At 42.9% G+C, this 57,671-nt stretch carries 54 protein-coding genes (2 of these 54 only partly in view); 15 read left to right on the top strand and 39 right to left on the bottom strand.

Going from position 1 to position 57,671, the window contains the following annotated elements:
• Positions 1-2,764, bottom strand: partial view of a PD-(D/E)XK nuclease family protein gene (locus EKM82_RS00730; RefSeq protein ID WP_225419632.1) — the 5' portion only. It extends 806 nt beyond the left edge of the window; 2,764 of the gene's 3,570 nt are visible here — the first part of the coding sequence; it begins with the start codon at positions 2,762-2,764; its stop codon lies off the left edge, out of view.
• 1,077 nt (positions 2,765-3,841) lie between these two features.
• Here EKM82_RS00730 and mvk point away from each other — a divergent pair.
• The 5 genes from mvk to EKM82_RS11160 all read left to right on the top strand — a co-directional run bounded on the left by mvk (position 3,842) and on the right by EKM82_RS11160 (position 8,823).
• Positions 3,842-4,846 (top strand): mevalonate kinase, encoded by a 1,005-nt coding sequence (mvk, locus tag EKM82_RS00725; protein ID WP_125766418.1) that lies wholly within the window; start codon positions 3,842-3,844, stop codon positions 4,844-4,846.
• Positions 4,839-5,810, top strand: a complete 972-nt coding sequence (gene mvaD, locus EKM82_RS00720) for a diphosphomevalonate decarboxylase (RefSeq protein WP_125766417.1) — start codon at positions 4,839-4,841, stop codon at positions 5,808-5,810. Before mvk ends, mvaD begins: the two co-directional genes overlap by 8 nt.
• Positions 5,811-5,834: 24 nt before the next feature.
• A complete protein-coding gene (locus EKM82_RS00715) occupies positions 5,835-6,917 on the top strand; it encodes a phosphomevalonate kinase (protein WP_125766416.1) in 1,083 nt (360 codons plus the stop codon).
• Entirely contained in the window at positions 6,914-8,023 is a 1,110-nt protein-coding gene (gene fni, locus EKM82_RS00710) for a type 2 isopentenyl-diphosphate Delta-isomerase (RefSeq protein ID WP_125766415.1), read from the top strand. The genes EKM82_RS00715 and fni overlap by 4 nt, the downstream gene beginning before the upstream one ends.
• A gap of 638 nt (positions 8,024-8,661) precedes the next feature.
• On the top strand, positions 8,662-8,823 hold the full coding sequence (locus EKM82_RS11160) for a hypothetical protein (RefSeq protein ID WP_164508024.1): 162 nt from the start codon (positions 8,662-8,664) through the stop codon (positions 8,821-8,823).
• Here EKM82_RS11160 and EKM82_RS00705 read toward each other — a convergent pair.
• Genes EKM82_RS00705 through EKM82_RS00695 form a run of 3 tightly spaced genes read right to left on the bottom strand, consistent with a single transcriptional unit; the run spans position 8,804 to position 12,059 of the window.
• A complete protein-coding gene (locus EKM82_RS00705) occupies positions 8,804-10,246 on the bottom strand; it encodes an RsmB/NOP family class I SAM-dependent RNA methyltransferase (protein WP_125766414.1) in 1,443 nt (480 codons plus the stop codon). The two genes, EKM82_RS11160 and EKM82_RS00705, sit on opposite strands and share 20 nt — an antisense overlap.
• Positions 10,243-11,268 (bottom strand): hypothetical protein, encoded by a 1,026-nt coding sequence (locus EKM82_RS00700; RefSeq protein ID WP_125766413.1) that lies wholly within the window; start codon positions 11,266-11,268, stop codon positions 10,243-10,245. Before EKM82_RS00700 ends, EKM82_RS00705 begins: the two co-directional genes overlap by 4 nt.
• On the bottom strand, positions 11,265-12,059 hold the full coding sequence (locus tag EKM82_RS00695; RefSeq protein ID WP_125766412.1) for a hypothetical protein: 795 nt from the start codon (positions 12,057-12,059) through the stop codon (positions 11,265-11,267). The genes EKM82_RS00700 and EKM82_RS00695 overlap by 4 nt, the downstream gene beginning before the upstream one ends.
• A gap of 122 nt (positions 12,060-12,181) precedes the next feature.
• On the opposite strand from EKM82_RS00695, the gene EKM82_RS00690 reads away from it, so the two are divergent.
• Complete coding sequence (locus tag EKM82_RS00690; RefSeq protein ID WP_125766411.1) at positions 12,182-13,525, top strand: hypothetical protein; 1,344 nt, start codon at positions 12,182-12,184, stop codon at positions 13,523-13,525.
• Positions 13,526-13,698: 173 nt separating this feature from the next.
• Here the strand turns inward: EKM82_RS00690 and EKM82_RS00685 are convergent, their stop codons facing one another.
• Positions 13,699-14,016, bottom strand: a complete 318-nt coding sequence (locus EKM82_RS00685; protein WP_125766410.1) for a bromodomain-containing protein — start codon at positions 14,014-14,016, stop codon at positions 13,699-13,701.
• Positions 14,017-14,109: 93 nt separating this feature from the next.
• Between EKM82_RS00685 and EKM82_RS00680 the strand changes: the two genes are divergently transcribed.
• Positions 14,110-14,295: an LBP_cg2779 family protein gene (locus EKM82_RS00680; RefSeq protein WP_225419624.1), complete on the top strand. Its 186-nt coding sequence runs from the start codon at positions 14,110-14,112 to the stop codon at positions 14,293-14,295.
• A 63-nt stretch (positions 14,296-14,358) separates the two neighbouring features.
• On the opposite strand, the gene EKM82_RS00675 is transcribed toward EKM82_RS00680, so the two are convergent.
• Complete coding sequence (locus EKM82_RS00675) at positions 14,359-14,688, bottom strand: metal-sulfur cluster assembly factor (RefSeq protein ID WP_125766408.1); 330 nt, start codon at positions 14,686-14,688, stop codon at positions 14,359-14,361.
• Between the two features lie 128 nt (positions 14,689-14,816).
• Positions 14,817-15,176, bottom strand: coding sequence for a DUF1304 domain-containing protein (locus EKM82_RS00670; RefSeq protein ID WP_125766407.1), 360 nt, complete (start codon positions 15,174-15,176; stop codon positions 14,817-14,819).
• Between the two features lie 443 nt (positions 15,177-15,619).
• Between EKM82_RS00670 and EKM82_RS00665 the strand changes: the two genes are divergently transcribed.
• Positions 15,620-16,423, top strand: a complete 804-nt coding sequence (locus EKM82_RS00665) for a Cof-type HAD-IIB family hydrolase (RefSeq protein ID WP_125766406.1) — start codon at positions 15,620-15,622, stop codon at positions 16,421-16,423.
• Between the two features lie 63 nt (positions 16,424-16,486).
• Here the strand turns inward: EKM82_RS00665 and EKM82_RS00660 are convergent, their stop codons facing one another.
• Positions 16,487-16,675 carry a 2-hydroxymuconate tautomerase gene (locus tag EKM82_RS00660; RefSeq protein ID WP_125766405.1) on the bottom strand — a complete coding sequence of 63 codons (189 nt, stop codon included), beginning with the start codon at positions 16,673-16,675 and terminating at the stop codon, positions 16,487-16,489.
• Between the two features lie 55 nt (positions 16,676-16,730).
• Between EKM82_RS00660 and EKM82_RS00655 the strand changes: the two genes are divergently transcribed.
• On the top strand, positions 16,731-18,155 hold the full coding sequence (locus EKM82_RS00655) for a C69 family dipeptidase (protein WP_125766404.1): 1,425 nt from the start codon (positions 16,731-16,733) through the stop codon (positions 18,153-18,155).
• Between the two features lie 82 nt (positions 18,156-18,237).
• On the opposite strand, the gene EKM82_RS00650 is transcribed toward EKM82_RS00655, so the two are convergent.
• From EKM82_RS00650 to dnaG, 12 genes are all read right to left on the bottom strand, one after another.
• Positions 18,238-18,738 carry a shikimate kinase gene (locus EKM82_RS00650; RefSeq protein WP_125766403.1) on the bottom strand — a complete coding sequence of 167 codons (501 nt, stop codon included), beginning with the start codon at positions 18,736-18,738 and terminating at the stop codon, positions 18,238-18,240.
• Positions 18,739-18,740: 2 nt separating this feature from the next.
• A complete protein-coding gene (gene aroA, locus EKM82_RS00645) occupies positions 18,741-20,081 on the bottom strand; it encodes a 3-phosphoshikimate 1-carboxyvinyltransferase (protein WP_125766402.1) in 1,341 nt (446 codons plus the stop codon).
• A complete protein-coding gene (gene aroC / locus EKM82_RS00640; RefSeq protein ID WP_125766401.1) occupies positions 20,059-21,291 on the bottom strand; it encodes a chorismate synthase in 1,233 nt (410 codons plus the stop codon). The genes aroA and aroC overlap by 23 nt, the downstream gene beginning before the upstream one ends.
• Position 21,292: 1 nt before the next feature.
• Complete coding sequence (gene aroB / locus EKM82_RS00635) at positions 21,293-22,366, bottom strand: 3-dehydroquinate synthase (RefSeq protein ID WP_125766400.1); 1,074 nt, start codon at positions 22,364-22,366, stop codon at positions 21,293-21,295.
• 9 nt (positions 22,367-22,375) lie between these two features.
• Entirely contained in the window at positions 22,376-23,392 is a 1,017-nt protein-coding gene (gene aroF / locus EKM82_RS00630) for a 3-deoxy-7-phosphoheptulonate synthase (protein WP_125766399.1), read from the bottom strand.
• A gap of 11 nt (positions 23,393-23,403) precedes the next feature.
• Positions 23,404-24,300, bottom strand: coding sequence for a shikimate dehydrogenase (gene aroE, locus EKM82_RS00625; protein WP_125766398.1), 897 nt, complete (start codon positions 24,298-24,300; stop codon positions 23,404-23,406).
• The gene (gene pepT / locus EKM82_RS00620) at positions 24,290-25,525 is read right to left on the bottom strand and encodes a peptidase T (RefSeq protein ID WP_125766397.1); all 1,236 of its coding nucleotides are present in this window, start codon (positions 25,523-25,525) and stop codon (positions 24,290-24,292) included. The genes aroE and pepT overlap by 11 nt, the downstream gene beginning before the upstream one ends.
• A 33-nt stretch (positions 25,526-25,558) precedes the next feature.
• On the bottom strand, positions 25,559-26,374 hold the full coding sequence (locus EKM82_RS00615) for a Nif3-like dinuclear metal center hexameric protein (protein ID WP_125766396.1): 816 nt from the start codon (positions 26,372-26,374) through the stop codon (positions 25,559-25,561).
• Entirely contained in the window at positions 26,368-27,087 is a 720-nt protein-coding gene (locus tag EKM82_RS00610; protein WP_125766395.1) for a tRNA (adenine(22)-N(1))-methyltransferase, read from the bottom strand. The genes EKM82_RS00615 and EKM82_RS00610 overlap by 7 nt, the downstream gene beginning before the upstream one ends.
• Positions 27,088-27,145: 58 nt before the next feature.
• On the bottom strand, positions 27,146-27,379 hold the full coding sequence (locus EKM82_RS11155; RefSeq protein WP_164508023.1) for a hypothetical protein: 234 nt from the start codon (positions 27,377-27,379) through the stop codon (positions 27,146-27,148).
• Positions 27,380-27,903: 524 nt separating this feature from the next.
• A complete protein-coding gene (rpoD, locus tag EKM82_RS00605) occupies positions 27,904-29,025 on the bottom strand; it encodes an RNA polymerase sigma factor RpoD (protein ID WP_125766394.1) in 1,122 nt (373 codons plus the stop codon).
• A 27-nt stretch (positions 29,026-29,052) separates the two neighbouring features.
• Entirely contained in the window at positions 29,053-30,879 is a 1,827-nt protein-coding gene (gene dnaG / locus EKM82_RS00600; protein ID WP_125766393.1) for a DNA primase, read from the bottom strand.
• A gap of 297 nt (positions 30,880-31,176) precedes the next feature.
• On the opposite strand from dnaG, the gene EKM82_RS00595 reads away from it, so the two are divergent.
• Complete coding sequence (locus tag EKM82_RS00595; protein WP_125766392.1) at positions 31,177-31,899, top strand: VIT1/CCC1 transporter family protein; 723 nt, start codon at positions 31,177-31,179, stop codon at positions 31,897-31,899.
• A gap of 175 nt (positions 31,900-32,074) precedes the next feature.
• Here EKM82_RS00595 and phnE (EKM82_RS00590) read toward each other — a convergent pair whose 3' ends face one another.
• The 16 genes from phnE (EKM82_RS00590) to rpsU form a co-directional block, all read right to left on the bottom strand.
• The gene (phnE, locus tag EKM82_RS00590) at positions 32,075-32,884 is read right to left on the bottom strand and encodes a phosphonate ABC transporter, permease protein PhnE (RefSeq protein ID WP_125766391.1); all 810 of its coding nucleotides are present in this window, start codon (positions 32,882-32,884) and stop codon (positions 32,075-32,077) included.
• 10 nt (positions 32,885-32,894) lie between these two features.
• Positions 32,895-33,695, bottom strand: coding sequence for a phosphonate ABC transporter, permease protein PhnE (gene phnE / locus EKM82_RS00585; protein WP_125766390.1), 801 nt, complete (start codon positions 33,693-33,695; stop codon positions 32,895-32,897).
• Positions 33,688-34,467, bottom strand: a complete 780-nt coding sequence (phnC, locus tag EKM82_RS00580) for a phosphonate ABC transporter ATP-binding protein (RefSeq protein WP_125766389.1) — start codon at positions 34,465-34,467, stop codon at positions 33,688-33,690. Before phnC ends, phnE (EKM82_RS00585) begins: the two co-directional genes overlap by 8 nt.
• A gap of 109 nt (positions 34,468-34,576) precedes the next feature.
• Entirely contained in the window at positions 34,577-35,629 is a 1,053-nt protein-coding gene (locus EKM82_RS00575; protein ID WP_125766388.1) for a phosphate/phosphite/phosphonate ABC transporter substrate-binding protein, read from the bottom strand.
• A gap of 346 nt (positions 35,630-35,975) precedes the next feature.
• Positions 35,976-36,143 (bottom strand): hypothetical protein, encoded by a 168-nt coding sequence (locus tag EKM82_RS11150; protein WP_164508022.1) that lies wholly within the window; start codon positions 36,141-36,143, stop codon positions 35,976-35,978.
• 26 nt (positions 36,144-36,169) lie between these two features.
• Positions 36,170-37,075 carry a PTS sugar transporter subunit IIB gene (locus EKM82_RS00570; protein WP_125766387.1) on the bottom strand — a complete coding sequence of 302 codons (906 nt, stop codon included), beginning with the start codon at positions 37,073-37,075 and terminating at the stop codon, positions 36,170-36,172.
• A 795-nt stretch (positions 37,076-37,870) separates the two neighbouring features.
• The gene (gene glyS / locus EKM82_RS00565) at positions 37,871-39,949 is read right to left on the bottom strand and encodes a glycine--tRNA ligase subunit beta (RefSeq protein WP_125766386.1); all 2,079 of its coding nucleotides are present in this window, start codon (positions 39,947-39,949) and stop codon (positions 37,871-37,873) included.
• Positions 39,950-40,867, bottom strand: coding sequence for a glycine--tRNA ligase subunit alpha (gene glyQ / locus EKM82_RS00560; RefSeq protein WP_125766385.1), 918 nt, complete (start codon positions 40,865-40,867; stop codon positions 39,950-39,952).
• Between the two features lie 873 nt (positions 40,868-41,740).
• Positions 41,741-42,514 carry a DNA repair protein RecO gene (gene recO, locus EKM82_RS00555; RefSeq protein ID WP_225419623.1) on the bottom strand — a complete coding sequence of 258 codons (774 nt, stop codon included), beginning with the start codon at positions 42,512-42,514 and terminating at the stop codon, positions 41,741-41,743.
• Positions 42,511-43,416, bottom strand: coding sequence for a GTPase Era (gene era / locus EKM82_RS00550; protein ID WP_125766384.1), 906 nt, complete (start codon positions 43,414-43,416; stop codon positions 42,511-42,513). The genes recO and era overlap by 4 nt, the downstream gene beginning before the upstream one ends.
• Positions 43,417-44,190: 774 nt before the next feature.
• On the bottom strand, positions 44,191-44,595 hold the full coding sequence (locus tag EKM82_RS00545) for a cytidine deaminase (RefSeq protein WP_404802886.1): 405 nt from the start codon (positions 44,593-44,595) through the stop codon (positions 44,191-44,193).
• 11 nt (positions 44,596-44,606) lie between these two features.
• Complete coding sequence (locus EKM82_RS00540; RefSeq protein ID WP_125766382.1) at positions 44,607-45,005, bottom strand: diacylglycerol kinase family protein; 399 nt, start codon at positions 45,003-45,005, stop codon at positions 44,607-44,609.
• Entirely contained in the window at positions 44,989-45,465 is a 477-nt protein-coding gene (ybeY, locus tag EKM82_RS00535) for an rRNA maturation RNase YbeY (RefSeq protein ID WP_125766381.1), read from the bottom strand. The genes EKM82_RS00540 and ybeY overlap by 17 nt, the downstream gene beginning before the upstream one ends.
• The gene (locus EKM82_RS00530) at positions 45,465-46,451 is read right to left on the bottom strand and encodes a PhoH family protein (protein ID WP_225419622.1); all 987 of its coding nucleotides are present in this window, start codon (positions 46,449-46,451) and stop codon (positions 45,465-45,467) included. Before EKM82_RS00530 ends, ybeY begins: the two co-directional genes overlap by 1 nt.
• 796 nt (positions 46,452-47,247) lie before the next feature.
• Positions 47,248-47,694 (bottom strand): GatB/YqeY domain-containing protein, encoded by a 447-nt coding sequence (locus tag EKM82_RS00525; RefSeq protein ID WP_125766379.1) that lies wholly within the window; start codon positions 47,692-47,694, stop codon positions 47,248-47,250.
• 219 nt (positions 47,695-47,913) lie between these two features.
• Entirely contained in the window at positions 47,914-48,093 is a 180-nt protein-coding gene (gene rpsU / locus EKM82_RS00520) for a 30S ribosomal protein S21 (RefSeq protein WP_125649759.1), read from the bottom strand.
• A 210-nt stretch (positions 48,094-48,303) separates the two neighbouring features.
• Between rpsU and EKM82_RS00515 the strand changes: the two genes are divergently transcribed.
• From EKM82_RS00515 to EKM82_RS00495, 5 genes are all read left to right on the top strand, one after another.
• The gene (locus tag EKM82_RS00515; protein ID WP_125766378.1) at positions 48,304-49,122 is read left to right on the top strand and encodes a pyruvate, water dikinase regulatory protein; all 819 of its coding nucleotides are present in this window, start codon (positions 48,304-48,306) and stop codon (positions 49,120-49,122) included.
• 40 nt (positions 49,123-49,162) lie between these two features.
• Positions 49,163-49,969: a Cof-type HAD-IIB family hydrolase gene (locus EKM82_RS00510; protein WP_125766377.1), complete on the top strand. Its 807-nt coding sequence runs from the start codon at positions 49,163-49,165 to the stop codon at positions 49,967-49,969.
• A 483-nt stretch (positions 49,970-50,452) separates the two neighbouring features.
• Complete coding sequence (locus tag EKM82_RS00505) at positions 50,453-51,532, top strand: bifunctional glycosyltransferase family 2/GtrA family protein (protein WP_125766376.1); 1,080 nt, start codon at positions 50,453-50,455, stop codon at positions 51,530-51,532.
• Positions 51,519-53,489, top strand: a complete 1,971-nt coding sequence (locus tag EKM82_RS00500) for a glycosyltransferase family 2 protein (protein WP_125766375.1) — start codon at positions 51,519-51,521, stop codon at positions 53,487-53,489. Before EKM82_RS00505 ends, EKM82_RS00500 begins: the two co-directional genes overlap by 14 nt.
• A gap of 26 nt (positions 53,490-53,515) precedes the next feature.
• Positions 53,516-55,363: a glycosyltransferase family 39 protein gene (locus tag EKM82_RS00495; RefSeq protein ID WP_125766374.1), complete on the top strand. Its 1,848-nt coding sequence runs from the start codon at positions 53,516-53,518 to the stop codon at positions 55,361-55,363.
• Positions 55,364-55,583: 220 nt separating this feature from the next.
• On the opposite strand, the gene hemH is transcribed toward EKM82_RS00495, so the two are convergent.
• The 3 genes from hemH to EKM82_RS00480 all read right to left on the bottom strand — a co-directional run.
• Positions 55,584-56,528 (bottom strand): ferrochelatase, encoded by a 945-nt coding sequence (gene hemH / locus EKM82_RS00490; protein ID WP_125766657.1) that lies wholly within the window; start codon positions 56,526-56,528, stop codon positions 55,584-55,586.
• A 148-nt stretch (positions 56,529-56,676) separates the two neighbouring features.
• The gene (locus tag EKM82_RS00485; RefSeq protein ID WP_125766373.1) at positions 56,677-57,594 is read right to left on the bottom strand and encodes a deoxyribonuclease IV; all 918 of its coding nucleotides are present in this window, start codon (positions 57,592-57,594) and stop codon (positions 56,677-56,679) included.
• 23 nt (positions 57,595-57,617) lie between these two features.
• Positions 57,618-57,671, bottom strand: partial view of a YitT family protein gene (locus EKM82_RS00480; RefSeq protein WP_125766372.1) — the end only. It continues 825 nt past the right edge of the window; 54 of the gene's 879 nt are visible here — the last part of the coding sequence; the start codon falls outside the window, past its right edge; the stop codon is at positions 57,618-57,620.

Below are 57,671 nucleotides of genomic sequence, written 5' to 3'. Positions count from 1 at the left end.
GCTTAGCCTGTTCGCTGATCACTTGGGTCATGAAGGCACTGGTTTTGGTCAAGCGCCGGGCATAGTAGTGCATTTGGCCGGGGCCATTAAGCATTTGGTATGGTGCCGCCGCTAATAACTCACTGGTGATTTGTTGATTCAATGCTGCCAATTCATTAGGCGTCAAATTCGCCAATTTTAACTGTTGTTGGGCAATCGTCTTAATGAAATGATCCAAATAATCATGGAAAAACGTTCCCGTATCGGCACTATTTAATTGGTATAGCTGCCGTGGTCGCAACTTCAAACCGAACTGCAAGAAATATTCATAAGGATTGCGATAATAAGTTTCCAGCTGTGAAACCGAACTGTATAAATGCTGGCCATAAAGTCCCGTGACGTTTTCTGGTGACAAATTCACCGGTTGATTGCGATAAGTTAAACTCGTTTGCAACCAACGGTAAAAGTCTTGCTCAGGCCCCGTCGTTAAACCATCCACCACCCACTGCCAAGCAGCCGGTAATGCCTTCCCTTGATCTTTTAATTGCCGGGCTAGCAACAGTACTTGACCACTGACCGCTCGTTTAGAAGCGGCAAAACCCAAAATTTGTTCAGCTTGATTGGCCGCGACTAAGGGCGGATATTCCCGCATTAAAGTCGGCTGGCCTAAATTAAAGTACTGTTGGATGCGTTGGACATAAGGTGAGATTTCATTATTATCGCCGGCACTATTCGTACTAGGATAACTAAAGATCAAGCGCTCACTGCCACTGAAAAAAACGGTACCATATTGCAACGGTAAATCAATCGCGCTTTCAGCAGTTGTTGGCTGTAATTGTGGGCCAGCCGTCTGGTCAGTTACCTGATTGATCAGGGCCCGCTCTTGGTCGTCAATTAATTGTTGTGATTGCCGTTGTTGGGGCATATTTTCTCGAGTGGCCCCTAAAACAATCGTAATGCGGTGATCTTGGTTTTGAACCATCCCCATTTCTGAGACTAGGACCGCATCCAGAGTTGCTGGAATCTGGGCAAATTCAGTATTGTCAAAACCGGCATTCAGTAAATCAGTAAACAGCGCCAAGTCAAAGTCGCGCTCACCCCAGACCGTGACGTAATCGTCTAATAAATCCACAAAAGCCTGATAAGTTTGTTGCGGGCGTTGAGCCAAAACTAAATCATGAGTCGCCAAACTGTCTTGTTCCCATTGTTGCAGTTGTTTTAAGACGCCCCACTGTTCAAGAAATTGGTACAAAGCCGTGGCAAAATCGCGGCCATTGGTTAAGCCACTCACTTTTTGGCGCCACTGCCCTAATGTTTGCGCCACAAATTGATGCAAGCTTTCAATGGCTGCTAATTGATCTTGCTGCAGTGGTGTTAAGTCGTCATCTGCCGCCGCGACTTTTTGATAAGGTCCTTGGAAATGCCACGGCTTAGTTTTGAACCATTGCTCTGGGCGAATACCATAAGCAATCGCGTAATTTTCCAACAAGTCAAGCTGCTCGCGAAAATCCGGCGTCGCCAAATTAGCTGGTTGTAATAATTCAGTTCGCAACCAGGTGAATAAGTCAGTTATTTGGAAATTGCCTTGGCTTAACTGCAATAACGATCGCATAAAGACCACAAAGGGATGATTGGCCATCAGCGTTTGTAAGTCGTTAAAATAAGCAATTTCATTTTGGCGAAATAAAGCTTCGATTGTCGCTGTGTACTGGGATAAATCATCAGCCACCACTAAAAAATCACGGTAACGATAATGCTGCAACGCCACTAACTCACGAATATAGTTGGCCACTGCCCGCACTTCACTAGTAATTGAAGTCGCTTGCCAAACTTGCAAGTTAGTCCGGTGCTTCAGTTTCGGCGCTGGCGGCAAAGTCGTGCCATTCGTTGACCCAATCCAAAAATCCTCGACAGCTGCTAATTCAGGGCTTAATCGCGATTCGGTAGCTGGCAACAGATTTTCAGCCGGTAATTCCGCCAAATCGTCAACGCCTAATTGTGCCAAAGTCTGATAAGAGCTATGGAAATAATAATTTTCGGTCGTGTCATGAACAGTTGTGGGCAGATAGAGGGTTAAATAAATTTGCGCCTGTTGCTGTGCCAAAGCTCTGATCAGCGCTAATTGTTGCTGATTAAAGTGAGAGAAACCAGTCAAGTAAATAAAATACTGCTTAAATTGCCGTTGTTTCACTTGGTCAATTAAATAAGCCATTAATTGTTCGTTAGTCACGAAATTTTGACCGATTTCGGTTTGGTAATGATCATAAATAAATGTTAACTCTTGTAATTTAGCAGTTGTGGATGCTGGCACGTCCTGAAGCCCTAATTGCTGGGTAATCGTGGTTAACTCTGCCACAGTAAAATCACCCTGGCTTAATTCAGTTAACTGCTTGCCTAATTGCTCCAAAAAACCAATTCGCCGACGTTCACCAAAGAAAATCGGCAATTCAGCCTGATGGGCATTCAACAAGTCACTGAGCAGCATGGCTTGGGTGGCCGCTGATAATTGCGGCTGATTATAGTAAGGATCATCTCGCAAGAAATACCACAACAACCGGGAAAATGATAGAATTTGTAAACGACTACTAGCAATGATGCCACTGGCACTTAATTGCGGATCACTGGCACCTAAGGCCGCTAGAATCTGGACTTCACTGTTAAACTTAATGTGGTTGGGCACTAAACAAATGAATTGAGCTTGAGGATTGGCCTGATAATCCTGACCAATTTGTTGATACAAACGCGCCCGTACATCATCTTGTTGACGACCATAAATCACTTTCATCAAGGGCCACATCCTTTCTTTCCTATTGAATATTTTAGCATAATTAAACCTCGGGACTGGCTTGCTCATCATAATTTATCACTATTTTTAAAAGGTTATCAGTACCCGTGCACGTGGGGCAATCAGCTGGTTGCTTGTCTTTTCAACACGACTCGGGCATAATTAATTTTTCATCAGCAGTTGTGGCAATTACAAATCGAGTTCCCAACCACTGAAACTTAGTGAATGTGTGAAAACAGAATTGAGTTTGACTCCATTCCGGGCTGCTTGTCGTGAAACGCGGCCGGCATTGATTTGAGCTTATTGCTTTGCAACAATCTCAAATACAAGCCTTGTTCTAAGTGGCCCAGCCACTAAGAACAATTTGGCGGCTGACGACAAGATCCCTCCATTTCGTCTGGAGTTGAGCTGGTACACTTAAATTTTGTTAATATTTCAAGGCAGTATTGTAAGATTGTGATAAGCACACGAATCATGGCACAGCCTGAAATTTAGCGGCTGATAACCACGCCCTCCATCCCGTCTGGAGTTAAAATAGCTCGCTTTGCTATTGTCGGTGGTTAAGTTAATGTCAGCAAAATATTAGCATGCAAGTTTTAATTATTATTAACGAAACGCTAGTTCTGAACGATTGACAATCTCAAGTCTAACTAATGCTACTTATCAATCGAAACCATATTGCAGTCTGCTTTTCTAAATAGTGGTGTTCAAACCTGTTAGTTTAATCCAGGCAGGGACCCGGCGATTGGCGTCAGTGGTGAAATTATTCTTGCCGCTTTAGCGGTTAGAATAAGGCTCGGATTTGAGATTGTTGCGCAGCAATAAGCTTAAATCGACGCCCACCACGTTCCACGCCCGCTAAATCGCTGGGGCCCTACCGTCATCAACTAAGGAGCGCTAGTGCTATTCTTTCAGCTAATTGCCAACGAATTGTGGCAATTATTAATCAATAACCACAAAATATTTTTAAGACAGATTTCACAATTTAAGGTAGAATAAAAAGTAAGTGACTTTGACCCTGCTACCACAGCCAAGTCAAGTTCCCAATCAGTTAATAAAGAGACGTGATTTTAAAATATGAAACAACTAACGACCACTGGTACAAGCCATGCAAAATTAATTCTTGTTGGCGAACACGCCGTTGTTTATGGTACGCCAGCAATTGCAATCCCCTTACCAGAAATTGCCGTTCAAGTCACCGCCACTGCTACCGGCAGCTTAACAACTGGCGAAACGCAAGTAATGATCCAGTCAATTCTTTACCAAGGTAATTTAGCCGCTGCCCCCACTGAGCTAGCAAATCTTCAAGTCTTGTTGGCGACATTCTTACAACATTGGCCTCAGCAAACACAGCGACCACAAGTCATTGAGTTAGCCATTCAAAGCAACATTCCTTTTGAGCGAGGCATGGGGTCTTCGGCGGCTATTGCCACGGCGATTGTGCGAGCACTTCAGCAATTATTACCGCAACCATATGCACCTACGTTGGTTAAGGAAATTATTGCCGCCGAAGAAAAAGCTCAGCATGGTAATCCCAGCGGCTTAGATGCTTTAGTTGTCGGCGCTGATCAAGGCTATTATTTTCTAAGAGAACAAGTACCGCAGCCTTTAACGCTAACATTACCAGGTTATTTGTTGATCATTGACAGTGGCGTAACTGGTCGCACCGGTGTGGCAATTGCCCAAGTGGCCAGCTTGCGTCAACAACGACCCAAATTTTGGCAGCAGCAAATTAACGGGATTCAAGAATTGGTCCCCCAAGTTCGGCAACTACTCACCACAACGGCGACTGGCACTGAATTACATCAGCAACAACAAACATTTGGAGCCTTACTTGATCAAAATCAAACTGCTTTGCAACAACTTGGCGTTAGTACCCCTCAATTAGGTCAACTTATTCGGCAACTTAAAGCGGCTGGTGCCTTAGGGGCGAAGTTAACTGGTGGCGGCTTAGGTGGTTGCGTATTTGGTTACTTCGATCATCAAACCAGTGCTCAAGCGGCTCAGCAACAATGCCAACAAGCTGGTTTAACCACTTGGTTGACAACCCTTAATTCAGTGAAGGAGGCTGGTCATGACTAAAGCGCGCGCCTATACCAATATTGCCTTAATTAAATATTGGGGCAAACGATCAATCACGGAAATGATTCCTTACAACAATTCAATTTCCTTAACCCTTGATCAATTTTATACGGAAACTAGTGTGACCTTCACCGAGGCCACCACTCAGCAAAAGCCAGATCAGTTTTACTTTCAAGGTCAATGGCAAGCTCCGACTAATAAAATGACTCGCGTTTTGACGCGTATTCGCCAAATGGCTGGCTTAAATCGGCAAGCAATCATCAAAAGTGAAAATTTTGTGCCCACTTCTGCAGGCTTGGCTTCCTCTGCCTCTGCGTTTGCTGCTTTGGCAACAGCTGGCAGTCGCGCGGCCGGTCTTAATTTATCAAGCCGCGAATTATCCATTTTGGCACGGCATGGTTCCGGTTCTGCTAGTCGCTCCGTTTTAGGCGGCTTCGTGGAGTGGCAAGCCGGCACTGATGATCAAAGTTCCTACGCCCAAAGCTTGCTTGATCCCGTTCCTTTTCCAATCGTGGTGATTGCCTTGGTTGTCAACACAGCACCCAAGAAAATCCTCTCCACTGCTGGGATGCAACACTCGGTTGAACATTCGCCCTTTTATCCAGCTTGGGTAAAAACTGCCACGGCGGCCTTAGCACCAATGCGAGCGGCGATTGCTCAAGGTGATATTGAACAAATTGGCAAGCTGGGCGAAACCAACGCCATGCAAATGCATGCCACCACTTTAAGTGCTAATCCCCCATTCACCTACTTTGCCCCTGAAACTTTGCAAATCTGGCAACTGGTCCAAGAAATTCGTACGAAAGGGTTAAGTTGTTACTTAACCCTTGACGCCGGACCTAACCCTAAACTAATATGTGCTAAGCAAGATGTTGCTTCGATCACGACACAACTTCATCAGGCATTACCCAAATTGGCTTGGACTGTCTGCCAGCCCGGCCCTGCAGTGCAAATAATTGATTAATTCTGGAAAGGTCGAATTTATTAAATGATTACCGTCAAGGCGCCAGGAAAACTTTATATTGCTGGCGAATATGCTGTTTTGGAACCAGGACATCCAGCAATTATTGTTGCTTTGGATCGCTTTATTACCGTTTCCGTTTCTGAAGCGGTTTTGCAAGGGACTATTAATTCCCGTCAATATGCTGAAACTGATTTTCACTGGCGGCGCAGTGGCGACCAAATGATTTTTGATAATCGTGATAATCCTTATCATTACATTCTTGAAGCCATTCGTGTTGTTGAAACCTTGGCCTTAGAAATGGGTCGACCACTAAAAATTTATGATCTCGATATTAACAGCCAGTTGGAAGATCAAGGCGGTCGCAAATATGGCCTCGGTAGTTCCGCAGCAGTAACTGTCGCCACAGTTAAGGCGCTGTGCCAATTTTATGAGCTACCATTAAGTCGAATGGATTTCTTCAAGTTGGCGGCAATTGCGCACTTTAATGTGCAAGGCAATGGTTCACTTGGCGATATTGCTGCCAGTGTCTTTGGTGGTTGGATTGCTTACAGTACCTTCGACAAGGATTGGTTACGCACGGTGCTGCAGAATAATACTTTTGGTGAAATTCTTGCCAGCGAATGGCCGGGCCTAAAAATTGAACTTTTACATGTGCCAAATGAATTAGAATTATTAATTGGTTGGACTGGCTCACCCGCTTCAACTAGTCGCCTAGTTGACAAAATCACCATTGCTAAATTTGCTGAGCACGAACAATACCAGCATTTCTTGGCCGAAAGTCAAAAATGCGTCCAACAAATGATCAACGGCATTCGCAATCAGCAATTGCCGATTGTTAAAGCAGAAATTCGCCACAATCGGCAACTCATTAAAGACTTAGGCTTCTTCTCAGGTGTAACCATTGAAACCCCTGCCTTAGAGGAACTTTGCCGAATTGCCGAGGATTGTGGTGGCGCGGCCAAGTCTTCAGGTGCTGGCGGTGGAGACTGTGGTATTGTCTTGACCGATCACACAGTTGACCAAGCCCGCTTAATTTCAGCTTGGAATCAGCAGCAAATCACGACTTTACCCCTATCTGTCTTCCAATTAACTGAGGCCAGCGTATGAAGCTAACACCAGCTGAACAACAAGCGCAGCGCAAACGTGCTCATTTAGCCATTGCTGAGAAACTTTATCGCGAACATCCACAAGGCAATGCCGATTTTCAACAGGTCCGCTTACTCCATCCAGAATTTCCAGAATTAAGTCAAACTGAAATCAATTTAAAGTCGACGCTATTTGGTAAGCCAGTTAGCTCGCCTTTTTATATTAACGCGATGACTGGTGGGACCACTGCTGCTCAAAAAATCAACCAGAAATTGGCTCAGTTAGCTCAACATTTTCAAATGCCGATGGCTGTTGGCTCAATGAGCATTTTAAAAAGTACCCCGCAAGCCGCCGCAAGTTTTCAAGTTGTTCGTCAAGAAAATCCAGATGGCTTGATTTTTGCTAATTTAGGTGCCAATCACCCAGTTGATTTTGCGCAGGAAATGATCCAATTACTTCAGGCCGATGCCCTACAGATTCACCTAAATGCACCACAAGAATTTGCCATGGCCGAAGGTGACCAGGATTTCCACTGGTTCAATAATTTTCAAGAATTACAAAAACAAATTGGTCCAGTCACACCATTGATTGCTAAGGAAGTTGGCTTCGGCATGAGCAGTCAAAGTATCAAACAACTGCTAAGTCTTGATATTGCTGGAATTGATTTATCTGGTGCAAGCAGCACTGATTTCATTGCAATAGAAAATGAACGCCGTTCGCAACGCCTATCATCTGATTATAGTGATTTTGGTCTATCTATTGTTGAAAGCTTATTAAATTATTTAAGTACTCAACAAACCGCAGTGCAAGCTGATCAGCCGACTATTTTTGCCAGTGGCGGTATCCGAACACCTTGGGAAGCTGCCAAAGCCTTTAGCTTAGGTGCTAACTATGTGGGTATGTCAGCCTACTTCTTGCATTTAGCTTTGCATCATGACCTGCCAGAAATGATTGCAATCTTCGATCAATGGTTAGCAGAATTCAAGGGCATCTTACTGATGTTTGGTTGTCCAACACCGGCAGTGCTAGCACAGACGCCATTAATTCTTGGTGCTGATTTAATGAATTATGTCCAGCAGCTTGATCTCGATTGGTCACAGTATTCGACTAATCGGCAACATCATTAAACTTAATTAATGAAAATAAAAGTGTCGTTAGATTGAACAAATCAGTGTTGATTTGCCAAACCTAACGGCACTTTTAATGACAATATTTATTATGTTATCGTGTTTTCTTTTAGTTGAAGGTCTTTCCCTAGTTGATAACGGCAGGGGCCCAGCGATTTTATGGGCGTGGAACATGGTGGACATCGATCTGAGCTTATTGCTGACGCAACAATCTCAGATACGAGTCTTATTCTAACCGCTGAAGCGGCAAGAATAATTTCACCATTGACGCCAATCGCTGGGCCCCTGCCTAGATTAAACTAACAGAACTGAGCGCCACTATTTAGCCGAACCAGATTGTGGTGTTACAAAAGTAGTGTGACAATCGCTACTGAGAATAGAGTTGTCACACTGCTTCTTTGTGCCGTTTCACTATTACTACTGATTGAATTGAGTTTCTGAATTCCGCTAGCCTTGCCTTAATCATTAACAATTGTGAAGTGAACCACCTCAACTCCCGACGGAATGGAGGGATCTTGGCGTCAGCCGCCAAATTATCGTTGGTGCTTTAGCACTTACGATAAGGCTTGTATTTGAGATTGTTGCGCAGCAATAAGCTCAAATCAATGCCGGCCGCGTTCCACGCCAAGCAGCCCGTAATGGAGTCAGACGCTATTCTGTTTCTACCAACCTCATCTGGTTTTAATGATTTTGAACTTTGGCCTGTAATTAGCATCAATCAATCCTCGCAGCGTTCCACAACCAGCAAGCCCGGAATGGCGTCAAAACGGGTTCTGTTGCCTAGCGTCGAAAATTCTTAGGATAGAAATTCTTTAAGGTTTGATTGGTGAGATAACCCCAACTGAAAGGTTGTTGCTGATAACAAACAGCATACCAACCCTTAGCCAGTGGTTCAGAAAATGTCAATGTTTCTCCGTGACGGTAGTGCTGGTATTGCTCCTCAGTCAGATCAAGGACATTCTTAAAGGCCGAACGTGGCAGACTCATTAATAAAGCGTGATTAGGAACAAAGCGGTTTTTGCGGCCCTCCCCTAACCATAAACCGCGGCGAACAAAGCGCAGTTTATCCTGAGCTAATAAGGGAGTTGGCACTGCGAAAAGCTGCTCTTTTTGATTGACGATTGTCACTGCAGTGGTATCAGTTGGTAATTCAGTTAGCGTGTTCTGAACAAAGTCCTGCCATTGCTTAAGTTGAGCCGGATCGGCTGCCACTTGCTGGGCTGTCTTATGCTGATTTCGCTGATGACCACGCTGATGTTTAACTTTGGCCTGACTGATTGGCTGATTCATTGTTGGTGTTGCCGCATCAGTCTCAGCGGCACCTGAAACTAACTTCGCCATAAAGTGGCCTTCACCACGAACGGTTTGTGGCCAGAAGCGGACTGTTTTAGTTAATTGCTGATTTTGATGGCCCCACTCTGGACGACCGTGGGCAGCTAAGTCCCAGCCAGCACCAGTTGGCGCAACCACTTCAAACTTTGGTGCTTGCTGCAATAACCAATCAATATTTTCTTCGTCTTCTTCAGGAGCGAAGGTACAGGTTGAATAAACCAAAGTGCCATTAGGCGCCAATAAATCTAAGGCACTTAAGAGAATTTGACGTTGGCGCTGCTGACACTGGCGCGGATAATCTAAGGACCAGTAATCAATTGCTTGAGGATCTTTGCGGAACATTCCCTCACCAGAACAAGGTGCATCCACAACAATCACATCGAAAAAGTGTGGTAATAATTTGGCCAGTTGATCTGGCGAATAATTTGTCACCACCGTATTACTATAGCCAAATCGCTCCACATTCTCTGACAAAACTTTGGCTCGCTGACGATCGATCTCATTGGCGACTAACAGCCCGGTTTCATGTAGAATGCTGGCCAGTTGCGTCGTTTTACCACCAGGAGCCGCACATAAATCTAAAACGCGACTATTTGGTGCTGGGTCGGCTAAAGCAGCGACAGCTTGAGCACTAGGCTCTTGACTATATAAATCACCAGCCAATTGCGTAATTTCGTCACCGGCAACTTGACCATAAAAACCCCAAGGGCTCCACGGGATCGGCGTGTATTTTTGTTGGAATTCGTGTTGTAACTCAGGCTGAGCGGCCAGCTTTTTAGGATTAAGTCGAAAACCTTTCACAGCAGGTTCCTGCAAGCAGGCAAAGAAATCGGCGCTTTCCGGACCTAATAATTGTTGATATTTACTTTTAAAATCTTTAGGTAAGTTCATTCTTTTTTCTGCTCCTGATAAAGAATTTGAGCGGCAGTTTTTAATTTTGCATAATGGCGAGAATTATTCATGTACAAGTAACTAATGATCAGACTTAAAGCATCAAAAATTCCGATCAGACCAGCAACAACTGGTAACTGGCTGACTCGGAAAATCTGCCAACCGACCAAGAGACCAATCACCGTACTTAACAATAAATGCAAGGCAATTTCGCCAAGTAGCTTTAAGGTTAATTGATCCCGGAGGAAACCGCCCAGATTGAAGCGTCGGCCTGAGACAAGAATCAAATAAACCAAGGCCCAAGTTAAAATAACCATAAAAGTAAAAATCAAAATCACTTGGGTCAGCAGAATACCAGAACGTTCGAACCAGCCTTGACGCTCACGCTTAACCGTTGAGTTATCAATTAATCTCGTCGCTTTGCTGGCTTGGAATAATTTCAGCACTTGTTTGGTCTGGCTATTGTTTATCGTAACCGGATCATAAACAATTCGGAAAGAGCTGGTCAATAAGTTTTGATCGGGCTGTTCTGGTGATAAGGAAATAAAAACATGGTCGTTAATTGCTGAGGTGCGCGAGGTGCCAACTGTGCCAATGACCGCCAAATAATTTTGTTGATACTGGTAATACATTTGCGATTGCGGTTTGTAAGTATTCGTGGCCTGATTCTTGCCCAACACCACAAAGGGTACTTCTGACTGATAATCATTGCTATTAAACGTGCGTCCACTTAAAACCGGCAAATTCTCATTGGTTTTACCCTTCGCATAAACATATGAGAAGTTAGGATTGTTTTTCGCAATAAATTGAATTTGAAAGTCAGTTAATTTACTGGCGGCTAAACTTTTGATCAACGGGGTGACGGCCATTTTTTTACTGTGGTTGATCAGCAAACTGTTTTCCGATAATCCGTTACGATTTAGCTGACTGGTATTGTTTCGTTGCTCGTCTTGTTGGAAGCAGAGCACTAACAAACCAGTTAAAACGGCTAACAAGATGTCTAAAAAGATTTTTCGTTTCATTTATTCCAACCGCCCTTCGCTGTGCTTCGATAAAGATATACGGATTCCTGGACACCGTCGATCGTTGCTGGTAGAAAACGTCGTAATTTAACTAGTGGCGCGGCAAATTGCGCTGGCACCGTGCGCCAAAACAACTCACTATTGGTGACGCCAAATTTCTCGCCAATGACGATTAAATCCGGATGATTAGGCAGTTGCGCAATTTGCTGCCACAAAAACCAATCAAGCGGATCATTATTAGGACTCCACGCCAGAATAATCGCATCAACTTGGGGGCCAATTTTCTGGACTGCTTCACGAGCACCTAATTGACGCACCGGGAAAAATTGTTGCCGACCAGTTTCGTTCTCCGATTGCCAAGCCAAACTATCAGTGGCAATCACTGCTTGTCCCCGCGCTGCTAAGCCACGAGCCAAACGACCATCACCGGCCATGAGTTCCAAATAACGGCGAAAGGGCCAATATTTGGTCCAGACACGCAGCGCCTGTTGTGAAATCAACGTCCACTGACCATCATGATATTGCAAATATTTGCGGAAATTTCGTAATAAATGCTGGAGTTGGCGATAATCTCGCTGTGCTTGGGCTGGTGCGATGCCCTGTCGATCAGCAATCGTAAGAAATGCCCACCAATCATCTTCCGTCAACTGCAATAATGGTAGCGGCCGCGATAATAATTGCCCCGCCGCTAATTCTTGACAACAGCGCTGAATCTCAGCTAATTGAATTTGTAAATTAATAATTTCTTGATACGGTTGACTCACTTGCTGTAATTGTTTCAGATAATCCATATTTTTTCCTTAATGATGATTAACAGCTTTTAAAAACTAGGCTGTTCATTTGACTTGATTAAAGTTAGAATGGAAATGAGCGTTAAATAAAACGGATACAAAATGATAAGGATGCGAAATAAATGACGATTTCATATCTAACTTGTAAAGAATTAACTTCTGTAACACCGGCTGCTGCTTGGGCAACAACCGCTAATTCACCAGCCGTCGTCGCCACTAATTTAACCCCATTAGCCGCGGAAATTCTTCATGGCAACGATCGTGATTTACTCAGTGCTGTGCTCACTACTTTTCAACCCGATTTAACCGTTGAACAAGCCCAAGAAATTGCCGCTGCTAGCTTAGAGCAGGTTTTCAGTGCTAAGGCGCAAATTACCGTAGCTGAGACCAATTCAGCTTTAAAAATCGCCGAATTATATCATCAGCCCACAATGACTGATCGTGATTTAGCTGCCAGTCTTTATCTTAACCTATTTGCTTGGCAACAACGGGAAAATAATGATCAAACTGAACCAGTTTTTCTGGCCAGCGATCCAACCCTACTGATTAGTTTAGCGCATTTCTTGCCGGGAAAGGCCCGCTTGATTGGCTTCTTTGCCCCTGAACAAATTCAAGGCTTCCAGCGGCAACAATTGGCGGCAGCTTTGGATAAGCCGCAAGTGAAGCTTTACCAATTAGAGGCACCCATTACGGCCAAGGCCTTAGAAATGACGGTCAATAAGCAGCACTTCCAAGAATTGGCTGCTGCTAATCAAGAACAATTAATTGTCTTGGACAATTGCCAATTTAGTTTGCTGTTAGGTCAAATTTTCAGTCTAATGAAAGTTAGCTTAGCCGCTGAAGGCACAACCGCAATTGCCACCTCAACTTATGATTTCAGCAATGTGTTGGCGGCTTATTATGCCCAACAATTAGGGGCGCCAATCAGTAGCGTTACCGTCGCGCTCAAACAAATGACGCCACTGGCCCGTTTTTTTGAAAATGGTGAACCAGCATTAACTTCCGTTGCGGCAGTTAACTTGCAACGCTTGGTGGTTGCCTTAACTGAAAAAGCGAGCACTGAATTAAACGCCGCTGAAATTGCCAGCCAACTGGCCAGCTTTTTAACGGTTAAAGTCGTTGACGCAGAAGCAGCCTTGCCAGAAATTCGCCGGGCGCAATCGCAACAACAAATTACCGTTGGCCCTGACGCTGCCTTGGCTTTGGCCGCAATTGCCGAAAATGAACCAGAATCATTGGTTTTGGCCGCTGTCGATCCTTATTTGACACCAGATGTTGTTTTAGCAGGGATTACCAATCATCCCACTGACAAACGAGACTTTGACGCTGCCCAGATTTTACGGCAAGTGATTGCTGCGCCGATGCCAAGAATGATCACCCACTTAAAGAGCCAAGAAATTCAAGAATTCCCTGTTTTCTCACATGCCCAAATTGCTGATGAATTAGCAGCTTGGCTAGACCAATAACAACTCAGCTGATTAATTGCTGATAATTTAAAATCCGGACAATTCGAATAGGAATTGCCCGGATTTTAGCATTAAGCAGACCTAAGTTATTCTTGACATCAGCAAATTGACTAAAAATTATCTAGTCGCAACCATTGTTTGGCGTGGTGCTACACGTTACTGTCTTTAATGAACTAGAAGATTCCGGCACCATCACTATCAGTAATTGGATCGTTGAAATTACGCCGGTAATAATCAATGTCCATTACCTTGTACTTGTTGTTAACAAAGCGAGCAATGATTGTATTGAAATCAACTGGTGACCAACCTTCGCCACCAAGAACGACTAATTTATTATTAATGATGTCAGCTTTTTTACCGAAATCAGCACCGAAAAACTTTTTGATCATCTCAGGTGTTGTCTTTGCGGTATAAGGTAAGAAATGCGCCATTTTAGTTGTCGAGAAGGCGGCAAACTCATCGGCAGGGAAACCATTTAAATTTGTTGTCAAAATAATCACCTACATTTTTATTTTCTATCTTTTCGTGATAATGTTAAAATTAAGTTGCGTCGAGTTGCTGACGATATTTAAGGAGGTATTATGATGGCATTATCAACGGTCGGACAAGAATTAATCAATTTCCAAAAGCAAAAGGAGTTAACTGATACTCAAATTGCTTTTGAAAGTCACTTCAGTGTTGAAAAGATTCATCAAATCAAAGCTGGCGAAGCTGTACCTACTGATGAAGAAGCACAACGTTTAAGTGCTTACTTCGCTAGTAAAAAGTAGCTATCACCATCATCGATATTAAATCAGGTTGCGCTGGGCGCGGCCTTTTTTAATGTCGAAAAATTAACCGATCCCCAATGAAATCCGCGCATAACGACTCATTAATTCTGGCGTCCACTGTGGATACCAAACCAAGTCGATTTCCACGTCTTTCACTTCGGGAATCTGCATCACAGCCTGATTAATCTGATCAGATAAATAATCGGTCAAAGGACAGCCCATGGTGGTTAAGGTCATTTTAATCGTACAAAGGCCATCCTCGTCAAGTTCGACTTCATAAATTAAGCCTAAATTAACAATATCGATGCCCAATTCAGGATCAATAACTGCCTCTAATGCAGTTAAAATTTTATCTTTCATTTCATCTGCGTTCACGCGATCAACTCCTCGCATTAATTATACTGATAAGAAGAAAAAAGCGCAATGAACGAATAAAGTGATACTTCAAGCAGTTTAACCATGGCTGTGTAAAAACTGAAGTTGTTAAAACTGAACTGGTTTTGACTGCATTACGTGCTGCTTTAGAAGAACGAGCTGATCAGTGCTAGAATTGCTAAACCACCTTGCGTGAACAGGATTTTACGGTCACTCGTCAAACTACCATAAGCGGCAACCAAAATAATATAAATTAAAATTCCGCGCGTTAATTCCAGACTGGCGGTGGCGAAAAATAGGCTGTAAATTAGGCCAACTGCCAATAAACCGTTATAGACACCTTGATTTTTAAACAAGGTCTGAACCTCAGTTCGTTTCAAAACTGCCTGGCTCATTTTAAAGACTTGACCAGTCCGAATTGATGTGGGCGCAAACGTTTCTAAATAAAGAATGTAGAAAAACTCCAGCGCAACTAATGAACCTAAAACTTTTGTTAAAATTGACATGAATAAAATCCCCTCTCAACTAGACCAGTTACCATTGCTCATCATACCCACCTGATTCGATTCTGTAAATCAAAGGCTATCATAACTGAAAATAAATCTAATTTTTCAGCAGCTATGTCAGCAAGTACCAGCATCAAACCAATTTTTTAAAACTTCATGAAATACGACCGACGCCCTGCTTGACAGTGATCAATAAGCTGGTTAAATATTCAAAGCCTCGTCAAAATATCGCCAAAATCTTGATTCTGGTTGCTTGGTATTCAGAATAAAGTGCTTTATTATACAGTAATTGTTTGCTAAAATAGATAAAGTACTTTCCAAAGGTTAGTGCAACTCAACAATTAAAAATATGTCGTTTAACAGTTGCAGTTTTCCAATTAGCGGAAACGGCAACGATTTTTTTAATTAACAGCTTTCAATCAATTAAAGAAAAGGAACTTAGCATGACTCAAAAATTAATTGCCCTCGATCTTGACGGGACAACTTTGAACAATCAATCTAAAATTACCCCGAAGACAGTTGACGTACTGCAACGGGCTGCCAAGGCCGGAAATATGGTGGCTATTGCTACTGGCCGGCCGAATCGCATTAGCGAGAATTATTACTTTCAATTGGGCCTTAACACGCCCATGGTTAACTTTAATGGTGGTTTGATCCACATCCCGAACCATACGTGGGCTGGTGAGAAAAGCTCAACTATTCCGCGCGATTTGGTTTTCGATGTGTTAAAACTCAAACAGGATTTACCAATTCGGATGGTCGCCGCTGAAGGTAAAAACTTCCTGTATGCTGACCAAATTGCTGATTTAGATATTGGCTTCTTCCCTAACAGTTTGACGAAAGACCAAATTCTTAATCAGCAATCCCTGAAAACTGACCCGACTTCTTTAACAATTTTTGTCGATAATCAAGATCAAGATTACATCAAGCAGGAATTATTGAAGAAATACCCTAACATTGAATTGAACAGTTGGGGTGGCGAAGTTAACGCGTTAGAAGTCGTTCACCAAGGTATCAATAAATATACGGGCGTGGAATATTTGGCCGATTATTTTAAGATTCCCAGCAAGGACATTATTGCTTTTGGCGATGAAGTCAATGATCTGGAAATGTTAACTCATGTTGGTTGGGGCGTGGCGATGGCCAACGCCGTTGATAAAGTTAAGGCGGTCGCTAATGATGTCACGACCCTACCGAACTCGCAAGATGGCTTAGCCGACTATTTGGAAAAATACCTGGCTGTTTAATGAATTCCTAATCAGCCATTAAAAAAGCGTTTGGGCATTTGTCCAAACGCTTTTCCGCATCATTTATTTTTCGTCACTACGGAGTACGCCACCGTCAGCATAACGGTTAGGCTGCATCTCATTTAAGACAATATGAATATGTTCAGCTGGTGCGCCAGTATTCTTGGCCACAGCAGTTGTCACATCTTTCACTAATTGACGTAATTGATCGTCACTCCGCCCAGCGATTAAATCAATATGAACTAAAGGCATTATTTTATCCCCTTTCTATAACTGATGTCTTAATCATGAACAAGGAGCGCTAAAAATGCAACCTAAAATTTCAAGAAGTTCGTGTACCTCAATTCTCGTGGGCCGTTTAGCAACCAATGACGGCTCAGTTTTAATTGGTCGTAATGAAGACAGCCAAACTGCTTGGCCCAAACATTTACAATTTAATCCTCGGCAGCAACAAACCGACCAAGTTTTTCATTCTAAGGCAAATAAGTTCGCGCTACCACTGCCTAATTTGAGTTATCAATACTCAGCAATGCCTGAATGGACTGATCGATACGGTGTTTTCGCTGAAGGTGGGATCAATGAATACCATGTGGCCATGAGCGCCACTGAAAGTGCTTATGGTAATGAGCGAGCGTTGGCTAATGATCCCTTTGAACAGACTAGTGGCTTGTTGGAAGAAGCAATGATTACCATTGTCCTCCCCTACGTCAAAACGGCTCGTGAAGGCGTTCAACGCTTAGGACGAATCATCGACGAACACGGCAGTGCTGAAGCCAACGGTATTTTATTTGCTGACCAAACTGAAGCTTGGTACTTTGAAGTCGCGACGGGTCATCAATGGGTGGCACAACGGATTCCTGATGATGCTTATGCTGTTGTCGCCAACCAAATCTCAATTGAAGTCATTGATTTTGCTGATCCTGATAATTTCATTACTTCACCAAAATTGGCCAACTTCGTCAAGGAACATCATTTGTGGCCAGCCGACCAGCCCTTTAACTTCCGGCGGATTTTCGGAACCAATAATGATTCTGACCTGGTTTACAATACGCCCCGGGTTTGGAGCGGCCAGCGTTTATTGACGCCTTCCCTGGTTCAAGAGCCACAAAGTTATGAACTACCATTTATTCAACGAGCGGATTATCCAATTACTGTGGCTGCGACTCAACGAGTTTTAAGTGACCATTTTAACGGGACCCCTTACGATTTAATGGGTGCCACGCCGGTGACGAAACGTTTCCGCCCAATTAGTGTGGCGACGACTCAAGAATCCCATGTACTGCAATTACGGCCGAATGTAGCTGCCGATTTAGTTGGGGTGCATTGGTTGGCGATGGGTGTCAGCGCGCAAAGTGTTTATGTGCCCTTCTACAGTCAAGGCCACAGCATTCCGTTAATGTATCAACGGGGCAAAGCTGATTACAGCCCTAGTTCCGCCTATTGGGTTTTCAAGCATGCCGGTGTTTTAGTTGACCGCGATCATTTCCGCTTCGCCCGCGACCTCAGCCAAACTCAAGATCAAGTCACAACGGAATTGTGGCAACAACTCGCCAAAAACGACCGCGCTTATTCAGAATTAAGCAGTCATGACGAACAACAAATTCTCCTCGATCAGCATAATGCCCAAGTGGCCAAAATTGCGCTAAATGGTTACCAAGCCCTGATCAGTCGGCTGATCACCAAGCAAACACAAAATTCACCACTAAACTTCAAAGTTGATCCTAACCTATAAAAATAAACGTCCAACCAATTCGTGTTAAGCGGATTGGTTGGACGTTTATTTTTATGAAGTCAGAGCTCATTCTTAAATCAAATTATTTAAAATAGCGGTGATAAATTTCACCGGCTAAATCATGAGGTGTTTGCTGCGCAACCTCGATCACATCAGTGGCAACCGCCTGATACCAAGCTTGGCGCCGCTCAAATCTTTGCGCCAAACCCGCTTGTTGTAACTGCTGCACCAATGGCCGACCTTGATCATGCTGAATTCGTTGCCAACAAGTTGCAAAATCACTTTTCAACCATAGCACCGGTGCTTGTTGCTGCAGAAATTCGCGACTAGCTGCAGCTTCAACCATACCGCCACCTAATGCTAATATTTGTGGCTGCTGTTGCATGGCTGCTTGGCAGGCTTGCAATTCACGTTGACGAAAACCAGCTTCACCATATTGGTGGAATAATTCGGCGACCGTGGCCTGTTCGCGCTGACACAGAAATTGATCATTATCTAATTGCGTTAATTGATATTCTTGAGCTAAAACTTGAGCGGTGGTGGTTTTACCTACGCCCATAAAGCCCATTAAAATAACTGTCATGCTTAGGCCCCCTGACTTAATTGAATCAGGTCGGTCAGAAAGTCTGGATAAGAGGTAGCGATACTGCCTAAACCAGCAATCGGGATTTTCTGGCCTAAAACCAAACTGGCCACAATTAGCATCATTGCAATTCGATGATCGTCATAAGCATTTAACGGTTCTGTTGGCAAATGCAATTTGGTCGGACCAGTAATGGTTAAGCCGTCTGACTGTTCAGTGATTTGCGCCCCGAATAAACGTAATTGTTCGGTGATGACGTGCAAGCGATCGGTTTCCTTGTGCCGCAAACTAGCCGCTTGCTTAATGACCGAAGTACCAGTTAATTGAGTCGCTAACAGACTAAGAATTGGGATTTCATCAATGACCTGGCCGAGATTATGCTGATCAATTTGCAATGGTGGGTAAGCGCGGTCTGTCAAGCTTTGTACCCCAATTTGGCCTACTGGTTCAGCTGCTAGTTGATCAGAACTACCAATAACAATTGGTGCACCAATTTGTTGTAATAAATGAAGTAGGCCAATTCGGGTGGGATTCAAACTGTGGTTGTTCAATTGTAAATGACTATCAGGCAGCAATAAAGCTGCGACAATCATGAACGCCGCACTAGAAGGATCGCCAGGAACCGTTAAAGCCGTTGCTTGTAGTGGCCGTTGCCAAGGCAGTACCTTAATCGTCCGCCCTTGAATAGCTAAGGGAACCCCAAATAAGCGCAACAACCGCTCAGTATGATCTCGCGTAGGTGCTAACGTTACTAACTGACTAGGTGTGTCTGCTTGTAACGCGGCTAAAATCAACGCACTTTTCAGTTGGGCACTGGCAACTGGCAATTGATAAGCAATCCCATGTAATTGCTGATTAGCCTGAATCGTTAATGGTAAATAGTTGCCACCACTAAATTTAGCACCCATTTTTTGTAAAGGTTCTAGAAAATTCGTTAAGGGCCGCTGAGATAAACTGGCATCGCCAACTAACTGACTCGTAAATGACTGGCGACTCAGCAATGGCAATAATAGTCGCGTCCCAGTGCCGGAATTACCTAAATCTAATTGCGGTCGAGTCGCTAAGGGCTTAAATTGCCAACCACCTTGTCCAACGACCCAAGTGAGCCGTTGCCGTTGCACAATTTGAATGCCTAAATCAGTTAAGGCTTTTTGAGTATGTTGCACATCAGCCGCTGGTAACAAATGGGTAATTTCCGATGTCCCTTGGGCTAAGGCAGCAAAAATAAGCGCCCGCTGGGAAATACTTTTATCACTGGGAACGCGATAACTGCCCCGTAAGCCAGTCGTTAATTGTGGTTGAAATTTAGTTTTAAAGGTCTCAATAATTTGTTGTTCGTTCATGAAGCTCCTGTAAATAATCTTGATAATGACGTTTAATTCGTGGCAAAGAATCGCTGCCAAACATCTCGCAAAACGCCTGCATGATCGTGATTGCCACCATACTTTGGGCAATCACTGCCGCTGCTGGTACCGCGGTCACGTCGGAACGTTCCACAGTCGCATGAGTCGCTTGGCCAGTGGTTAAATCAACGGTGGAGCCGCCAATTGGTTGGGTGGGAATCGGCTTCATGACGCCATGGATAATTAACGGCTGGCCATTGGTCATACCGCCTTCCAGCCCACCTTGATGGTTATGATTACGCGTCAATCCTTGGTCGGGATCAGCAATAATTTCATCTAAAGTGGCCCGGCCTGGCATCGAGCTCAAGCCAAAGCCGTCGCCAAAACTAACCCCTTTAATCGCGTTAATGCTTGTTAAAGCCGCCGCCAAACGTGCATCCAGTTTTTCAGTAGCGTTGGTATAACTGCCTAAGCCACTAGGTAGGCCTTGAACCACAACACAAAATTGGCCACCTAAAGTGGTTCGCGCTTGTTGAGCTTGGTCAATGGTCGCTTTCATTTCTGTGGCGGTTTGGGTATTAACCGTGCGTAAATCGCTTTGTTCAACCAACTGTTGCCATTTTTGAAAATCAGCTATTGATTGGTTGGCCGCCACCGCTTTTAAATCGGCAGTTGGTAAAGTAGCGGTGCCTAAACTAGTCACTAATCCTAAAACCTCAATATCAAATTGCCGCAAAAATTGTTGACATAAACTGCCCACGGCCACGCGCATGGTCGTTTCACGAGCACTGGCCCGCTCCAAGACATTACGTAAATCGTGATGACCGTATTTTAAAGCGCCAACCAAATCAGCATGACCTGGTCGCGGTTGCGTCACTGTTCGCTTCCGTCGCGCCGCACTACTGCGCTGATCAGCATCATTGGTCGCGGTCGGCCAAACTGACATAACTTCCTGCCAGTTAGCAAAGTCACGATTTGCTAACAGTAAACCGATCGGCGATCCTAAAGTGACCCCATAACGAACGCCACTTGTAATTTGCACCTGATCAGTTTCGATTTTCATACGACCGCCCCGACCATAACCTCGTTGTCGCTGCTGCAAATCAGCCAGCAGCCGTTCTTGACTCAGCGGCACTTGTGCGGGGAAATCACTGATAATTGCTGATAAATAAGGGCCGTGTGATTCGCCGGCCGTCACATAATTTAACATCTTACCATCCTAACCAAACTGCAAAATCACTAATCGCCATGGTCTGTAAATAGGTCTGGCCAGGTGCCTTTAACAGCACTAACTGGATTTGACCAGCCACGGCTTTCTTGTCTAAGGCTAATTGTTGCGTAATTGCTTCATGGGTCAAATCGTCGGGCAGCTCAATTGGTAACGACAATTGTTGCAATCGTTGCGTCAGCATATTCAACACGTCAGGCGCCAACAATTGATGTTGGACTAAAGCGCGCATCATGGTAACCATACCAATACTAACCGCCTCGCCATGATGCAAACGACCATTTGCCAAGGCTTCCACACTGTGACCAATGGTATGGCCAAAGTTGAGAAAGCGACGTTCCTTGAAATCATAAAAATCTTCCTGAACAAAGTGAGTTTTGACGAGTAAAGCCTGTTGGACTAGTTTAGACAATTGACTGGGTAATTCACCAGTCACAAATTGACTCTGCTGGAGCAATTGATAATCAAGCGGTTGTTCAGGACTTACCAGCAGTGACTTAATCACTTCTGCCAGGCCACAACTAATTTCTCGAGCTGGTAAAGTTTTCAAGAAATCTGGGTCAACGAGTATTTTACTAGCCGGATAAAAAGTTCCAATTAAATTCTTGTAGTGTTGATAATCGATCGCCGTTTTGCCGCCAAGACTACTGTCACTTTGCGCCACAATCGACGTTGGTATTTGAATAAACTTCATACCGCGCATGTAAGTGCTGGCAACTAAACCGCCTAGATCACCAATCACCCCGCCGCCAAAAGCCAGCAAATAATCCTGCCGTGAAAATTTCTCAGCAATCAATGTTTGGTAAACTTCTAAGACCGTCGCAAGTTCTTTGCTGGACTCGCCGGTCGAAATAATCACTGGCACCACAGTCACCGATAAGGCAGCTAACTGTTGGGTCAACTGCTGTAGATAAATTGGCGCCAAATTGGTATCAGTTAAGACCAACACTTTTTTGGCCGCTAATTCAGGAAGATATTCCCCTAGCTGCTGACCAATTCCTTGACCAAAATATATTTGCGTCTGGTGTTCTGCCAGTTGAACTGACCAAGTTTTCACGAGATCACCTTAATTCTGATCCTGAGCAGTCTGATTCTTCAGCAATAAATCATGAATTTGTGCCGTGGTGACCACCATTTTTTTGAAAGTTGCTGGGGTCAATTGTTGAGCAGCGTCGGACCAAGCTTGGCTCGGATTTTGATGCACTTCCACAATCATCCCTTGGGCCCCGGCAGCAACGCCAGACTGACCATAAGTTGGCACTAAATCAGCATGACCAGCCGCGTGACTAGGGTCAACTAAGACTGGATAATGGCTTAATTTTTGTAAAATTGGAATTGCGCCGACATCTAAGACATTGCGACTATATTTATCATCAAATGAACGAATCCCACGCTCAATTAAAATAATTTGCAAATTGCCTTGACTAGCAATATATTCGGCGGCATTTAACATTTCATCAATTGTTGCCGCTAAACCACGTTTCAACGCCACTGGCTTGTTGGTTTGACCGACCGCCTTCAACAAGGCAAAGTTCTGCATGTTACGAGCACCAATTTGGAAAATATCCGTGTAAGGCAACATCATCGGAATTTGTTCTGGCGACATGACTTCGGTAATCACGTCCAAGCCGTTCTCATCAGCAGCTTTCCGCAAATAACCTAAGCCAGTTTCACCTAACCCTTGGAAGTCGTAAGGTGATGTCCGCGGCTTGAAAGCCCCACCGCGTAAAACAGTGGCGCCAGCAGCCTTGACTTGGACTGCTAAATCTTGAATCATGGCTTCATTTTCGACGGAGCAAGGTCCGGCCATAATCGTGAAATTATCGCCACCAATTTTGTTGTGCGGGGTTTTGACAATGGTATCTTCAGGATGGAAAACGCGACTGCCCAGCACATAACGAGGTTGCGTGTGAATGACTTCAGTAATTACCGACTTCTCGCGTTCGCTTAATTCTAATTCATCAGCGTCGAAAATAACTAAGTGATTAGCCACTAACATCCCGTGATGCTGTTTTTCTTTTAACTTTTGTAACAAACTCTGGACAACCGCTTGATTCAACGGTTGTTTAAATTGAATGATCAATTCAGAAAACCTCACTTTTGTTTAATAATTTGATAAATTGACACAACTGGCAAGGTCTTGCCAGTCCAAAACTCAAACGAAGCTGCCGCTTGATAACAGAGCATTGCCAAACCATTGTGGGTGGCTAATCCTTGTTGCTCAGCCAAAGTCAGCAAGTTTGACTGCCGCGGTTGGTAGATCACGTCCCAAACTTGGCAGGTACTTGGCAACTGGCTTAACCATTCGGCTGATAAGGGGCTTTGATCTTGTTGGTCACCGAAGCCAATGCTGGTCGCGTTAATCACTAATGAATAATCTTCAATCGGTAAATTAGCTAACTGCGGCCAAGGTTGGCACGTTTGATCAGCTAATGCTAACGCTGACAATAGTTGTTGCATTTGTTGATAGTGCCGACTTTCTGGGCGCTGGACGACGGTCACGTGATCACAGCCGGCTTGAACTAAGGCCACTAAAATTGCCCGCGCTGTGGCGCCACCACCGAGTAATAAAACGTGTTGTTTCTTAATTGAAACGCCAGTAGCCTGAATGGCGGCGACTAGACCCTGACCATCTGTGTTGGTCCCTAGCAAGTGGCCAGTTTCATTTTTGATGGTGTTGATCGCCCCAATTAGCTTTGCTGTTGGCGTTAATTCGTCCATCAGCGGCAGCATTGTCTCTTTATATGGTAACGACAAATTCAACCCGCGAATATTCAAGGCCTTGATACTCGTTGCAATATCAGCAGCAGTCGCTTGAGTATCAAACGCCAAATAACGTGCGGAAATTTGCCGCTCCAGAAAGCCGCGATTATGAATCAACGGCGACAAACTATGGTGGGCCGGATGAGCAATCAAGCCATATAAAACCGTGGCGCCAGTAATTGGTGCGGCTGCAGTTTCAGACGCTGATGATGATATTTTATTGGGCATTTAATTCACTGATCTTCAAGATAACATCAACCGCCTGTTCCATAACTTGTAAAGATACAAATTCATAACGGCCGTGCATATTCTCGCCACCAGCGAATAAGTTAGGTGTTGGTAAGCCCATGAAGGAAATCTTCGAGCCATCAGTCCCACCTCGAACTGGTTCTTCATCAGGGGTGATTTGTAAAGCCTTCATCGCTTCTTCAGCTAACTTAACCACATCCATGTGATCCTTCATAACTTCAACCATATTATAATATTGGTCATTTAAAGTAACTTTGATCCGTGGTTCCGCGTAAGGTTGATTTAATTTAGCAGCAATCTCCCGTGCTAATTGTTTCCGTTGTTCCAAACCATCACGATCGAAATCACGAATAATGTAGCTCATCTTCGCCGCATCAACGGTGCCATTAAAGCTCAATAAATGGAAGAATCCCTGACGACCATCAGTCTTTTCAGGCACTTCGGCAGCTGGTAAGGCATTCTGGAAATCAATTCCTAATTGCAAGGCATTCACCATAATACCTTTAGCTGTGCCGGGATGGACATTTTTACCTTGAATTTCAACATCTAATGAAGCAGCACTGAAAGTCTCGTATTCCAATTGACCTAAAGGACCACCATCGACCGTATAGGCAAAATCAGCTGGGAAAGCTTTCACGTTAAATTTATCGGCACCAGTACCAATTTCTTCGTCGGGGCCAAAACCAATCCATAAATCACCATGCTTCACTTCAGGATGGGCAATCAAGTAACTCATGGCAGTCATAATTTCAGCCACACCTGACTTGTCATCGGCGCCTAATAAAGTTTGGCCATTAGTGGTAATCAAAGTATGACCAGCATAATGCTTCATATTAGGAAATTCAGCCGGATCCAGCACAAATTCACCGGCATCATCCAGCTTGATCACGCTTTTACCATCATAATTTTGCACGATTTGTGGTTGAACATTGTCCGCATTAAAGTCAGCCGTATCAATATGTGACAAAAAGCCGATTGCCGGGACTTTTTTAGTTAAATTACTTGGCAACAAGGCGGTTAAATAACCATTTGTTTCGTCATAAGTGACTTTAGTCAGGCCAATACCGTTAAGCTCTGCTGCTAATTGCTTCTGGAACGCAACCTGAGTAGCCGTTGAAGGAACGGTAGTCGAGTTCTCATCTGAACGAGTTTCAGTTTTAACATAATCTAAAAAGCGCGGTAATAAGTTTTCATATTTTTCCATGGGATAACCTCCGAAAGTTAATTAAGTGAATGACTAAATAAATTGAAACGGATCAGTGCTTAATTCTGAGCTGATCACCGTGACTGACCAATCAGCTTGTTGGGCCCATTGCCGTAATAGCGGTGGCAACTGTTGCTTAATAATCGACTCAACATGGTGACCAGGATCAACAACTGACAACCCATTGGCCAACATATCGTGAGCCGTATGGTAATAAACATCACCGGTCACTAAAACGTCAGCACCGGCAGTAATTGCCGCTGGATAAAATTTGCCACCGTCGCCACCAATCACGGCGATTTTCTGAATCATTTTCTGTGGTTCCTGAGTAATCAGGCGCAAACCTGACAATTTGAATTGCCGTTTACAAAATTCCGCAAAAGCTTGGACTGTTTGGGGCTGAGGTAACTGACCAATCGCCCCTAAATAGGCATGAATCGTTGGATCGACCTTTTCTTGACGATTGAACGGTTGGCATTGAGTTAAGCCTAAAGCTTCAGTTAACCAATGGTTCATGCCTGCAGGAATTTCATCAAGATTAGTATGGGCGGCAAAAACGGCAATCGAATGCTGAATTAAGTCAGCATACATTCTATTTTGTGGATTTTGAAAATCGAGATTTCGGGCAGGATGAAACATCATGGGATGATGGGCAATAATCAAATCAACCTGACGTTCAATGGCTTCAGCCACTACTTCCGGCCGCACATCCAAAGTCACCATGATTTTCTTCACTGGTTGTTGCCGGTCACCTAATTGCAACCCTACTGGATCATGAGGTTCGGCATAAACTGGTGGCGCAAAAGATTCCAAACGCTCAATGACTTGTTCAACTGTTGGATTTAACAAGCTAATCCCTCCTTAATCAAAGCAATTTCCTGCTTTAATTGCTGTAACTTGGCCACAGGTAATTGCTGGGCCTGGTTCAATTGGACGATTAATTGTTCCCGTTGTTTTAATTTGAAAGTCCAGTATTTTGTAAAAACCGGATCTCGCGGCGTCGCACTTAATAACAGCGGCCCCATTAATAATTCCACTGGTGAATATGGCCGCTGAACGGGTTCCGGTTGCACCAACATCATTTGATAACAATGGCCTTCATCGAAAACAATTCGCTCAGCAGTGATTCGCCAACCGTGATCAGCAACCCACTGACGTACAAAAGGGACATCCTGATTAGGTTCCAGAACTAACCCCTGCAAATACTGATAAATGTTCGGCTCACGATTAAGAATCTCAGTAATTAAACGACCACCCATTCCGGCCAGAACCACGCATTGAATCTCATCCGCCGACTGAATTGCTGCTAAACCATCAGCCAAACGAGCTTTGATTTGCTGCTGATAACCGGCTTGCTTAATATGAGCCTGGGCAATTTCAAAGGGACCCGGAATCACTTCACCGGCGACAGCATAATCAATTTTGTTGGCCGCCATTAAATAAATAGGGAGATAAGCATGGTCAGAACCAATGTCGGCAATTCGGCGCCACGGACTGGTCAAATCTGCTACTGCTTGTAATCGTTGTGATAATTTAATGATAGCTGGCTCGCCTCGTTTCACGGTTAAATTTTACTTACTATTTTATCAATTATACCAAAAATGCCCGCTATAAAACAGTTCAGCCGCGGACAAAACTTAAGTTCATCATTGAATAACGAGTAAGAAATATGGTGGCAAACAGGGAATGATATTGAAACAAATTCGCGTCTGACTGCATTGCGGGCTTGCTGGTTGTGGAACGCTGCTGGCATCGATTTGAACCAATTAAAGACCAAATTGTTTCAAATACGAGCCTTTGTCTAATTGCTGAAGCAATAAGACAAATTTGGCGGCTGACAACCACGCCCTCCATTCCGTCTGGAGTTGAGGTGGTGCACTTCATCATTGTTAGTGGTTGATGCAGTTGCAGTAGGATTAATCAACTGAATTTGACTTGCTATCACAATTAAATAGTCATACCAAAAAAGCCTGTCTGGCAGTTTCTGGTTTTATCCAGATGTCAAACAGACTTATTATTTTACGTTAACTGATTTTCCAATTAGTGGTACTCAATTCGGTTAGTTTCATCTGGTGGTTGCTGGCGATTGATATCTAACTTTGCTAGTTTTTGCCTTGATATCAACTAAAGCTAAAGTGGACTAACTTAACTCAAAACGCAGTGGAGGCCGCCGGGTTGTCAGTCGCCAAATTCTTCTTGCCGCTTTAGCGGTTAGAAGAAGGCTTGTATTTGAGATTGTTGCGCAGCAATAAGCTCAAATCAACGCCGGCAACGTTCCACAACCCGCCGGCCGCAACGGAGTTGTTCGCTGTTCCGCCTATAATTGATTCAGTTTCAAATCGCCCAGCCACTACCTACCAATTGGGGAAGACTAAAGACTACTCAAGGAAGTCTTTCAATTGGTTAGAACGAGATGGATGGCGCAATTTCCGCAAGGCTTTTGCTTCAATTTGGCGAATCCGTTCCCGCGTCACACCGAAGACTTTACCAACTTCTTCCAAAGTGCGCGTCCGACCATCGTCAAGACCAAACCGTAAACGTAAGACGTTTTCTTCACGGTCAGTTAAAGTCTCCAGAACACTTTCAAGTTGTTCCTTCAATAATTCGTATGAAGCGTGGTCTTCAGGACTGGTAGCATCGGAATCTTCAATGAAATCGCCTAAATGAGAGTCGTCCTCTTCACCAATTGGTGTTTCCAAAGAAACGGGCTCTTGGGCAATCTTCAAAATTTCCCGAACCTTTTCAGTTGGCATATCCATTTCGGCACCGATTTCTTCTGGTGTTGGTTCCCGGCCTAAGTCTTGGAGTAATTGCCGTTGAATCCGAATCAACTTGTTGATGGTTTCAACCATATGCACCGGAATCCGAATCGTCCGTGCTTGGTCAGCAATGGCACGGGTAATGGCCTGACGAATCCACCAAGTGGCATAAGTTGAGAACTTGAACCCTTTACGGTAATCGAATTTCTCAACGGCTTTCATCAAGCCCATGTTACCTTCTTGAATCAAATCAAGGAATTGCATCCCCCGACCAACATAGCGTTTCGCAATCGAAACAACTAAACGCAAGTTGGCTTCAGCTAACTTTTGTTTAGCTACTTGATCGCCTTGTTCGATTTTCAATGCTAAAGCCACTTCTTCTTGGGCGTTTAACAAGGAAACTCGACCAATTTCCTTCAAGTACATCCGCACGGGATCATTAATTTTAACACCAGTTGGTGCTGACAGGTTTTGCAGGTCTTTCTTAGTAACTTTCTTGACTTTCTTCAATGAACGAACGGCTGGTTCACCATTCTTATCAACGATGGCAAAACCCTTGTCTTCGATTTGTTGCATTAATTCATCAACCGCTTCATCTTCCAATGAATAAGGTTGAATTAATTTGCTAACTAACTCATCATCAGTGATTTGTTTGTCAGCTTTGTGTTCTGCGACTAATTCCTTAACCGCTGTTTCTAACTTTTTAGTTGGTTTTGTAGTTGCTGCTTTTTTTTGTGCCATTCTGCTGCCCCCATTATTTCATTGTGTTTAAGAGTTCGTCAGCTGTCGCTTTAAGTTTAGCATTTCGCCAAACCACTTGGCCGCCGCTTGATCATCACCAATATTGCTGGCATTTTTGACCTTAATCTGTGCTTGTCGCAAACGCGCCTGTAACTGAGCTTGATTAATATTGCGCCGGTAATCAGCAACTTCTTCATCTGATACTTCATCGGGTAAATCGAGCATTTCAATCCCCATTAACAGGCTCAGCTGATCACCACTAAGTTGATCAGTAAACCCGGCAATTGAATGACTACCTTCTTGACGTAAATATGTTAGCCAAGAAGTAAATAAATTTTGAATTTGTGAATCATTGAAATGAAATTGATCATCATCAGTGAGCTGCAACAAAACATTCTCCTGATGAATCGCTAAATGTAACAGCCGCCGTTCGGAAATAGCCGCCCGGTCCAACTTAACATCTAGTGCTGGATTAGGCACTTCACGATCTTCGTGTTGAGTTCGTTGTTGCTGTCGTTGCGTCGCTCGTTGTTTCTGAGCGTATTTCACTCGCGCCGTCTCAAACTCATTTTTTAAAGCCGCTAAATCTAATTGTGTTTCATTAGCAACTTGCTGCAAATACAATTCTTGTTCCACACTGGAATTAATCGTGACGATGTCTTGTAAAGCCGCCTGAACGTAGGCCAAACGATCACCATCAAGACTTAAATTGTAGCTACTTTGCAAATGCTGCAACTGAAAAGCAATCGGCGTTAACACATTCTGACTTAACTGCTTTTGAAAAGCAGCGGCACCATGGGCCTTAACGAATTCATCAGGGTCTTGCTTAGCTGGCAAACTAATAATGCCAACTTCAAAGGACTCATTCTTCAACAATTTTAAGGCTTCCGCCGTTGCTTTTTGCCCAGGTTCGTCGCCATCATAACAGACGATCAATTTCTGAGCCGCTCGCGAAAGCAAATAAAGTTGTTGACTGGTTAAACTAGTCCCCATGGAAGCCACGCCGTTAGCGACACCAGCCTTGTAAGCACTGATCACATCCATGAAACCTTCGAACAAAATGGCCGTCTTGCTCTCACGAATCGCTTGTTTGGCCTGTGAGAAATGATAAAGTGTCTCCCGCTTCTGAAACAATTGCGTTTCTGGCGAGTTCAAATATTTGGGCTCATTCTCACTAGCGGTCAAAATCCGACCCGAAAAAGCAATCACCTGACCATTCTGATTGGTAATCGGAAACATGACCCGATTACGGAAACGATCAATTAAACGACCATCATTCGTCTGAACAAATAATCCTGAGCGCACTAACAACTCCCGCGCTACCTGACGACTAGTAAAATAATCCAAAAGAACGTTCCCCTGATTTGGGGCAAAACCAAGACTAAACTCATCGATGACATCACTGGCCAGTTCCCGTTTTTCCAGGTAGGCCAGCGCTGGTTCACCAACTTTAGTCTTTAATAAAATATGCGTATAAAGAACTTGTGCTTGTGCGTATAGCCCTTGCAACTGACTATTCAGTGAATTTTGGACGGAGTCTCTGCTCTGTGCCACTGCTTCTGGCAAGGGAATACCACTAAACTGTGCCACCTTAATGACTGCTTCTGGAAAGGAAATTTGCTCCAATTCCATTAAGAACTTAAAGACATTCCCACCACGGTGACAACTGAAACAATTGAAAATCTGTTTCTCTTCATTCACCGAGAAAGAAGGCGTACGTTCTTCATGAAAAGGGCATAAGCCAAACAAGTTTTTCCCTTGTTTGTGCAGTTGAACAGTCTGGCTAACGACATCGACAATGTTGGTTTTGTTCCGGACTTCTTCAATATAAGCTTCCGGGATTCTAGTGGCCATAATGTTCACATCCCTTCTCAAACATAAGCAAGAAATAGGCTGACAGATTGCGCCAACGTCAGCCTACACACAGTTATACAACGTATAATTTAACATAAAATAACCTTTGATGCAATATGTTTGCTTTTAAAAAGTTAGTTTCTCACCAAAAAATGTCGTTAAAAAATTAACCGCGCCAAAATGCCCAGCTTATCTTAATCGCCGGTTTAGATTATAACCATTACGTTCTTGCTATCTTGAATTAAGTTGTGGGCAAGTTATACTTAATTAATAATTCATAAAAATGAGGTTCTATTGATGAAATCACTCACCACGGCTAAGCACCAAACTCTATCACAGCGCTTGATCCAGAAGTTTCACTTGTCCGAACAGTTGAATATTATTCGTGCCGGCGTCCTCGGTGCCAATGACGGAATCGTCTCCGTCGCCGGCATTGTCATCGGCGTGGCTGGCGCTCAGCAAAGCCAAACGGCGCTATTTATCGCTGGTATTTCCGGCATGTTTGCAGGCGCACTCTCCATGGGTGGTGGCGAGTATATTTCCGTTAGTACCCAACGTGACACTCAAAAAACGCTGGCTCAGCAACAAAGCGAGAATATCAAGCAACACTACCAAACGGAATTGCAGGCCTTAACTGAGCACTATGAAAAAGAAGGTCTGACCCCTGATTTAGCTGGCGAAGTCGCCGAACAATTAATGAACAATAATGCCCTTGGTGTCACACTGAAAGCCAAAAACAATATCGAATTGCAAAACTACTTCAACCCTTGGCACGCAGCAATTTCATCATTTTGCTCATTTATCCTTGGTGCCCTGCTTCCCCTGCTCTCAATCACGTTCATTCCTAATCCTTTTAAAGTTCGTGGTACCATTATTGCGGTTATGTTGGCGATGATTTTCACGGGTTACACCAGTGCTATGCTAGGTAATTCTAATCGACTTAAAGGTGTGTTGCGTAATTTGTTGGTTGGTTTAGGGACGATGTTGATTACTTATTTGATTGGTGGGTCACTGGGATAAAGCGACAATTAATGCTATTTTAAATTTAGTAATAACGTTAGCTAATTGTGCAGCAATAAATATATTTCGAACTGCTCAATATCACCAAAAAGACGCTCAGAAAGTTAAAATTTCTTGAGCGTCTTTTTGATCTAAAATATTTAAAATTTCAATTTAAGTTAACCATTAACTTAAGTTAACCATTAACCAATTTAGCACGCAGTTTGTTCGAAATTATTTCCACAATCAGAATCAAAGCCACCAACCCAATCAGAATTGATCCGACTTGATGCCAGCGATAAGCATTCATCGCAAAAATCAACGGGGCACCGATTCCGCCGGCACCGACTAATCCCAAGATAGTCGCATCACGTAGGTTCATATCGAACCGATAAATTGTGATTGAGCTGAAGTTAGCGATTAACTGTGGAACGATACCGAAGCGAATTTTCTCCCAAGTGGTACAGCCAATCGCATCCATCGCTTCTAGGATCCCGCGATCTAGATCTTCAATGACGTCCACGTAAAGCTTCGAGACCATGCCAATCGAGGTCAGCGACATCGTCAATACACCCGCAAATGGTCCCGGTCCAGCTACACGAACAAACATTAATCCATAAACTAGCGCTGGCACGGTCCGAATGACGACAACTAAAAAACGTGTCAAAATATAAACCGGCCGCGAAACGACACTAGGTGCCATTAGGAAGGCGAATGGAATCGACAAAATTGCCCCAAAAATGGTCCCGAGAAAAGCAATACAAATTGTTTCAAAAAGTAAGTAAAAGACACCTTGACTGGTAAAATTCCACAACAAATTGAGATCAGGGCTTAAAATACCCCGAATAATATTGGCTGCGATTTTGGCACCACCATCATCGGGGGCACGAAATTTAATGGCCGTTAATGACCAGGCGAACACTGCCAGAATGACTGCCACTAACAACAAATACTGACGCTTTTTCGAAGGTTGCGCCGTTAATTTTGCTTCAAGTAAATTATCCAAAACATCCCTCCTATTGTAATTTACGGCGTGCCGTTTGGCTGAGCCATTCAATCAGACTGACGGTGACAATCAAGACCGTTAAAATCATGCCGACGTTGGCATAATCCCGCCAGCCCAACTGTTCACTAAGAATAATCCCTAAACCACCAGCACCGACATAGCCCAGAATCGCCGCATAACGCAAATTTCCCTCGAAGCTAAATAGCGTCGTCGATAAATAGGTCGGGAGAATTTGGGGCATGACCCCATAGCGAAAGGCCTGTAAACGGGTCAAGCCTAACGATTCCAGCGCTTCAAAGGTGCCCATATCTAAAGCTTCAATTTGTTCATAGGTCAATTTTCCCACATAAGAAACGGTAAACATGAAAATGGCAATCGTACCGGCCATGGTCCCTAAGCCAAAAATAAAAGTGGCAATCAGCGCCACAACGATTGTTGGCAAAGTCCGCAAAATACTAAGGAAAAATTTGAAAAATCCAGCGATCCACTTCGACCGAACAATATTATTGGCTGCTAATAACGCCAAGGGAACTGCCAGTAGCGCACCTAATAAAGAGCCCAAAAAGGACATCTTAATCGTGTCAAATAAAGGTTGCCAAATTCGGGGTAAAAATTTGAGGTTTGGTGGCAACATTCCGCGCAAAATAACAAAGAACTGATGGCCATTTAGCAGCAAAGTGGTGAAACTAAATTTGGTCACCTGTAAAGCAATCGCAATCAGCACTATCATTAGTAAACTGATCAGCGGGATTTTTGATGGCCGAGCAACCACCACCTTGCCACTGGCCAACTGAAATTTACGGTTAAACATGAGCTGGCACCTTCTCGTTAACAGCGTCTTCAACATGATGACTATGATAAATATGGTCGATGATTTCCGGGGTAACTTGCGCCGTCGGGCCGTCGAAAACAATCTCGCCCTGACGAATGCCCACAATCCGATCCGCATAAGCTAAGGCCAAATCCACATGATGAATATTCAACAAAATCGAAATATTCAACTGTTGATTGATCCGTTGGAAATCATTCATCACCACTTTGGCAGTGACTGGATCAAGGGCCGCCACTGGTTCGTCGGCCAGAATAATATCTGGGTCACCAACCAACGTTCGCGCCAAAGCAACCCGCTGCTGTTGCCCACCGGATAATTGATCGACGCGGGTATAAGCTTTTTCCAAAATTCCCACATTATCTAAGGCCTCTAAACCGGCAAGCTTGGCAGAACGGGGATAAATTCCTAATAAACGCCGCCACCAAGGTAGGCTTGGGACCAAGGTAACCAAAACGTTACCTAGCACTGAAGTTCGGGTGATTAAATTAAAGGATTGAAAAACCATGCCAATTTTACTACGAAATTGGCGCACTTCTTTGCCTTTTAACTTCGTGACATCAACCTCATTCACCGTTAACTTGCCGGAAGTAATTTCGTGCATTTTATTGACGCAGCGAAGTAAGGTCGACTTGCCAGCGCCGGACAAACCAATAATCGCGACGAACTCGCCCTGCTCAATTTGCAGATTCACATTTTTTAGGCCCACGTGGTCGTTGTCATAGATTTTCGTCACGTTTTCAAATTTTATCATTTGTTATTCCTCTCGAATAAATAATGCTAAGGCTAATAAAAAGCGAGACCCACAGTCAGTCAACCGCTAAAACGTTAACTGTCCCTGGTCTCACCTTCATTATTTGACTTTATTTTGTTGCTGCTTTAACTAATTTCTGGGCTTTACGCGCATTGTCATAATCAGCGTCAGTGGCTTTCTTATAACCTTGGTGATTGTAAATCGAAATCACTTTTTTACCTTCGTCAGTTTTGGCAATTTCGATGAAGGCCTTGGCTAAGGCTTGCTTCAAATCATTGTTCATGTTCTTAGCGTTCTTGCTGACCGAAATCGTATCGTTGTAAATTGGTTCAGTCACACCAAGGACATTTGTTTCGTCCCAAATACTTTGCTTGCGGCCATATTCACCTTGCCATTGCTTAGCGTAATCCATTCGCGCATCGGCAAAAGCAACCATGATATCCGCTTGACCAGCAGCCAAACGAGCCATTGAGCTACCGTAAGAATCTGCTTGGACAATGTGTGAAAGATCAGAAATATTCTTCTGGTAATGATCCTTCAACCATAAACTTGGGTAAATGTAGCCAGCTGATGATGATGAACTCATCACGCTCCATGATGCGCTGTTTAATTCATCCCAAGTTAATTTCTCGCCAGCATTAATTTTCTTAGCTAACGCTTGGCCTTTCTGGGAAGGACCGGCAATAATCAAAGAACGATATGATGCTGCTTGCTTGTCAGTCTTCTTGGTTGGTTTATTCTGATTCCACTTTGCGGGATTAGAACTATCATTTGATAGACCAGCTCGTGTTGCCGCCAATAATACTTCAGCGCCATCAGAATAAAGAACATAAGTGCCACCGGGAATGAAACCAACGTCCAAAGTTCCTGAAGATAATGATTCCCCAACAGCTTCATAGCTGGTACCCACGGAGATATCAACATCTTTAATGGCATAGCCTTCCGTTTTCATTTGTTTCTTTAAGAGATCTTTCAATGGTTTTGTTGCCGAAACAATCTCTTCGGGATCGCGAGATGGGACAAAACCGATCGATAATTTATCGATTGATTTCGTGCCATTTGCGTCCGCCTTGGCATCGCCAGTTCCTTGCTTGGCGCCGCATGCCGTCAAGAGTACCGCTAAACCCAAAATACCTGCAAAACGTAAAGCTGTTTTAAACAAAACAATTCCTCCTCAGGAAAAAACTTTTTTTGCTTGTCAGCTTTTTTAGTATAGCATCTGGAACGCGATAATGACGGACGATTAGACGTAATTTCACGACTATTGTTTTGCTATTTACGACAAAAATAGTTTTTGGACTGATTGCAAAATCTGACCAATTAAGATACAAGCTATTATTATTTAATTTGTTCCAAATTATCACCATGCACTTATTGTTCGCATTTCAGCCAGTCGGCAATTTAACTACGCCAGACGTAATTAATTCGTTTAGCAACAAAAAAGAGCAGTTCCACTGAATTGCTCTTTCCGTTAATTCTCAAGGATTGATTATTTTGGCCATATTGAATTAAGATCGGTTATTTTTTTCATGTTCAATTCGCCGAACTTGGGTCAACTGGGCAAATTTCCAAAAACCATGGACGCCGACAACCGCTGGTACTAGCCAAGGATTCTCAGCGATAATATGCAATGCTGCTAAACTAATCTCGCGAATTGTTATTGAATTTTTTGTCAATTCAAATCACCTCTACCTATTTTTAATTAACGCCAATAAATAATCCCTAAGAAATTCTTCAACGGTTTAAGCGTCTGCTTCTCAAAACGAGCGACACTTACTTCCGAGGTTGATTCCGACTTAAATTCAACCGTTGTTAAAAAGCCCAAGATGGTTTTAAAATCAGTCTGGTCATCAAAATATTGAAAATCAATTTGATAATCACGCAACCAACTTTCCTTGCGCATTGGTGCGCGCTCAGGATCACCTGCAATCATAAAAGCATTTATTCGTCGCGCGATTTGAGGAAAGTTTTCAACCGTTAATAAGCTGGCATTGCCGAAAATAAAGCGCAATTCAAAATCAGTCGTTGGCTGATCATTGTAGAGCGTCTCTAAATTAAAGGGCTCATATAAACAGCGAATACCCAACTGACTTAATTTTTGCCGCAGGTCAATGAAATACTGGTCATCGCGGCTGCCACCGGCCACAAATATTTCAATATTTTTATCACGGGCTTTTTCAGAAGTTTGAATATCTGATTGATAAGCGCGGCGCTCATCAAGAACGATCAATTCATCAAGCAAGCCAGGATAAGCCACAGCGGCATTCATCGTGCCGAAAATTTTGCCCGGAATTTTCTCAACAATCGTTGGGTATGGCGCCATCAACTTTTCCGTATCACCAATGCGATACGCCACTTGCGGCGCGACCATCACCACGTCGAACAGCTGGCCGAAGTCGAAAGCGTTGTAAGAGCGAATCGCATCAATACCGCCATAGGCAAAAATCAGGTCATATTGATCACCATAAGCCCGTTGCATTTTAAAAACTGACGTCACATCATCAAAAACCGCCGTCAAATTCTGATCATGTTGATTAATTTCTTTAGACATTCTTTGACAAAACATGCTGGAGGTCCCACCACCAGCGCAACCTACAAAAATAAACATCCACTTTACTCCGTTGTTAAGATTATCTTTATTATATCATTTGTGATGATTCGCATTAAAGTAGTCGTGCTTCCCATGAGCTAATTAACTTAAAGTTACTTCAATAAATATCTGCTCAAGTCGCTCCTTGTTTAGTATCGGCAGGAGCCCAGCGATTTTGTGAGCGTGGAACATGGCCGACATTGGTTTGAGCTTATTACTACGCAACAATCTCAAACACAAGTCTTATTCTAAGTGGCCTAGCCACAAAGAATAATTTGGCCATTGACGCCAATCGCTGGGTTCCTGCCTGATTTGATAGTTTAATTCAGCACCACTGGTAGAAAAACGGATTGATGTGAACTAATATTTTGAGTGACAAGTATTATGGGTTTTAGAAATCGGTGTAAAAGGTAAAGTATCAATTATCTATTTGAATCTTCCTATTCAGATTTAATCACTGTCTAAATTAGTCGAGTTAGCCCACTATATCTGTCTCAATCACTAACAAAAGTAAAATGAGCCAACTCAACTCCAGACGGAATGGAGGGATCTTGTTGTCAGCCGCGAAATTATCGTTGGTGCTTTAGCACTTACGATAAGCCTCGAATTTGAGATTTTCGTAGAAAAGCTCAAATCGACGGCCGCCGCGTTCCACAACAAGCAGCCCGCAATGGAGTCAGACTCAATTCCGTTTGATCATTTTCACTAAAGTTTTAGACTTTCCAAGAAGAAAAAAAGAGGTTAGCCCAATTAAATCGTCGGACTAACCTCGCAACTGATACTGTTATACAGCATCAGCGGTAACTATTTACCTTATTTAACAATCAATTCTTGTAAATCACCAAACACTTTAATCAAGCGTTGTAAGATCAATAATTGATTCAAACGATTACGACGAATCTTCTCATCATCAGCCATAATCATATTTTCTTCGAAGTAACTTTCGATGATTGGCCGTAAGTCGCGCATTTGTTGATAGTTCTGTTCAACCGTTTGCTGTTTGAAGTCGGCTTGTAATTCAGTAACCGCATCGTACAGTGCTTTTTCTGAAGGGTTCTCGAACAAGCTTGGGTCAATCTTGATTTGATCAGGCTTGCTATCGATTTTATTAGCCAAGCGAATTACTCGGGTCAACGCTTCAATAGTTGGCTTGAAATCTTGATCCTCCCGGTGAGTATTCAAGGTTGAAGCAACTTCGTCAATCGTTGTTGGATCGAGATCATTGGAGTTAGCTACGGCATCAATAAAGTCATGGCGCAAATGTTTCTCGCCAAAGAGTTGCCGCATCCGATCACCGAAGAAACGTTGAACTTCCGCTGGATTCTTCTGCCAGTCAATCTTGAAGGTCAAATCATTCTTCTTCAAGGAGCTAGCGATTTCTGCTTGTAATTCGGCCAATGATAAGTGCCAGTGGTTGGCTAACAGAATCCGCACAATCCCGTAAGATTGCCGCCGCAAAGCGTACGGATCGTTGGAGCCATTAGGAATCATGCCAACTGCGAAGAAGGCCAAAATCGTATCAATTTTATCAGCAATTGCTAAAGTCGCACCAACTTTGCTGGCAGGCAAATCACCTTCAGCAGAAGTTGGCATGTAGTGTTCGCGAACAGCTTGCGCAACCACGGCGTTTTCACCAAAGATTTTAGCATAAATCTCGCCCATGACCCCTTGCAATTCAGGAAATTCGCCAACCATACCAGTGACAATATCAAACTTGTAAATGTGACTAGCACGATTCAAGTCGCTTAATTCGTTTTCTGATAAACCGAAGACGTGGCCTAAGCCAGCAGCAATCACACTAACCCGCTGCATTTTTTCATACATCGTCCCGATTTTATCGTGGAAGGTGACTTTCTTCAATTTCTCAACGTAATCATGAATTGATAACTTCTGATCTTCTTCAAAGAAGAACTTGGCATCATCTAACCGCGCTACTAAAACTTTCTCATTTCCAGCAATCACATTATCCAAGTACTCATGATTACCATTACGAACACCGATAAAGTTTGGTGCTAACTTACCAGCTTGATCGCGAACGTAGAAATAACGTTGGTTGTCTTTCATCGAAGTAATCAGCACTGGTTCAGGAACGGCCAAATACTTAGGATCGAAGTGGCCCGCAAAAGCGGTTGGGTATTCAACCAAGTTCACAACTTCTTCTAACAAATCAGGATCAAGGTCAACACGCCAATCATGCTTGACAGCTAAATCATGAATTTGTTCTTCAATAACAGCTTGGCGCTTAGCCATATCCGCAATTACAAAAACTTTAGCTAGATCAGCCTCATAGTCTTGGGCGGTAGCAATCTCAATTTCATGGCCTAAGAACCGGTGACCTTGCGTGGTCCGCCCAGCTTGGACGTCAAGAATTTGCATGGGAATAATTTGGTCATCTAATAAACTAACAATCCAATGAATCGGCCGAATGTATTCGAAATGATTGGTACCCCACTTCATCCGCGTTGGGAAAGTGAGTCCCATGACGATTTTCTTCAATTCCGGCAAAATTTCCGCCGTTGGTTGACCAACAGTTTTCTTCTCAACGAAAACATAAGGTTCACCTTTGAAATCTTTGAATGTAATATCTTCTGGTTGGACACCTTGACCACGCGCAAAGCCTAAAGCTGCTTTAGTGAAATGACCATCGGCATCCAAGGCGATCCGTTTAGCTGGTCCCTTAGCTTCTTCAACCTGGTCTGGCTGACGATCAGCCAAACCAGTTACCATAATCGCTAAGCGCCGTGGTGTGGCAAAGGGTTTAATTTCATCATAAGTTAAATTTTGTTCTTTAAAGAAAGCAGCAGTTTTGTCCAACAATTGCATCACACTGGGGCGAACAACATGAGCGGGCATTTCTTCCAAACCAATTTCTAATAAGTAGGTCGCTGTCATTTATTTATCCTCCCCGTCTTTTTCGGCTTGTTCTTGGGCGTGTTGCAACAATGGGAAGCCTAACTTCTCTCGTTCGCCAACAAAAGCCTGAGCAATTTTATGGGCTAAGTTACGAATTCGTGATAAGTAACCGGCCCGTTCAGTAACGGAAACAGCACCGCGGGCATCCAACAAGTTGAAGGTGTGGCTGCATTTCAAAACATAGTCATAAGCTGGGTGAACTAAGCCTAATTTAATTAAGCGCAAAGCTTCTTTTTCATAGTCGTTGAAGAAGTTCAGCAACATCGCTTGGTCGCTTTCTTCAAAGGCGTATTTAGAATGTTCATATTCTGGTTCCTTGAAAATATCACCGTATAAAACGCCATCGCCCCATTGTAAATCAAAGACAGAATTAACGTTTTGGATATATGAGGCCAAACGTTCAACCCCATAAGTGATTTCGGAGGTGACAGGATCAACGGTTAAACCGCCGACCTGTTGGAAATAAGTGAATTGAGAAACTTCCATCCCATCAAGCCAAACTTCCCAACCAACACCGGCACAGCCCATTGATGGGTTCTCCCAGTTATCCTCAACGAAACGAATATCATGTTCCAAAGGTTCAATACCTAATTCCCGCAAACTATCCAAGTAATATTCTTGAATATTCTTAGGTGAAGGCTTCATAACCACTTGAAACTGATGATGCTGGAACAACCGGTTGGGGTTTTCGCCGTAACGACCATCAGCTGGCCGCCGTGATGGTTCCACATATGCGGCATTCCAAGGTTCAGGACCAATTGCCCGCAAGAAGGTATAGGGCGACATCGTGCCGGCACCTTTCTCATTATCATATGCTTCCATCAATAAACAACCCTTACTACCCCAGAAACGCTGTAAGGTCAGAATCATTTCTTGAACATTCAACTGCTTAACCATATTCCTTCACCTCAACTATTTTTTCACAAAAAAATCCCTTGCCACTGCACCAATGCAGTCACAAGGGACGATAAATTATCGCGGTTCCACCCTAATTTAGATAAGAGTGCTAAAAATGGCGGTCAGCTGTTGAGCATTAATGTCAGTTAGCGAATAATCCTGAAAGGATTGTTTGCTAACTGCGCATTAAGCGGAAACAGTTGCGATTTTTAGCACGTTTCAGAAGTCAAACTCCCGACCTCATCTACACTTGATTAACTTCCACTCCTAGGTGCCAGCAACATCAATTGTGTTCTTGCACTATCAACACTCGCTTAAAGACGTCATTCTGCCTGATCATTGTGAAATTGGATTATTCAGTTCGTTATTACTCTATAATTAAACCATGAGTTTGTCAAGAGCAGAGTGTGAGGACTGGTGGTCTTTTGGCGTAGTACAATTTCGAATGTTTACATGAGCTGGTGTAACCAGATCGTGTGAATATTCAAATTGTACCTAGCCATTTACCAGCCCGAACACGTTTGAATACTGAACTCACCAATTTTAGTATCATGGAATTTGTTGATCACAGACAAAATTGGCGTTAAGTCTTCCCCAATCCGGAGAGGTGGTTGCTGGGCGATTTTGAGGGCGTGGAACGCCGTGGCCGTCGATTTGAACCAATTACAAACCAAATTGTTTCAAATACGAGGCTTATTCTAAGCGATAAATCGCCAAGAATAATTTCACAGCTGACGCCAATCGTCCAGCAACCACCTATGGAAACTAACAGAATTAATCACCACTAATCAGTTTAGTGTTAAAGCCAACAATTACGACGCCGATAACCAGCCAAACTTCTTGATCAGCACCAAACTGACTAAAAAGAGTTTGCTACTTTTTCAAGCGATTACTGTTACTAGTTAATTCATCAAGAAAAACCTTGCTCTTCAGCTTCAACCCTACTTGATCCGCATAAATATGATCAAGAATTCGTTGCAGTTCACGTCTAGTCAGATCACTTAATTGTACTTGACCAATTTGTTGTGGTTGCCAAACAGATAATCGTTGCAACAACGCCACTGCTTTAGGCCGCGCATGGAGCCGATAAGGATCGCGATCCCAATGATTTTGGCATAACAGCCCACCTAAGGCTTCTGAATAATCCAAAGGTAAATCATTGCGTTGGCAAATCACACAGCCTTGCAAATACGGTGCCACACCAAATTGACCTAATAGTTTCACTTCAACCAAATTCGTGAGTAATTGTGCGTCAGCTTGATCGTCCATGCGCTCTAAGGCAGTCTGGGTCAGATCATAAGCACGCCCGACTGGATTACCTTCAGGAAAAGCCGCCGCCGTTAAAGTTAGTAAGTATGAGGCGTAAGCTTGCAGTACCAAGTCACTACTAATATGGCGCCACATTTTAGTACTTTTGGTGGTGGTCAAATAAGACAAGCCATCAGAATTGATCCGACCAACATAATCCGCCTCAGTAAACGGCAGAATCGCACTGGTCATTTTAAAGCCGCGTTTCTTAGCCCCACGAACCAAAAACATCTTCGGTCCGAAACGATCCGTTAAAATCTGAACCAGTAAATCGCGCTCTGAATAATCGCGACGGTACATCACCATGCCGCGAAATTCAGCGTCACGCAACCAACTCAATTCTTAAGATCGCGTTGGTCGTAACCGGCCCGCTTCAGGAAGAGTGGGTTGTCACGCCAATTACGCTGAACTTTGACTTGTAACTTCAAGTTCACCTTTTCGCCTAAAAGTGGTTCAATTTCCCGGCGTGCGCCAATGCCAACATGCTTGATCATTGAAGCGCCCTTGCCGATTACAATCCCCTTTTGACTTTCGCGATCAACGAAAACAGTCGCATTAATAACTAACTTGCCATTCTCATGGGTGTTCATGTCTTCAACAACCACGGCGACTGAATGAGGAATTTCATCACGCGTTTGCAACAATAATTGCTCGCGAATTAATTCAGCAACCACGAAATATTCTGGATGGTCAGTCAATTGATCATCAGGATAGTATTTCGGACCAGCTGGCAAATAGTGTTTGATTTCTTTGACTAATTCATCAACATTATTGCCCTGAGTGGCTGATAAGGGAATGATTTCCGCAAAGTTTGCCAAAGTTCGATATTCATTGATCAGTGTTAATAAATCATCAGGATGAACTAAATCAATTTTATTAATGACTAAAAATAATGGTGTCTTGATATTTTCCAACTTTTCCAAGATAAAGCGATCGCCAGGGCCAATTTTATCCATCGCGCCAGTCATGTAAATGGCAATATCAACTTCGCTCAAAGTCGAAAATGCCGCTTGATCCATATAATTATCAAGGTCATTTTTAGGTTTATGAATCCCCGGTGTATCTAAAAAAACGATTTGAGCTTCGTCATCAGTGATCACACCTTGAATTTTATTACGGGTGGTTTGCGCTTTAGGCGACATGATTGCAACTTTCTCACCAATAACACGATTCATTAATGTTGATTTACCTACATTAGGTCGGCCCAACAAAGCCACAAATCCGGATTTAAATTCTGCCATTTCTGTTCATCCTTTATGAATGCTCGTGATTCGCAAATCACGCTAGTACCACTTTGGCACTGCATTTTATTTTGATACCAATTGCTGGTTTAATTATACCACGTGTTGTATCAGGGCTTTAGTGATTCCAACAAATATTGGATTGATGCTTGAATTGATTGTTAATTAAAGTGTTAAAACGGAATTGAGTCTGACTCCATTGCGGGCTGCTTGGCGTGGAACGCGGCCGGCATTGATTTGAGCTTATTGCTGCGCAACAATCTCAAATACAAGCCTTGTTCTAAGTGGCCCAGCCACTAAGAACAATTTGGCGGCTGACGCCAAGATCCCTCCAGTCCGTCTGGAGTTGAGGTGGTGCACTTTATCTTTATTGGTGTTTAAGGCAGTGATAGCAGGATTCAGTGACTCAATTTAATCAGTAGTAATAGTTGAACAGTAACAAAAAAAGCGGTGTGACAACCTCCTTCTCATTAGAGATTGTCACACCGCTTTTGTTTTACCACAATCTGGTTCGGCCAAATAGTGGTGCTCAATTTAGTTAGTTTTATCAGGTGGTGGCGGCGCAATTGGCATCAACCATGAAATTATACTTAGTGCTTTAGCACTTAGTATAAGGCTTGTATTTAAGATTTTGTGCAACAAAAGCTTAAATCAATGCCCATGGCGTTCCACGCCACTCAAATTGCTCCGCCACCACCTTTTCAATTTGGGAAGTCTTAACACCGACTTTGTTCTGAACTAATAAATTCATCGCAATGACGCAGTACTTAAATGCTATTCATCAACCCGATCATCATTAAGGAAAAAGGCAAATGGTAAAACTTCTTTTAATGGCAAAGTTTCGGACTTGCCATGTAAGTTCGACAAAGTCACGCTAGCATCAGCTGGCATAAATTCGGTCATCACTTGACGACAAGCACCACATGGCGAAACTGGTCCCTTCGTGTCGCCCACAACAGCAATCGCTTTTAAATGTCGATAGCCAGCAGATACGGCCTTGAACATGGCTACTCGTTCGGCACATAAGCTCATACCATATGACGAGTTTTCAATATTACAGCCGGTATAAATATGACCATCATCAGTCAGTACCGCCGCACCAACAGCAAAATGTGAATATGGCACGTAAGCTTGTTCGCGAGCTTGGCGTGCGCGCTCAGTTAGTTCATCCATCCTAATCAGGCTCCTCTTTATGCGAATATTTTCCAAAGATAAGGCACAAAAATTATTAAACCAACAATGACGGCTAACAAACTCGCAACCAAGACAATCGCCGCCGAAACATCCTTAATGTGCTTGGCCATTGTATCGTACTGCTTTGCCACTAGTAAATCAACTATATATTCGACAACTGTATTCCAAAGTTCGGCAATTAAAACGATAAAAATCACACTGACGAGCCAGAGCCACTCTGTTTTGGCAACTCGCAAAAGAGCACTGAGGACAATCACCACCGTCGCAATTGCAAGATGGCGCTTAAAATTGCCTTCATGTTGAAAGGTAAAACTCAATCCCTGGGCCGCATGATGAAACGATTGCCAAAAGGAATGATTTTTACTGGTCTGGGGTTTTTTAGCGTTTGAGGCCATAATTATCCAAAATTTTCTCTTGCAGGCCGATCATCACTTTCTCATCTTCAGGGTCAATGTGATCGTAACCATTTAAATGCAAGAATCCGTGAACCAACGTATAACCAAATTCGCGATCAAAACTATGACCGTAATTTTTAGCTTGTTCAGCGACATAATGTGGCGCAATAATCAAATCACCAATATTGCGGGGAATATCGAATTCATCTGCCAATTCTTCAAAATTTGGCAGATCAGATTCGTCGTCTTCAATGGCGAAACTAATCACATCAGTGGCCCGATCTTTTTGGCGGTATTCACGATTAACTCGTTGAATCTCGTCGTCACTGACCAAACTGATCGACATTTCTGTGTCGGGCGCCTCATCCAATTCTTTCGCAGCAAATTCAATTAAATCGCGCATCCATTGTTCACGATCTGTTGGCACAAGTTGGTCATCATTAATAATTTCTAAATTCATTATTTTCTTAGCTCCTGATCATATTTTTGATAAGCATCAATGATTTGGGCGACTACCGGATGACGGACCACATCCGCTGAGGAGAAATCAATGAAACCAATATGTTTGACTGACCGCAAAATCTCGCCAGCCTGCTTCAGCCCACTTTTCTGATTATGAGGCAAATCAACTTGCGTCAAATCCCCATTAACGATCATCCGTGAATTCAAGCCTAACCGCGTGAGAAACATTTTCATCTGGGCCGTCGTCGTATTCTGAGCCTCATCCAAAATCACGAAGGCATTTTCCAAGGTCCGACCACGCATATAGGCTAACGGCGCAATTTCGATAATTCCCCGCTCCAACAACCGATTGGTCTGGTCCTGGCCCAGCACAGTATAAAGGGCATCATAAATTGGCCGCAAATAAGGATCAATTTTTTCTTTCAAATCACCAGGCAAGAAGCCTAAACTTTCACCGGCTTCGACTGCGGGCCGCGTTAAAATAATCCGCTCAACTTCATGATTCTTTAACGCCGCGACTGCTAAAACAACCGCCAAGAAAGTTTTCCCAGTACCAGCGGGGCCAATGCCAAAAGTAATATCATTGTGCCGCACTAATTGGACATATTGGCGTTGACCTAAGTTTTTCACGCGAATCGGCCGATGGCGACTATCCTTGATCAGCACTTCGTTGTACATTTCGCTGAAATAGCTAATCGTGCCCTTCTGCGCCATTTTAATTGCACTGCGCACGTCAGAAGCAGTGATGGTAATATTATGCTCACTAACGTCACTCAGCTGCGTAAAAATCGCTAAAACTTGTCGGTCAGCCTCAGCGGGACCAGTGACAATGATTCGGTCAGCAAAGGCACGCAAAGAAACTGACAATTCATCTTCAATAATTCGTAAAAATTCATCATTAACACCAAGCAAGTTGACCGCCTGCTCAGGTTCTTTTAAAACAAACGTCTTTTCTTCGACGGCTTGATTAGTTGCTTCGGTCAAGAAATTCGCTCCTATCGTAAAGTCACTGATAACAGTGATTGAATACTTAAATTTTAGCACATAATGCATTAAGTTGCGAAGCTTGGCGGGTTTTTGACGTAGTACAATTTCGAATATTTGCAGGAGCGACCCCGTCGATCATGTGAATATTCAAATTGTACCTAGTCATTTGCCAAGCGTAGCACGATTACTCAAGTTGCGAAAACTAGCGGGCTTTTGGCGTAAACAACAATTTCATTAAAAAGTTTTGAAACAGAATTGAGTTTGACTCCATTGCGGGCTGCTTGGCGTGGAACGCTGCCGGCATTGATTTGAGCTTATTGCTAACGCAACAATCTCAAATACAAGCCTTGTTCTAAGTGGCCCAGCCACTAAGAACAATTTGGCGGCTGACGCCAAGATCCCTCCATTCCGTCTGGAGTTGAGGTGGTTCACTTCAGTTTTGTTAATGATTAATGCACTTCAAGCGGGATAGATCAACTTAACTTCGATTGTTATCATAACTAAACTGTATTATAAAAAGCCCATCTGACAGTCTCTGGTTTTATCCAGAAAGTTTGTCAAACAGGCTCATTAGTTTACCTCAATCTGTTTTTCTAAATAGTGCTGCTCAATTTTGTTAGTTTAATCAGGTGGTTGCTGGGCGATTGGCGTCAGCTGTGAAATTATTCTAAGCAATTTATTGCTTAAAATAAGCTCAAATCGATGGCCACGGCGTTCCACGCCCTCTAAATCGCCCAGCAACCACCCTCCCAAATTAGGACAGTCTAAGCACTGTTTAAAGCAAACAGTTTTTTTACTTCGACAATGCTGCCTTAACAAGTTGGTTGACCTTTGCGCCGTCAGCACGACCCTTAACTTTAGGCATCAGTGCTTTCATGACGTTGCCCATATCTTTCATTGAGCTGGCGCCAACTTCACTGATGGTTTCATCAACAACTTTAGCCAATTCCTCATCAGACAAAGCGGCTGGTAAATATTCTTTAACAATTTCAATTTCGGCTTTTAATTGATCGGCCAAGTCTTGACGACCAGCATTTTCAAATTCAACCAATGAATCTTGGCGTTGTTTTAATTCAGAAGCGACGACAGCTAATTCGTCATCTGGTGTTAATGCTTCGTTCTTCTTAATTTTGGCGTTCATCAAAGCAGACTTAATACTCCGAATTACGGCTAAACGAGTTTTGTCCTTGGCCTTCATTGCTGCCTTCAGATCTTCCATGATTTTTGCGTTAAAATCCATTGTAGTACCTCCTGAATGATTGTGGGTTTGTGGAAACGTGCAAAAACAGACAGCCAACTCCGCTTAAAATCATTTTACCAATCAGCCAAAATCGGCTAATTTGGTAAAATAACTTTAATGCTCATTGGCTAACCGTCTATTTTTGCACTCTAAAAAAAGAAATACCCCCACAGTCGTAAGATCACAATGTGTAATCCCAAAACTAAGGGGGTGAATTCATTATCTAAACTTCTTACGCTTCCGAGCAGCTTCGGATTTTAATTTACGTTTAACGCTTGGTTTCTCGTAAAATTCTCGTTTCCGGTATTCTTGAAGTGTACCGCTTTTAGAAACAGAACGTTTAAAACGTCGAAGAGCATCATCAAGTGACTCGTTGTCGCGAACAATTGTCTTAGCCATGTTGATTTCCCTCCTTCCAGTTTCCATGTAACTACCCAAGTTCAGCGCCATTTTTAGTGCATCCCATAAGCGTTCTTGTTTATTATAGCGAAACATTAAAATGCGGTCAACAATCTTTCTCAAATTTACAGCAAAAATCGTGATGAAAGCGCTGAATATGCTATGATAGAGACAATAAAACAAAAAATATTTTTTTGAGGATGAGGTCATATGGCAAAACCAAAGACACTTTATGTTTGTTTAATTTCTGATTCAGTTGGCGAAACGGCTTTTAAATTAGCCCAAGCAGTCATGGTTCAATTTCCCGATATCAAACCAATGTATGAACGGTTCCCCTTTGTCACCAATAAAGAAAAAGTTGACGATTTAATCAAAACGGCTGTGGAACGACACGCTTTAATTGCCCATACGGTGGTCACCAAGGACCTAAGTGATTACATTCAAGCGCAGGCAGCTGCCAATGGCTTGGTGGCAATTGATTTGATCTCACCAATGATCAATGCCATTAGTCAGCGCTTTGATTTAACGCCGACTCACGAAGCCGGCGCCGTCCATCACTTAACTGAACATTATTTCGATCGGATTTCGGCAATGGAATTTGCGGTGCTTTATGATGATGGCAAAGATCCTCGTGGTTTTCTTGAGGCAGATGTGGTTCTCTTAGGCATTTCGCGGACCTCGAAGACACCACTGTCGTTATTCTTAGCTAACCGGAATATTAAGGTGGCTAACTTGCCGATCGTCCCTCAGGCCCACATTCCTGACGAAATCTATCAAGTGGACCCTCATAAAATTATTGGCTTGACCAATGACCCGAAAGTTTTGAATAACATTCGTCGTGAGCGGATGATTGCTTATGGTTTAAATCCTGACACTACTTATTCTGATTTAGACGCCATTAAAAAAGAACTGAATTTTGCCCAAGACCTTTACCAAAAATTAGGCTGTTATGTTATTAATGTGGCCAATCGCTCGATTGAAGAAACAGCAACCTTGATTCTTGAGAAACTTGGGTTAGACTCATATTAACAGATTTGTTTAATCAGCCAACCTGAAGGGAGTCTTAAGCGTGACTTTGAAATTAATTGCCGTTGATATGGATGGTACTTTTCTGAACACCAAGCGTCAATATGACCACCAACGTTTTACCCAGATTTTGGCAAAATTGCAACAACGCGAAATTAAATTTATCATTGCCACTGGCGATCAGTACGCCCTACTACAGGACTATTTCTCGAAACAATATCAAGAGATGAACTTTATTGCCGAAAACGGCGCTAATATTTATCTCGGTGAACAAAATATTTTCCAAAGTGAAATCAAACATGAATTAATGTTGAAAGTAACTGAATTATTGACTGACCATTTTCATCCCCGGCCACTAATTGTTAGTGGTGCGCAAAGTGCCTATGTTGCGGCCAATACTTCCGAACGACTTTTTGCCACCGTTAAATCTTTTTATCCGGCCTTAGAACGAGTAGCTGAATTTGCCGAAATCGAGGATCGGGTGTTAAAAATTGCCATGTCTTTTCCTGACAACGAGCGCAATCACGCCAAACAATTACTGGATCGTGAACTTGACGGACAACTCACTATGATTCCTAGCGGCTTCGGTGACATGGATATTAACTACCCAGGGATCAATAAGGCCAATGCCCTTAAAAAACTAGGCCAGCGTTGGCAAATTGATACCACGGAAATGGCTGCCTTCGGTGATGGCGGTAATGATATTGAAATGCTGGCCGAAGTCAAGTACAGCTTTGCCATGGCTAACGCCGACCAGCAAGTCAAAAAAGTAGCACGTCAAGTAATTGGTGACAATGATTCACCAACTGTTTTCGACACAATCGAATCCCTACTTGATCAAGAACTTTAACCTCACATCAGCTAAGTCGCTAATATGAGTGATTCATATAAAAATCGAACATAATCGTACTCGCCTCTAATTCTTAGCTGGCCAGTACAAATCTAAAATACCGAACAATTCGAAAAAGAATTGCTCGGTATTTTTGTATGAACTGACGGCAATGATTTTGAAAGGAAGGTTGTTTTGATCTATCCAAAAAGTAGCTGCAGGAATTGTTATTATTTTCCCATAGCTTCACAAATTATTGACCATTGATTAGTCTTCATTTAGCAACAGTGACCGCTTTCAAGAATAAATGCAAGATTTTAAAACAATCAATTCACTATTTAATTATTAAATAAGTGCTGATAAATAAAGTCTTTTAGATATAATCATTTACAATAACTCCTAAAATGTGAATTAATTCCGAATAGCATTTATTTGTTTCAACTAATGACTTATACTGAAATAAGTTTGTTTAATTATTTCACATTATGAGTAGGAGTTTTAGTCATGAAACAAGTTGGTATTCTTATTCCAGCCCTGAATCCTGATCAACGTTTAAGCACACTCATTCAAGAATTGCGCGATAAATTGCCAGCAACTTTACCGATTTTAATTGTTGATGATGGTAGTGACCGCGACCATCAAGCTATTTTTGCAACGATTACCCAGCAGTACCCAAATCAAATCAAGATTCTGCATCACGACCAAAATAAAGGTAAAGGCGCCGCTTTAAAAACCGGCTTCACTTATTTTCAGCAGCATTATCCAACTTTAAATGGGATTGCGACCATTGACGCTGACGGTCAACACACCGCGAGTGCTTTGCAAAGTTGTCTGGATAATTTCCAAAAAAATCCTGACAAATTAGTACTTGGTGTGCGGCGTTTTACTGGTAATGTCCCTTGGCGCAGTCGCTTTGGTAATCGGCTGACCAGTCAATTAGTCAAGCTGGTCACCCAACAAGAAATTTCTGACACACAAACTGGCTTACGAATCATTCCGAGTGCTTATATCCAGCAGCTCATTCATTTTCCTGGCGAACGCTTTGAATTTGAATTTGAGATGTTGCTTCAAGCCCGCAACTACCAAATTCAAATCACGGAAGAACCGATTCCCACAATTTATTTGGCTGGCAATAAATCCTCCCATTTTCGCGTGATTCGCGACTCAATTGCTATTTATTCGAAATTCTTTAAGTTTGCGCTAAGTGGCTTACTATCATTTCTAATTGATATTGCCTTCTTTAGTCTTTTTTTGTTTATTTTTAAAAGTCATTCGACGACTGGAATCTTTATGGCCACGATCATGGCCCGTTTTCTTTCGGCAATCGCTAACTACCAACTGAATCATCATTATGTTTTCGATCATGCTGGTGAACGAACCTTGATTAAATACAGCGCCCTCTTTGTAATCCAGATGTTAGTTTCCGCTGGTTTAACCAGCCTGATTAATCAAGTGCTTGTTGGTAACAGTGTTGATTGGCTAACGGTCGTCGCCAAAATGGTCGTCGATTTTGCGCTTTTTGTGATCAGCTACCGAATTCAGCGCGATTTTATTTTTAAGGATGGCCACCATGCCACGATTTAAAAAATTTATTTATTTTTTAGCGATTGTGCTCTCGCTAATTTATTTGTTTTGGCGAGTTTGTTTTACAATTCCTTGGCATGCCAATCTATTGACCTTGATTTTCGCCTTATTATTAGTTGGCAGCGAATTGATTTCAAGTTTCACGGCCTATGTAATTATCATCTTCCGGTTAATGCAGCCTAAGCAAAACAGCCAACCCGTGATTCCCACCTATCCTGCCGAACAGCCAATTCCGGCAATTGACGTGATTATTGTCACCCATAATGAAGAGCTAGCCTTACTGCAAAAAACGATTAATGGTGCTAACTTCATGACCTACCCCGATCAAGATAAAGTTCATATTGTAATTGCTGATGATGGTAATCGACCGGAAGTTGCCCAACTTGCCAGAAAATATCACGCCCAATACGTGACCATGACAGATAATCATCAGGCAAAGGCGGGTAATATCAATCATGCCCTGGCCGAACTTCATTCTCCGTTATTCGCGATTTTCGATGCTGATATGATCCCCTTTAGTAATTTCCTTGACAGCAGCGTCCCTTTTTTTATGAAAAATTTCGTTGATCGGCAAGAAAACCCCCAGCATGTCCGGCCATTGGGATTCGTGCAAACCCCGCAAAGTTTTTATAACGCCGATATTTTTCAATTCAATTTATTTTCCGAAAACATTGTCGCCAATGAGCAAGATTTCTTTTCTCGTGATATTAACGTCCTAAATGGCAGCAATGAAACGGCGCTGTTCACTGGCTCTAATGCAGTTTTTCTCCGGCAAGCCGTTGATGAAGTTGGTGGTTTCCCAACCGATACAATTACTGAAGATTTCGAATTAGGGACCAAAATCAACATGGCCGGTTATACCAGCATTGCCACCACCGAGCCAGTTTCTAGTGGCTTAACCCCAGTTGATATTAAAGGTGTCATCAAGCAACGCACTCGATGGGCGCGCGGCGTGATTCAAAGCTGTCGTAATTTACACATTTTTATCAACCCCAACTTATCTTGGAAAAATCGGATCATTTTAATTAATACTTATCTCTACTGGTGGACTTTTGCCAGACGTTTAATTTACATTGCGGCGCCGTTACTTTATGCCCTTTTCAAGATTCAGGTGGTCAATGCCAACTTCTGGGTGCTGATGCTAATTTGGGCCCCAGGTTATTTTCTACTCCATTACGTTCTTGGCAACACTTCTAGTAAGATCCGCAATGAGCGTTGGGGTGAAATCCAAGAAACTTTCTTCGCACCTTATTTATTTCTGCCAGTTTTATTAGAATCAATTGGCATCAAGGCGAAGAAATTCAAAGTAACTGAAAAGAACGTTACTTTCTCTTTAAAAGATTATCTTTATATCATTCCTTATTTTGTCCTCTGGTTGTTGACGCTGATCGCCATCATTAAATTTAATTATGGTAAATGGGGTTCGGAAATCATTGTTGGTAGCGTGATTACTTTTTGGTTGGTCATGCATTTTATTAACCTTAGTTTCTGTATTTTCATCGCCACTAAACGGGATATTTATCGAAAAAGTGAACGGTTTCCGCGAGTGACTTCGGGCAGCTTGACTAATGGCGCCACCGGCCAGCAACTGAATTTCACAACGCGCGACGTTTCTGAAGGTGGCTTTTCCTTACAATTAACGGCTAATCAGGAAACGTTAACAGTTGGTCAACAATTCCAAGGCACAATGTTGCGCCACCAGACACCAATTCACTTTGACTGCCAAGTCGTGCGGGCCGTGACAACTGATGAAGTCCCTTGGTATGCGATGACGATTAAGATAACCGACTTTCGCAGTCAAAATCAGTACCTTGAGCTGATTCATAACGGTGGCAATCAATTATTGCCTAAAGCGCAAGATTCGTGGATCACCCCACTCGACGAATTACACATGAATGTCATTTTACGTTTGAAGAAAATTGAACGCGATTTGATGCATTTTTTACATCAAGCATGAAAATTGGTAAATAGTGGTGAAATATTTTGGTTATTCTCGGTTTAATACTTTTTCTAATCGCACAAATTGGTTACAGTTCGACGCTGCGGCAATTCAGCTTTAACAAATATGGTGCTTGGATTCTGGGCATGTTGCTACAGATTCTAATCCTTTATTTTTTTGCTATGGTCAATTTATTAAATTTTGCCCTGAAAGGCATCGTCTTTTTGGGCATCTGCTTAGTTTTGGTGGAGCTTGTTTTAACTGTGACTCACCACAATCAAATTAAATTTGAAGGTTTGCATTACTTTGACGTGTGGATGCTGAGTATCGGCATTATTTTAGGTCGGGTTTTATGGCACAGCCCGTTGATTCATTATGACAATTACTCTCACTGGGCTTTGATCGCAAAGTTTTTGTTATTTAGCGGGCATTTACCGACGGCTGCTGACTCATTAATTTCTTTTACCGCCTATCCTCCAGCTACAGCCCTTTTCATCACCGCTTTCAGCAAATGGGTGGGTTTTAGCGACGGTGCTTTATTAGTGGGCCAATTTTTATTGATCTGGGCCTCATTGTACGCACTTTTTGCGGTACTTCGCGATCGAACCCGGGCTTTAAATGGCTTCATCCTTTGTTTTGCGATTGCGGTGATTAATATTTTCAATATTGCCATTCGCATGAATAATCTCTTAGTCGATTTTGTATTGCCAGTGGTGACTGCAGCCGCCATCGCCACCATTTACGCTGAAAGAGCGCAGATTTACCGCCAATATTTCAGTGGCAGCGTCTTTATGAGCGTCCTTTTGCTGACCAAAAATTCGGGGACAATGTACGTCATCATGATAGCTTGCTACTTAGGCTATCTCACCATAACGCAACCACGCGGCCAACGCCTGCGACAAAAATTAGCGCATTTCCTGGCGACTTTATTAAGTCTGGGGCTTAGTTACCTGCCCTTTCTGTGGTGGAGTTGGCACGTCAAAACCACTTTTACCAAAGTTGCCAAACATCAAATTAGTCGCCAGGCTTATCAACAACAGCTCAGTCACGAAAGTCGATCCGTTATCCTGAAAATCGTTCATCAGTTCTGCCAGCAAGTTTTTAGCCTTGATTCTCTATCAACGCAGGGTGTGATTTTAATTAACCTACTGTTACTGATCAGCTGGCTCATTATTCGAATTATTATTCATCAAAAAAATAATCTTGGCCAGGTTTTATTGGCCCTAGATTTAAGCTTTATCCTTTATTATTTCAGTGTTTTAGCGATGTACTTGGTTTCCATGCCTTATGCAGAAGCCATCAAGCTGGATGGTAGTGAACGTTATTTGGCCAGCATGGTGGTTTTAAATCTGTTGCTGGCGGTAATGGCCCTGGTTGTCGCCATAGATCATGCTTTTCATGAGCAAAACATTTCCCGGCGCGACTTGCGTTCCTTCCATTCAATTATCACCAAGAATATTTATCAAATTACCGCGCTAGGTCTGATGATTTTCTCGGTTATTCTGATGTTCTCTGAAATCAATGGCATTGAATACAATAACACCTTAGGTCAGGAACAACTTCCGGTACAATTGAAGAAAATTGCTCCGCAGCAAACCAAGTTAAATCACCATAAAATCCTGTTGGTCGATCCGCATTTGACCGATGTTGATAATTACTATGCAGGTTATGTCGGTCGTTATTATTTCTTCACTGACCAAGTTGTCGGCCAAGAAAATTTCATGATGTCACCCGCTCGTTTTAAACAAACCCTTCAGACTTATCAATACGTTGCTTTGCCGGAATGGCATCGGACCTTTACTGTGATGCTGGACAAAACATACCATCAGCAATATCGCACCGGTTTCTTTAAGGTAACGCCGACTGGTTTGGTTAAAGTTAGTCCTAACTGATAGCCATCATAAAAACCAACCTCTCACAGGCAGTTTTGAGCTGGTCAGTAGAAATGTTTTTCTAAAATAAAACGAGCTTTCGCGGTTGAAAAGTGTTCTTAAAAAGCAACTAGTTCCACTTAACATCAAAATAACGAACAATTCTGCTAAAGAATTGTTCGTTATTTTTTTTAGATTGGTTTTTAATCAAAAAATGGTTCGCAGCGAATCCATGAAACAGCTAAATCATTAGGGTGTCTTTAATGACCTGTGCAAAATCAGGATCATCATTAAACGGTGCTAAATAAGTGAAGTGCTCACCACCATTAGCCATAAAATAGCCTTTGTTCTCATCTTCTAATTCAACAATTGTTTCCAAACAATCAGTCACAAAACCTGGCGCCACAATCAAAATTTTTTTGATTCCCTGTTTTGGTAACTCCTTCAAAGTTGCATCAGTAGCTGGTGTTAACCAAGCGGCGGGGCCAAATTTTGACTGATAAGTTTGATAATAAGGCAGTTTAGTAGCAACTTGGGCCATAATCAATTTAGTGGTGGTGGTACATTCATCAGGATAATGATCACCATCAGTCACATACGACACTGGAATGCCATGATACGAGAAAACAATCGCATCAAACGACTGTTGGCCCAATGCCGTTTTAATTTTAGCTGCAAAAAAGTTAATGTAAGCTGGTTGATCGTAATAAGAACGAATAAACTTCAAATCAACAATCGCGTCATGCCGCCGAAAGTAATTGACCACACTGTCAAAAACGGAGCCAACTGTGGTCCCTGAATATTGGGGATACATGGGCACGACGGTTAAATCATTCACGCCTTGAGCCAACAAATCGTCTAATGCCTGTTCAATGCTGGGATCACTATAAGACATCCCCACAGCCACCTGATAATCTGGCAATAATTCTTGTAAATTTTGTTGTTGGGCCAGCGTATAGTTCAACAACGGAAAGCCATCAGCAGTCATAATTTGTTCGTATAATTTAGCCGATTTCTTGGGCCGATTCGGTAAAATCATCGTCCGCAAAATAATTTGCCACAAAATCGGATTGGTTTTAATAACGCGTCGATCTGAAAGAAATTTCTTTAAAAATTGTCGCACTGCCGCCGGCGAATCGTCTGCAGGTGTACCCAGGTTAACTAATAAAATACCAGATTTTTTCAAAAGTTCCATTCCTTTTTAGTCATGATTAATATCTTTGCTAGCTAGTTAAATGCCTAAAACTATTTAAAAACCGAGCAATTCTCATTGGGAATTGCTCGGTTTATTTAATAATACACAACAACACTTTTTTGAAGCAAATGGGCCCTGCTTAAACCAAGGCATTAGCCCGCAATTTTGTGATCATTTCGGGATCAAATTTTTGCGCCCGCAGCATGGCAATTTCGGCAGCATAAGGTGCAATGGTGCCTTTAGCATCATCAGTCACACCAACGTATGGTGTTTCCATGATCTTCGGAACCGTGGTTAATTGGGGATGGTGGGCAACGTGATTTAGCGCGTTAAAACCAATCGTGCCAAAGCCAAGATTCGTGTGGCGATCCTTGTGACTACCTTGAGGATTTTTAGAATCATTTAAATGAATCACACTTAAGCGATCCAACCCAATAATATGGTCAAATTCATTCAGCACGCCATCAAAATCGTCTTTGATATTATAACCAGCATCACTGGTATGGCAAGTATCGAAAGTGACCGACAACTTATCATTGTTTTGGGTGCGGTCAATAATTTGCGCCAACTCGTCAAAAGTCCGGCCAACTTCAGTTCCCTTACCAGCCATAGTTTCTAAAGCAATCGTGGCGTGTTGGTCAGCACTTAAAATTTGATCCATGGCCTGGGCAATTTGAGTAATGGCTGCATCGGCGCCAGCGCCAACATGAGCGCCGGGATGGAAACTAATCGCTACCGCCCCTAAAGCGTCAGCACGACGGACTTCTTCTTGCATGAAACCAATCGCAAACTCCAGTGACTCAGGCTTTTTAGTATTGCCTAAATTAATAATGTAAGGCGCGTGTACGACGATACTTTTAATGCCGTCTTTTTCAGCTAAGGCTTGTCCAGCAGGAATATTTAATTCCGCAATGGGTTTCCGCCGGGTATTTTGCGGTGCGCCAGTGAAGACCATCATTGCATTTGCTTGGTAAGAAGCCGCCTCTTCAACAGCACCAACTAACATTTTTTTACCACTGAGACTCACGTGTGAGCCAATTAAAAGTTCATCTGACATAAGCAACCTCCCTGAATAAATTGTTATTCGACTTTAGGTTCGTAAAAATGACCGAGAATCTTAAAGGATTCGGTAAT

The sequence above is a fragment of the Lapidilactobacillus wuchangensis genome, assembly GCF_003946645.1.
GTDB lineage: Bacteria > Bacillota > Bacilli > Lactobacillales > Lactobacillaceae > Lapidilactobacillus > Lapidilactobacillus wuchangensis.
The sequence above is the reverse complement of the archived record's forward strand: the minus strand, read 5'-3'. Positions and strand labels throughout refer to the sequence as shown.

Coding starts and splice junctions, on each gene's coding strand:
- EKM82_RS11160 (WP_164508024.1), top strand. CDS start 8,662: ATGGAGTCAGACGCTATTCTGTTTCTACCAACCTCATCTGGTTTTAAT.
- ybeY (WP_125766381.1), bottom strand. CDS start 45,465: ATGAATTTAGAAATTATTAATGATGACCAACTTGTGCCAACAGATCGT.
- era (WP_125766384.1), bottom strand. CDS start 43,416: ATGGCAGAATTTAAATCCGGATTTGTGGCTTTGTTGGGCCGACCTAAT.
- rpsU (WP_125649759.1), bottom strand. CDS start 48,093: ATGGCTAAGACAATTGTTCGCGACAACGAGTCACTTGATGATGCTCTT.
- EKM82_RS00700 (WP_125766413.1), bottom strand. CDS start 11,268: ATGAAACGAAAAATCTTTTTAGACATCTTGTTAGCCGTTTTAACTGGT.
- EKM82_RS00540 (WP_125766382.1), bottom strand. CDS start 45,005: ATGGCCTCAAACGCTAAAAAACCCCAGACCAGTAAAAATCATTCCTTT.
- EKM82_RS00705 (WP_125766414.1), bottom strand. CDS start 10,246: ATGAACTTACCTAAAGATTTTAAAAGTAAATATCAACAATTATTAGGT.
- phnE (WP_125766390.1), bottom strand. CDS start 33,695: ATGTTTAACCGTAAATTTCAGTTGGCCAGTGGCAAGGTGGTGGTTGCT.
- EKM82_RS00680 (WP_225419624.1), top strand. CDS start 14,110: ATGGCATTATCAACGGTCGGACAAGAATTAATCAATTTCCAAAAGCAA.
- aroA (WP_125766402.1), bottom strand. CDS start 20,081: ATGAACGAACAACAAATTATTGAGACCTTTAAAACTAAATTTCAACCA.
- EKM82_RS00670 (WP_125766407.1), bottom strand. CDS start 15,176: ATGTCAATTTTAACAAAAGTTTTAGGTTCATTAGTTGCGCTGGAGTTT.
- dnaG (WP_125766393.1), bottom strand. CDS start 30,879: ATGGCCACTAGAATCCCGGAAGCTTATATTGAAGAAGTCCGGAACAAA.
- EKM82_RS00675 (WP_125766408.1), bottom strand. CDS start 14,688: ATGCGAGGAGTTGATCGCGTGAACGCAGATGAAATGAAAGATAAAATT.
- EKM82_RS00485 (WP_125766373.1), bottom strand. CDS start 57,594: ATGTCAGATGAACTTTTAATTGGCTCACACGTGAGTCTCAGTGGTAAA.
- glyQ (WP_125766385.1), bottom strand. CDS start 40,867: ATGGTTAAGCAGTTGAATGTTCAAGAAATGATTCTGACCTTACAGCGT.
- EKM82_RS00695 (WP_125766412.1), bottom strand. CDS start 12,059: ATGGATTATCTGAAACAATTACAGCAAGTGAGTCAACCGTATCAAGAA.
- glyS (WP_125766386.1), bottom strand. CDS start 39,949: ATGACAGCGACCTACTTATTAGAAATTGGTTTGGAAGAAATGCCCGCT.
- EKM82_RS00665 (WP_125766406.1), top strand. CDS start 15,620: ATGACTCAAAAATTAATTGCCCTCGATCTTGACGGGACAACTTTGAAC.
- EKM82_RS00515 (WP_125766378.1), top strand. CDS start 48,304: ATGGCAAAACCAAAGACACTTTATGTTTGTTTAATTTCTGATTCAGTT.
- mvaD (WP_125766417.1), top strand. CDS start 4,839: ATGACTAAAGCGCGCGCCTATACCAATATTGCCTTAATTAAATATTGG.
- EKM82_RS00650 (WP_125766403.1), bottom strand. CDS start 18,738: ATGACAGTTATTTTAATGGGCTTTATGGGCGTAGGTAAAACCACCACC.
- fni (WP_125766415.1), top strand. CDS start 6,914: ATGAAGCTAACACCAGCTGAACAACAAGCGCAGCGCAAACGTGCTCAT.
- EKM82_RS00660 (WP_125766405.1), bottom strand. CDS start 16,675: ATGCCTTTAGTTCATATTGATTTAATCGCTGGGCGGAGTGACGATCAA.
- pepT (WP_125766397.1), bottom strand. CDS start 25,525: ATGGAAAAATATGAAAACTTATTACCGCGCTTTTTAGATTATGTTAAA.
- EKM82_RS00570 (WP_125766387.1), bottom strand. CDS start 37,075: ATGTTTATTTTTGTAGGTTGCGCTGGTGGTGGGACCTCCAGCATGTTT.
- mvk (WP_125766418.1), top strand. CDS start 3,842: ATGAAACAACTAACGACCACTGGTACAAGCCATGCAAAATTAATTCTT.
- aroC (WP_125766401.1), bottom strand. CDS start 21,291: ATGTTAAATTATGTGACGGCCGGCGAATCACACGGCCCTTATTTATCA.
- EKM82_RS00655 (WP_125766404.1), top strand. CDS start 16,731: ATGCAACCTAAAATTTCAAGAAGTTCGTGTACCTCAATTCTCGTGGGC.
- rpoD (WP_125766394.1), bottom strand. CDS start 29,025: ATGGCACAAAAAAAAGCAGCAACTACAAAACCAACTAAAAAGTTAGAA.
- aroE (WP_125766398.1), bottom strand. CDS start 24,300: ATGCCCAATAAAATATCATCATCAGCGTCTGAAACTGCAGCCGCACCA.
- EKM82_RS00690 (WP_125766411.1), top strand. CDS start 12,182: ATGACGATTTCATATCTAACTTGTAAAGAATTAACTTCTGTAACACCG.
- EKM82_RS00505 (WP_125766376.1), top strand. CDS start 50,453: ATGAAACAAGTTGGTATTCTTATTCCAGCCCTGAATCCTGATCAACGT.
- EKM82_RS00595 (WP_125766392.1), top strand. CDS start 31,177: ATGAAATCACTCACCACGGCTAAGCACCAAACTCTATCACAGCGCTTG.
- phnC (WP_125766389.1), bottom strand. CDS start 34,467: ATGATAAAATTTGAAAACGTGACGAAAATCTATGACAACGACCACGTG.
- EKM82_RS00525 (WP_125766379.1), bottom strand. CDS start 47,694: ATGGATTTTAACGCAAAAATCATGGAAGATCTGAAGGCAGCAATGAAG.
- EKM82_RS00715 (WP_125766416.1), top strand. CDS start 5,835: ATGATTACCGTCAAGGCGCCAGGAAAACTTTATATTGCTGGCGAATAT.
- EKM82_RS11155 (WP_164508023.1), bottom strand. CDS start 27,379: ATGGAGGGCGTGGTTGTCAGCCGCCAAATTTGTCTTATTGCTTCAGCA.
- EKM82_RS00500 (WP_125766375.1), top strand. CDS start 51,519: ATGCCACGATTTAAAAAATTTATTTATTTTTTAGCGATTGTGCTCTCG.